Consider the following 41,054-nt stretch of genomic DNA (forward strand, 5'->3'; position numbering starts at 1 on the left):
ACTCGGAGTCAGGCTTTTTCATTTGCTGTCCCAAAACTGTGGGACAGCAGTGGCACAAGGTGCCGGCTTTTCTAATTAAACGTCAGTATTACTGACGCTTACCTTCGACGTGCAGTTCGATTTCAACGTGAGTCGATGCTGGGCCGAGATTGTAATCAATACCATAGTCGCTGAGCTTCAGTTTTGTGGTGCCCATAAAACCAGCGCGGTAGCCGCCCCATGGATCATCACCTTCACCGATGCGCTCTACCGGGAAGGTAATGCTTTTGGTGACACCGTGCAGCGTAAAGTCACCTGTGATTTCGCCAGTGCCTTCGCCAGTGGATTTAAAATCGGTGCTTTTGAACGTCGCGGTTGGGTATTTCTTCACGTCCAGAAAGTCACCACCTTTCAGGTGCTTATCACGCTCAGCATGGTTTGAGTCAATGCTGGTGGTGTCGATAGTCACTTCAATCGATGAATCTTCCGGTGCAGCTTTGTCGTATTCGAATGAACCGTCGAAGTCGTTAAAGCGACCTGTCAGCCAGCTGTAGCCGAGGTGCTGGATTTTGAAGTTGATTGACGCGTGCGCACCTTCGTTATCGATGTCGTAGGTTGCCGCCTGAGCGACAGAGGTCATCAATGCAGCGCCAGAGATTGCAGTCGCGATTAACAGCTTTTTCATAGTTACTCTCCTTTGTGAGTATTTACTTCTGTGGACGGATCATGCGTTTCAGGGTGCCGTCGCGGTTAATAAAGTGGTGTTTGAATGCAGCCAGCGCATGGACAGAGACAAGGCCAATCAGTCCCCATGCCAGCCACTCGTGAATTTCTCCAGCAATGTCCTCCTGATTGTCTGCTGTCAGGCTGGCAGGAACATGAAACAAACCAAAGACATCAATGCTGCGTCCGTCTGCGGTAGAAATAAGATAGCCCGTAATAAACAAAGCGGCGAGGAGCGCGTACAGCCCCAGGTGCGCCAGGTGTCCGGCCAGATTCTCCAGAGGCTTTTCTGACAATCCTTTCGGAGATGGGTTCATCTGGCGCCAGATAAAGCGGGCAGCGACAGCGATGGCCAGCAGAATGCCTGCTCCTTTGTGCAGATCCAGCGAGCCTTTGTACCAGGCGTCGTAATAAGTCAGTTCGACCATGTACAGGCCAAGGCCAAACATGCCGAATACAACAAGCGCAACCAGCCAGTGCAGGGTAATGCTTATCCAGCCGTACGAGTGCTCCGTGTTTTTAAGACTCATATCGTCCTCCATCATCTGCTATCACTCTAGCTGCTGCTGGGTTTGCAAAAAAGGCATAAAAGCGGACAATAGTTGTGCATAAATGCACAGAATTATTTTCTCGGGCCACTTCAGGTTGATGTCATGGACAAAAACATTCGTTGGGACGACCTTCGTATCGTCTATCTGGTGGCTACTTACGGCAGCCTCAGTCGTGCGGGCGAGGTTCTTGGAGTCAATCACAGTACCGCTCAAAGGGCCGTTGGCAGGATTGAAGAGGCTCTCGGTACCCGTCTGTTTATCCGCCACCAGAGAGGCTATCAATTAACGGACGGCGGTCGGCTCTTGGCTGAGCGGATGCGCCCGATCGCGGCTGAAGTGCAGCGACTTTGCAGCACTTTATCCACCGTAGAGAGCGCACCCAGCGGCACCCTGAGAATTTCGACAGTGACCGATTTTTCGCCGTTTTTTGCGCCCTTACTGCACGACTTCCGGCGCGAATATCCACAGATCCGGGTTCAGATCGTTGCAACAGATGACATTCTGTCGCTCGCAGATGGTGAGGTACATGCGTCAGTACGTATCGGTGCTGAACCCTCAGAGCCCGACCTGATCGCAAGAAAGCTGATGCCGGTCGGGCTGTCCTTTTATGCGTCGCAGGATTATCTGGATCAGTTCGGTCGGCCTGCGGACATGACTGAGATCAATGCGCATCAATGGGTGTTACCGACAGGGGATAAAACGCGGATTCCGGCGATACGCCAACTGATCGAGCAGGTTGCTCCGGGTCAGATTGCTTTCCAGAGTAATAGTTTTAATGACATCGAGGCGGCAGTGCGTGCAGGTATGGGGATTGGCCCCATGAGTGTGGTGAATATGAGACACCCGGATGGGCGTGAGCAGCCTCTACAGGAAATTCTGTTACCGCTGGACAGTGAGCCATCTCAAATGTGGTTGGTGTACCACAAAGACATGCGCCAGAGTGCGCGGGTGAGGGCATTGCAGGAGTTTCTGCGTCGTCGGATACAGCCTTGATGTAGGTTCGTGTAGAGCGGACTGGATCAGGCTATTTTTGCGTTGTCTGCACGACTCTGCGTATCGCGGGTATCAGAAAGGCCGCCCGGGCCAGAAGGAACAGATGAAACGCAAGCCATAAAAGGGTGTTAGCGCTTACTTCGCCGTTGACTGCCCAAGCGGCAAGCAGCTCTGGGAGTTGCCCCGCAGGTAGTGCCGGAAGCAGGGCGATAGGAAAGAAAACCAGCGCCGCCGCAGCCAGCATTGAATTTCGCATGGATGCGGTTGCCTGAGCTCCGACCATCACACCATCAAGCCAGTAACTGGCGACGCCCGATAAGGGCAGTAGCCAGAGCCAAAGATGCATTTCCTGCAGGCGGGGGAGCACGTCTTCGTTATCCGTAAGCAAACGGAAGAGGTGGTCGCCTGCGAGTACAAAGAGTCCGACGAGGATGAAGGCTGCAATCAGGCTGTTTATGCCCGTGAGCTGGATTGCTTTGCGCATCTGTTGTGGTTGAGCAGCGCCCAGAAAGCGCCCGACTAGGCTTTCTGCTGCGTGAGCAAAACCGTCAAGGGCATTCGATATCAGAAGAAGCAGGCTGATTAGCACGGCGTTTGCGGCTAATACTTCTGTGCTCTGAGCGGCGCCGAGCGCGGCAAATGATGCGAATACGATCAGCAAAGTCAGGGTGCGGATGAACAGATCCCGGTTGATCACAATCATGCGCTTGAGGATGGCTCTGTCGGGTAGTGGCAGACGCAATGTAAGGCCTCGCTGAACCGCCGCAATCAGTGCGATCATCAGAGCGCCAGCGTCTGCCAGTACAGTACCCAGCGCGACGCCAGTAGCGCCCATATGCAGGTGCCAGACAAAGTAGTAATCCAGACCCGCATTAAGCAGGTTGGCGGAGATGAGCATCAGCATGGGGATACGGGTTTCCCCCCGACCAATAAACCAGCCAATGAGGCAATATTGCAGCAGGGTCACCGGAATCCCCCAGAATCGGGTGCTCAGGTAGTCGGCGGTGAGCGCATGAAGTGTCGGGTCATCTCCGAATAATGGCAGCAGCAAGGGTGTCAGTACCTGTGCAGCAATAATGCAGAAAATACTCACGGGTATCGCCAGCCAGATGGCTTGCTGAAGCAGAGGTAGGGAATTATCTATGCCTTTCTGGCCGACAGCATGCGCCGTGACGGATGTCGTCCCCATCCGCAGAAAACCAAAACTCCAGAGCAGCAGGGTAAATATCTGAGCACCAATGGCCACGGCGGCTAGTGGTTGGACGTCGTCGAGATGGCCAAGAATCGCGGTGTCGACCAGACCCAGCATAGGCACTGTGATGTTACTGAGAATGATGGGCCAGGCGAGGGCCCAGACAGTGCGTTGATTTGCCGCAGGCAGAGAAGTGGTCTGACCTGCTACACTGGCGCCTGAAGTCATTATGGGGAAGCCGTATGCGTGGTGAAAGAAGCGCTATTGTACTGTGTTCAGCACTATTTGCGGTGTTGCTGGCAGCATTTGTCGCAGGATGGCTGAGTGCGCCACCCTCTCCACAGGAGCGTCTTACACGTACGGCGGGTGTTGAGATGTTCGCTGGTGGCCAGGTTGATGAGCTGACGTTTATCAATGAATACGGAGACACCGTATCGCTGGCGGATCTTAAGGGACGCTGGTCACTTCTGTTTTTCGGCTACACCTATTGCCCTGATATTTGTCCAATGACACTGATGCACATGAATCGTCTGATGAAGCGCCTGAGTGAAGACGAGCGTGAGCAGTTGAACGTGGTGCTTGTCAGCGTTGACCCAGAACGTGACAGACCCGAGCAGCTTGGCCAGTACATGGATTACTTCAACCCGGATTTCACCGCACTGACGGGCAACCCTGACAATATGAAAAAACTCGCGGCACAGCTGAATGCATTTTATGCCCATGTCGACCGGGAGGATGGCGGCTACCTGATGGATCACAGCGCCAACATAGTGTTGCTGGATTCTAAGCTGAATTACAGGGGCTATATTGAGCCCCCGCATGATCCGAAGCGGATGTTGCCGGTTATCCGGTCTCTGCTGGCTTTACCCTGAAAGGGGGCTGAGGCGTGTTTCGCTGCTGGCTCAGCGCTTGCGGCGAAACGTCAGACTAACGACAAACAGCAACATGGCGGTGACCACAATACTCGGTCCTGCTGGTGTATCCCAACGGAACGACGCCCACATCCCAAGCAGAACAGACACAATCCCAACGACCGAAGCAATAGCGGCCATCTGACGGGGGCCTTTACTCAGTGCATGGGCGGCCGCTGGAGGCATAATCAGCAGGGCGCTGATCAGCAGAATCCCCACGACTTTCATCGCCAGAGCGACTGTCATGGCAAGCAGTAGGATCAGCATCAGATCAAGTAGCATCACCGGCCGGCCTTCGATTCTGGCCAGTTCCGGACTGACGGTAACCGCCAGCAGAGAATTCCAGAAACAAAGCACTAAGGTCAGCGTGATGGCGGTGCTTCCCAGTAACCAATACACGTGGCCCTCATTAATGGCCAACAGGTCACCAAACAGATAACCCATCAAATCGACCCGGATACCGTCCGCAAGGCTCAAAGCAACCAGGCCGATTGCGAGAGTGCCATGAGATACGATGCCGAGCAGTGTGTCAGCAGACAAACGGCTGGCGAGTTGCAAAGGCAGAAGAATAAGCGCCAGTGACGCCGAACCCACCACCAGGGCCAGCGTTGGGTCGAGGTCGGTCAGAACACCAAAGGTGATACCAAGTAAGGCGCCGTGCGCAAGGGTATCGCCAAAGAACGCCATGCGGCGCCAGACAACGAAGCTACCCAGAGGGCCGGCACTGACCGCAAGAAGCAGTCCGGCAACGAGAGGCATCAGCCACCAGGTCTGCAAACCGTCAATCATGGTGATGTCCTGCATTGGTGTGTGGGCTGCTATGGTCGTGGTCACAGTGTTCATGATCATGATGGTGGGTGTAGTAAGCGATACCATCGTCAAGGCGGCGACCAAAAAGCTCAAGATAGGCAGGGTCGGCAGAGACTGTTTCCGGGTGCCCTGAGCAACAGACGTGGCCGTTCAGGCAGATGACTTCATCGGTGGCTGACATAACGAGATGCAGGTCGTGTGAAATCATTAACACGGCACAGCCCAGTTCGTCGCGCAGTTGCGGAATCAGCTGATACAGCTCCAGTTGCCCCTGCACATCAACGCCTTGCACCGGCTCGTCGAGAACAAGGAGTTCAGGCTCCACTAATAAGGCACGGGCCAACAGTACCCGTTGCCACTCACCACCGGATAAATCATGAACGCTCTGGTCCTTCAGGCTGGTAATGTTCAGTCGCTCAAGCCAGTGGTCAACCGCAGCACGGGTGCTACGTCGCGTGAGTCGCAGAAACTCGTCGACGTTCAACGGCATACGCTGATCCAGAGGCAGGTTTTGCGGCATATAGCCGATACGCAGTTGCCGTGAGCGAATAATTTTACCGGAATCCGGGCGGACGAGGCCGAGCAACACTTTTGTCAGAGTCGACTTACCACAGCCATTGGGGCCGATCAGTGTAATGATCTGGCGTGGCTGAATATCCAGGCTGATCTGATCCAGTACTTTCTTCTGGCCAAAGGTGAGGCTCAGATTGTCGGCCCTCAGAATGGGCTCTTTACTCATGCCGTTGCCTTACAGTTCTGACACAGGCCTGTCAGTTCGTGGTTGCTGGTTTCGATGCTGAAGCTGAATTTCTTCACCAGAGTCTCGTGCAGCTTCTTGATCTCTTTCGCGGGCAGTTCGGTCGCATTACCGCATTCTTTGCAGATAAAGAAGCCGGTGTCGTGTTCATGGCCGGGGTGATCACAGCCGACGAACGCATTAAGGCTGCTGATGCGGTGAACGACGCCCAGCTCGAGCAGGAAATCCAGGGCGCGATAGACGGTCGGAGGCGCTGAGTTAAACCCTTCTTCACTTAACTGCGCCAGAAGATCATAAGCACCCGTAGGCTTATGGTTCTGCCACACCAGCTCAAGCACCCTGCGTCGCACAGGCGTCATGCGTAAGCCACGCTGTTCACACAGAGTTCGCGCGGTGTCCATAGCGGTGGATATGCAGTGATTATGATCGTGCTGTTGTGAAGCGGGCATCAGACCAGTCCTTAGGTTATAATGTTGCAATTTTACGAAAGACGATAAAATTAGCCAGAGTTATGTTCAGACGATTTGCTGTAATGGTGAGTTTCACCATGTTATCACTGTTTGCCCACGCCGATCATTCCCCCAAGGTGCTCGCCAGTATTCATCCTCTGGGGTTGATCGCGTCATCGGTTGTAGACGCGGAGCAGCTCGATGTTCTGCTGCAACCCGGCGTGACCCCGCATGATTTCTCTTTGAAACCTTCGGATATTGATCGCCTGCAGGAGGCTGACGTCATCTTCTGGTCAGGTGCCCGAATAGAACCTTATCTGTCAGGGTTCGCGCGCCGCTGGCCGGACAAACATTGGATCGATATTTCAGCTTTCGCCTCAGAAGCGAGTATCAAAGATCCGCATTATTGGCTTTCGCCACCTGCTGTCGTCGCCGCACAAAAGGCGTTGGCGGAGGTGCTTGGCGCTGATTCAACGGACTTCGCTGATCAGGTCGCGCAGGCGGTGGCGTATAGTGATCGGGTATTGGCCCCACTGAAAGAGCGTGGTTTCTTTGTTTTCCACCGTGCCTACGATCACTGGGTGACCGAGTTTGGTCTAAATCAGGTCGGTGCTTTCACGATTACCCCTGAACAGAAACCTGGCATGCGTACAATACAACTGATGCGTGAGCAGCTCAGAGCAGGTCAGGTAGCGTGCATTTTTCGCGAACCGGAATATTCTCCTGCACTGGTGGTGAAAGTGGTTGGAGATCTCCCTGTAAAACAGGGTGAACTTGATCCTCTGGGTGGAAGTATCTCTCTTTCCCGCGACGGTTATCCCTATTTTCTTCGGGACATGGCCGACCGTGCGGTACACTGCCTCAGTGAATAAATAATCGGGCCTGGTCTTTCGTCATAAGACCAGACCGGTATATTTATCTTTCTAAGTATCAGAATAATAAAATAAATAGGAAGATCGCGTGTCGCAGAGCTATCCCTTTTATGACTTAACCCGTTTTACCTGGCTGACCAATATTGTCTCTGTTTTCCCGGGGGCGCTATGTGTTGCAGGTCTGGTTCATGGTTTCTGGAGCTGGCAGGAGCTGTCAGTATTGCAAGACAGTACAGCACTGACATCGCTCACTGTGGGTATACGTGAGCAGTTGCAGACAGACACCCTGATTCGTGAAGCTCAGGTCATGACGACCCTGGTGCTGGTACTTTTTTACACGTATTGGGTCTATTATTCATCGCGCAATATGATGTCGCTCTTTGAGGAGCATACCCGCAGTACCAAGCAATCTTTTAAACTGTTTCTCAGCCTGTTGAAGCGCCTGCACAAAATTACTCGCTTAATTGATGCGATGCGCTACGACAGCATTCCGCCTGATCATGATCATAAACCGGCTGCCTGGTTGTTACCTGTCTGGTCACTGTCGCTTGTATCAGCCAACGTCTGCAAACTGACCGCTGTGTATATGATGAGCTCAGCAGCTACGATTGCCGATTTTAAAACCGTCATGTTGTGGGCTTTTTCTGCCTACGCGTTTTATCTGGTTTTTTATATTGTGACGGCACGTATTACCTTTGAGGTTGTATGGCTACAGAAGCTCAGCCACGACTATCACTCGATCCGTTTATCAGACGCTGACTGATTTCTTCTTATCCATAAAAATGCCGCGCTGACAGCTCAGAGCGGCACTTTATGGATGACCTTTGCCAGTGCGATCAGCGGGCCTCGGTCCCATCCTGGTACCCTGCATCCCAACTCGCGGCGAGAAGATCTGAGCTATATGGATTTACCTTGCGGGCTTTGGAATTACCTTGTTTGAAGCCTTCATCATAGGCATCCTCAACGGTCACATTCTCTTCGCCACCACTACTGAAGGCGCGGCGGAAGGCGACCTGAATGTCGTCCAGAAACACATAAGTACATGGCACCAACAAGAGGCTGACGAGTGTTGCGAAAAGTACGCCGAACGCCAGTGAAATAGCCATTGGAATCAGGAACTGAGCCTGCAGGCTGGTTTCAGAGATCAAGGGTATCAGGCCCACAAACGTGGTCAGTGAGGTCAGAAGAATCGGCCGGAAACGGGCGATACCGGCTTCAATCACGGCATCGTATGTACTGGCTCCTTTTTCCCTGCGGTTATTGATGTAATCCATCAATACCAGGTTATCGTTCACCACAACGCCACTGACAGCCACCATGCCAATGTATGACCAGGATGTGATGACCATACCGAACAGCTGGTGGCCAATGACTGAGCCCATGATGCCGAAGGGGATGGCATAAATAATAATAAAAGGCTGCATGTACGACTTGAACAGAACCGCCAGCAACAGATACATAGCCAATACAGCGACCATGTAATACTGGAACAGGGTCGTCATAAATTTACTCAGGTCGCGCTGCTGACCGCCTCTCGCCCAATCCATTCCTGGGTACTGACGCACCAGCGATGGCAGTATTTCGTTCTCAACTACACGCTGAACATTCTGTACTGAGTTACGGCCGGTATCGATAAAGGAAGTCACCGTGACCACGCGCTTACGGTTGTTGCGCTTGATGTGTGTCGGTGCGTCCTGATACACGATATCCGCGATCGCAGATAAAGGAACATATTGCCCGGGAGCGTACTTCACGTGCATGTTTTCGAGGTGCCATGAAGAGTCGCGTTCATCGTCCGGAAGGCCCAGCCAAACCTCGATTTCATCGTCGCGGGTCTGTACATTCTGAACAACCTTGCCCTGGAAGGCCTGGTTGATCTGGGCAACAACGGTTTGCTGCGTCAGGCCCAGCGAGCTGGCATTGTCGCGGAGAATAATATCGGCCTGCTGTTTGGTGTTCTCCTGCGTATGACGCACATCGTATGCACCCGCGAACCCTTTCAGATGGACCATTAACTGATCGGCTGCTTCTTTCAGATCTTCCTGGTCGTTGGCTGACAGCTCGATCTGAATATCGGGCCTGGCTGGGTTAAGACTGGCGCTGAAGCTCAGCTGGCTGACGCCGGGGATATCTCCAGCAATATTACGCCAGCTGGAAATAATCTCGCGGCCACTGATGCGGCTGGTTCTGTCAGAAACCAACTCCAGCGTAATATTGGCCAGGTGATCACGGTCCTGGCTGCTCTTCATATTACTCTTGGATTCGTTAGGCCCGATGACCGCATAGATATGGTCAATGGTTGCGACACCTTCCATTTCGTAGCGGTGTTTCAGAAGCTCTGCTGCACTGGTCAGGCGCTCAACAGCCATTTCGGTTTTTTCCCGCGGGGAGCCCTCTGGCAGAACCAGTCGTGCCACGACCGAGTCAGCTTCGACCGGTGTAAACAGAGAGGACTTAATCCACCCGGTAAGCATCATTACCAGCATCAGGGTGAAGGTGATGGAGAATACCAGAATAATGATGCCTTTCGCCTGAAGTGCACCACGCAAGGACGGCAGATAAATCGTGCGCATAAAGCTCTGCAGGGCGCCATCAAACTTTGATTGAATTTTTTCGAGTGTGGAAGGCTCTTTTTTAATATTAACTTTCTGCGCATGAGACAAGTGAGCCGGCAGAATCAGGAAGGACTCAATCACCGAGAAAATAAGCGTGGCGATAACGACGATAGGAATCGCCTGCATCATTTTTCCTTCGGGGCCGGGCAGCCCGATCAAAGGAATAAACGCAATGACCGTAGTAATTACCGCGAACAGAATCGGCTTATAAACCTCGAAAGCCCCTTCAAGTGCTGCCTCGGTACCATAAATGCCTTTTTCATTGCGGTTGTGAATCGCCTCAGCGACCACGACCGCATCATCGACCACGATCCCGAGAACGAGAATAAAACCAAACAATGACACCGCATTGATGGAGACATCGTACATTGGCATCGCAAACAGAGCACCGAAGAAAGATACCGGAATACCCATGCTCACCCAGAATGACAGACGGCCATTCAGGAAGAGAAGCAAGGTAATAAAGAGCAGTACGAGACCCGCAAGTGCGTTCTCCAGCAGCATGCTGATGCGCTCTCGCAGGTGCTTTGATTCGTCCTGCCATACGTGTGTTTTGATGGTCTCGGGTAAGCGCAGGCCATCTACATAGGAGTGCAGGTCATCGGCGATGTCCATAATGCTCTGATCGCCAACCCGATAAATGTCGATCGAGGCGGATGGCGTGCCATCAAAGCTTGCGTTCGTCTCGCTGACATAGCGGGTATCTGTGATGATCGCGAGATCGCGTAGCAGAATCTCTGCACCGGTTGAATCTGAGTAGATAACGATATTGCGATAGGCTTCAGCCGAGTCTTTGTACGCATCACTGGTAATCAGAATGTCGCCGTCCTGAGTTTCCAGTACACCACCGGGCAGGAAGCCCGTCTGCTGACGGATCATTCCAGAAATATCGTCGAACGTCAGATCGTACTTCTCAAGATTATGAGCCGGTACTTCGATACGGATTTCGGACTTCGACATATCCTGCAGTTCAATCACGCTGATGTCTGGCATATCCATCAGGTCATTGCGTATTTCACGCGATGTTTCTGCGAGAGCGGCGTAACTGGTGTTGCCGTAAATAATTAATTTAGCAACGCGGTTTTTAACAGACAGCTCCTGTAACGTCGGTGTTTCGGCGTCGTCAGGGAGCAGGCCCTCTTCATTAATTCGACGGGATATTTCGTCAGAAATTTTATCGGTTTCGTAGCCGTCGGCGATGTCGACCGTCATGCTACATAAGCCATCATAGGCAAAGGAGGTCAGGTTTTGTGTACCCTGAATATCGTAGATGCGATTTTCAATGGCCTTACAGACACTGTTTTCAATGGTTTCAACATTACCACCTGGCAGTTTAGTCTGAATGCTAAGGCGGTCGAGGGTGACATTGGGGATAAGTTCTTTGCGTGTTTCAGGTACGGCCATCAAGCCCAGGGCAATCAGGCAGAACATCAACAGATTGGCAGCAACGGTGTTCTCCGCAAACCAACGGATGATCTGTTTCATAAGTCAGCCTCCGGCAGGTTACTTCTTGCGAATTGGTTCGACGGTCATGCCTTCGACAAGACGGTTAAAGTTGCCAGCGACTACCCGGGTGCCCGGTGGCAGCGCAGTATCAATATAAGCGAATTCCTTGCCGCGATAGCGGATGGTCACAGGCTGGCGCTGAATCGTATTGTCTGCGTTAATCATCCAGATGGCATCACCAGAGAGGATGACCTCTCGCGGCAGGATACGCATATTTTCAATTTCCTGGCCGCGGATTTCAGCTTCAAGGAACGAGCCTGGTACCAGGTAGCGACCGGTATTGCTGTACATTTCATCGCCGTTGACTTGCGCAATGATATAGAGAAGCTGGTTAGCACTGCGCTCACCGTCAGTGCGCACAATGTAGCCGCTCCATTCGTCGCCACTCTCGTAGTCTCGCAACGTCACCTGAGGCATAAAACTTGGTCCGGTCTCAGTGCTGGTATTTTCTTCAACACCGATGATCATAAGCTCAGCGTCGTTCAGCGGTAGACGAACTTCAGCCTGATCCATGCCGTACAGGACCGCAACCGGTGAGCCGGTCTGTACCAGATCACCTTCGTTAATGAACACATCAACGACTTTACCTTCGATTGGCGAGCTGATTTTAGTATTTTCTAATTGGTCATAGGCGTATTGTAGGGCGGCCTCTGCGGCTTCCACCTGTGAGTTTGCGTAGGCAAGCTGAGGTACGAAGCGCGCGTAGTCTGATGCGTTACGTCCTGCCTGACGACGAGCTACGCGTGCATTTGCTTCGGTTTCTTCCAGCCGTAACTTTGTTTGGGTCAGTTGCGCTTTCTTCTGGGCTATATCAAGAATAAGAGGCTGTTCGTCGATCTGAACGAGTAACTGGTCAGCATTCACGATTTCGCCTTTTTTCAGCTCCGGAGCAATATCCGTCACCAGGCCAGATACCTGACTGGCTATCTTATGGACGCGTGAAGCCGAGACCCGTCCGCGGCTGAAAATAGGGATCGACTGCGTGGAGATACGCACCTCTTTGTACGGAACCTGAGGAATTGCGACCTTAACTTCCTGAGTCTGAGGTTTAGGCGCATTGATGTACATGGTGTATCCGGCGTATCCGGCAGCAGCGAGAATAACCAGGCCGATGATAAAAAATTTCAACTGTTTCATATTGCTCTCTGTTGCAAATAGCGAGCGCGCGGGCAGCCGGTGTTACTGAGGCAGATAATATTTTTTGCTACAGGCGCGCAGTTTCGAGATACATCAGCCCTTCAGGGTTCAGGTCGGGCGTTGGGTCGTCACCGTAGCCACATATAAAGTGAAGGCTGAATAATTCTTCTTTTTTGTATTTATCGGTTACCTTTTGCAAAGGGTCTTCCGTATCGAAGCCAACGACTAAGGCATCATACTCACTATCTTTCAGTTCCTTGCGTGCGTATGCGAGAAGATCTGCAAAGATATCACTGCGATTGTCTTTAAATACATTACAGTGCAGATAAATATAGCTGGTCAATGAGCCCGCAGGTGGGAGTGACAACCCTCCCGCGATCTTTGTGTATGCGTTGTAAAACGGACGTGCGTACTGAATCGCCTTAGAATATCCCGCGATTCGCGTCTGTTTAAAGGCCTTCTGATCCCAGAATCCGGTCATTCCCACCAATTCATCGCCTTCAAACGCCAGCAAGAAGTCGTTTAGTTTAATGTCGCGGTAGTAACTGTCTCCGGTTTCTACTCTGGAGAAGTCGTAGCATGGGTAGAACTGTTTTTTCGGGGCATTGGCATCAAAAAATGCCTGCATCGTTGGGATATCAGCGCTCGTTGCACGACGGATATTAAGATTGATGACATGTTTCTCGCGTCGATGCAGTTCGATCATATTGGTGCGATGACGACGAAACGCATTGTATGTTGGCTGTACCTTAATGCGGTTACCGCCAACGGTATCGAGAGATGCTTTGTTCTCTTCGAGAATGACGGTCTGGTAATTATCACTGCCAATAAGGCTTTTGACGGTTTTAAAAAAACGCAGCAGCGTGCGTCCACCCTGATAATCACGGTGGATACGCAGGTCACTGCCGTAGCGCATGGATTTACGCTGGCCATTTTCAAACACATCACGGAAGCCCATGCTGAAGGCTCCGGCAATGCGATGTTGTTCGGTGTCTTCCATGACCCACAGGTCGCGGGTCGTTGTGCCTACGTCAGTCGCATGGAAGTAGTTTGGCTCGCGTTCAAAGTTCAGCTGGATACTGCCTTCCTGTGGCGTATCAGACAGCAATTCACTCAGCCCCGGTGCATCCTCTTCGATGGTAGGGCGAATGATAAAGCGCTGACTCATGCATCGGCCTCCGCCGGTTTTGAGTTTCTCAGTATGTCGCTGACGGCGCCTGGCATCTGATCGTTCTGCCAGAGTGCGAGCGGTTCAATCTTAATGTTGCCTGCGACCATTCCACCGGCAATTTTGTGTTCGGTATACACTTCCATCGCGTCAGGCACGATCAGCATTTCTGCATGGCCCAGCTGCCCCAGCTCACGTGCAAGTTTGTAATGGAAGTGCTGGTTCAGTTGCTCTTCCAGTTGCGCGCCAAGAGGTTCCCTTACAGCGATAGCATCTGCACTGCCCGAACACAGCAGGCCATAGACGGGCTTAGCGCGCAGGTCTGACTGTGGAATAGCGATCAGGGTCACAGGGGACAGCCCCATGTTGCCACTGAAGTGATCGATCAGTTTAACCGCTGCATCTGGCGATAATTTTTCGCCGACCATATCAACACCGTCAATACGGCTGATAAAGCGCAGGCACGGACATTGATTAATAAAGTCAGTGACGAGCAGCATATCTTTGGTCTGATAACGTAGGAGGCCATTACCGGTCGTGATGATTGGCCGCACGCGCATGTCTTTCTTCAGTTCCCAGCTGCAAAGAATCTCATTGGTATCGAGGTCTTCAAACTCATAGAAGTGGCTGGTGAACGCCAGTGGATACTCGTCACCCATTGGGAAGGTCACAACACCTTCGGTTGCGAACAGGCCTTTGCCCTGGAAGCCGCTGTGCGGGAATATCGCCTGCAGTTTCTCTGCCCAGCCTTTCGATGAAGAGGTGTCCCATGAGCTGATCAGTGCCAGGTTTGGCCAGATAGCTTTGGTGAAGGCCGGAGTGATTTCTCCGTCCCACTTTCGCATATAAGCGGCGGCAGCCTCATTCTTCGGAGGTTCGATATTTTTCAGGCTATCGAACGGAGCTACCCATCGGCCAGTTTCGAGCACTTCGGCGATTTTCTCGCGGTGTTCCTGCATAACCTGCAACAGGCTCATGGCGAAGGTTGGGCTCCAGACCGACATAAAGGAAAGATCAGTACAGGCAACCAGATAACAGGACGTCGCGAAGAATGACTCGTCTGAGCTTTCAGCCAGAGATACGCCTTCGGGTACCGCCATGGTGCCGGCCATAAACAGTCGCTTCCACCAAGGCAGCAGTTGCATGTCGTCGTTGATACTTTCACTGACCTGGTCGCGCAGGTCACTTGGCACCCAGGACAGAGACCAGTAGTGACGGCCTTTCTTTATCCCCGGGAAGTTGGCGTACAGGTCAGACATCCATGGGCTGATGGCTTCATCGGCCTGATCCAGAAATGGACGCGTGTATGGAATCCATTTGATTTTCGAGGTGGAGCCTGATGTTGGCTGGTAGCGATCACAGCTTGAGGTCGTCAGCATCGGCTTACCGCTCTTCTGCTGCTCGACAATCATGTCGTGCCAGTAGTTGTAGTCTGTGATGGGCACCTGCTGACGGAACTCCTCGACCGTCATATCCTTACGCAGGCTATGCTTAACGGCGGACTCCGCACCCACAACCATGTTCAGGGTGTCGCTAAGAATTGAACGCTGAACGCTCTCAACGTCATAACTGGCGTCAATGAATTTTCGTGCGCCCTTACGGGTCAGCGTGGATGATGCAAAATGAAGCAGCGACGTGGTCAGGTTCTTCAGAGCAGACATCTGACAGGCTCCTGTATCTTTCTTTGTGTGGTGAAGACTTTCATCGGTGTCAGGCTCTGAGCCCGGCAGCACTGGCCGGTATCAAAAAACCGGAATCTGACAATTAGATGAAAGGCACTATTGTTTATTATTATCCGTGCTTCCTTCGCCAGGTGCGGAGATCAGAACGGGCCTGCGATTTAACCATAAAGTCTTAGGCAACTGAATTGCCCCAGCTGGTCTGAGTGTGTCTTTGGCGCATATTACGTACTATGTCACACTTCAGGCCAGCTGCAGGCGGTGTTATGCCGCCTGACGAAGGTTCTTACGGGCTGGACGACGCCGCCCGAAGGTGCTGCGCATCAGTTTCTTGAAGAAAATCCCGATCGTCGAAAGGCCGATTTCACCAACGCAGGGCAGCTCAGTGCCACGACGCCATTCAGGATTGCGCTCCTCAAAGAAACGGATGGATGAGTTGCTGGCACGCATGCGAGGCGTGATGTCCGCGACATCTTCTTTCAGCGCATGGTAGCCCTCGCCGAAGTCGAGGATCTTCTCTTCTTCTTTATAGTAAGTCGGGTACAGCTTCTGGCAGTATTGCTGCATCAGACCTTCCATCTCATGGTCGTGGTGATCGTGGCGTGGATAGAAGCGTTGAAAGTTATTGGCCATCAGCAGATAGGTTTTGTAACCCTTCGAAATCAGTAACCAGAACATCGGCGTGGTAGGGCGTAACATCTTCGCTTTCAGCATTTTCATTGCGAACGCAGTATGCAATGTTTTGTTGCCCCAGAATTCAGGCTCAACAATAGTATCGCCAGTGAATACGCCAATGGCTTTCTTGCCCTGGTGCATCAATTCGACTTCATTGTAAGTACTGAATCCCACGATTTTCCCGGTGGTCTTGTTCTTCAGGATCATGACGCCTTTCTTTTCACTCATATCCTTAATAAAGGTTGTGAGATCGGCGTTCTCGTAGAAACGGGTGAAAATGCTGTGCATTTCGACAAGCTTAGCGATGTTTATTTCGTTGATAGGAAAGAAACGACAGGTGAGTTTCGCTTTTTTAGTCATTGTAGCCTCGATATTTTTTTATTGTTTTTATAACCGCCTCGCCAAACAGGATGGGCGGAATCTGCAATCCATTGTCAGAACCTGACCAGAACCAGGTGTCCTTCAAGCAGCTGCTCCGGGGCCAGCGGCCGGGAGAAACTGTTCGTATTTGTGATCTGTGAACTTATGTTAATTATATTTTCGGGCCAGTGACCAGCGTTTTGATAAAGGTATCAGAGCGGTATTCCTCCCTAATATGACACTGGTCATAATTGTGACATTGTAGGGTTTGAATAAGCCATACGGGCCCGATATGGCTTTGCATAACCCTTATTCTGCAGGAATTGACCTGTTTAGGGAAGTCTGAAGGGATTTTGATTTTAAGCATTGCCATGACAGAAGTATGTTGCTTTGTTGCAACGCGATGGGGCCTCTCTACAATACGCGGCTGATTCTGAAACATGTGGGCAATCAATATGACATTGGCAGTTGTTACTCTGGCAGCGGGCAAAGGCTCGCGGATGAAGTCTGATCTCCCTAAGGTGCTGCATCGTCTGGCTGGGAAGCCACTGCTGGGTCACGTACTGGATGCTGCTGAGCAGCTCGATGGCGCCACCCAGCATGTTGTCATTGGTCACGGTGCTGAGTTAGTCCGTGAGATGTTCACTGACCGCCCATTGACCTGGGCGGTTCAGATGGAGCAGAAGGGCACAGGGCACGCTGTCGCGCAGGCTTTGCCAGATATTTCTGATGATGCGCTGGTTCTCGTATTGTACGGAGATGTTCCTCTCATCCGCACTGAAACCCTGGCAGGTATGGTTGCCGTTGCTGAGAATGCACTGGCTCTGTTGACCGTAACCCTTGACGACCCGACCGGCTACGGCCGCATCGTTCGCAACGATAAGAATGAAGTGCAGGCTATTGTTGAGCATAAAGATGCCAGCGATGAACAGCGACAGATCTGCGAGGTCAATACCGGCATCATGGCCATGCCTGCGCGTTATCTGAAACGCTGGCTACCAGCGTTGTCGGCGGATAATGCGCAGGGTGAATACTACCTGACGGACGTGATCGCTATGGCTGTTGCTGATGGTGTGGCCGTGAATGCATTACAGCCTTCGTCAGCAACAGAAGTTGAAGGCGTGAACGACCGTCGCCAACTTGCAGCTCTTGAGCGGGAGTTCCAGAGTCAGCAGGCTGACAGCCTGATGGTGCAGGGGGTGGCTCTGGCGGACCCTGCGCGAATCGATGTTCGCGGTACTCTGACGGTGGGGCGTAACGTGAGTATTGACGTTGGTTGCGTATTCGAGGGTGATGTCATCCTTGACGACGATGTTCAGATCGGTGCTTACAACGTGATCCGTAACAGTAAACTAGGCAAAGGTGTTCAGGTTGAAAGTTTTTGCCATATAGAAGAAGCCGTTGTGGCTCAGGCCTGCAATCTTGGCCCTTACGCCCGGCTGCGTCCTGGTGCTGAACTGGCGGACGGTGCTCGTGTGGGCAATTTCTGCGAAGTGAAGAAATCACGGATCGGTAAAGGCTCTAAAGTGAATCATCTTACCTACATAGGTGACGCGGTCATTGGTGAGGGAGCAAACATCGGAGCCGGTACCATCACCTGCAACTATGACGGTGTGAATAAATTCAGGACTGAGATCGGGGATGGTGCTTTTATCGGCTCCAACTCGTCACTGGTTGCGCCAGTGACGGTGGGCGACGGCGCGACAGTAGCGGCAGGCTCGACCATTACTAAGGATGTTGGTGCTGACGAGCTGGCGGTTGCCCGCGGTAAACAGCGCAATATCGCTGGCTGGAAGAAGCCCGGCGATCAGTGATGCTCTTCTGAGCATTTGACTGTGCGTGTGGCTGGGCCTCTGGGCTGATCAGTCCAGCAGATCCAGCGCGAGTCTGACAAAATCCTGCGAGGTGACAATGCCGAGCAGGTTGCCTGCGTCATCGGCGATCAGCAGGCATCCTTCTTTTTCAGCCCTTAATCGTTCACCCGTGGTTTTCAGCGGCGTATCCGCTGGCAGGGTCTCGACTTCTCGGTCGAGACAGTCCAGAACAGGAGTTTTCGCAAGATAGTCCTGCAGATGGTGGGCACCGAACTTATCCGTAATCCGGAACGCTTCCCGCAGGAATTCTTTCTGACTCAGTACGCCCTTTATGGCGCCTGTATCACTGACGACCGGAATATGTCGTACATGGTGTTCACGCATCAACTCTTCGGCATCGCGCAGAGTTGATCCGGTGCCGAGTGTTTTGACGTCGCGGGTCATGATGTCGCTTACGATTCGCATATTTTCAGATCTCATTGATTACCTGACCTAAAGTAAAGCACTTAACCGGGGAGCTGCTATTCTGAAATCAGATAGTCACGCCGGACGGGAGGTTTCATGAGTTTTTCTGACAGTATCCGTAACTACTACGAGCAGATGGTGGCCGAAGAAATCGTCACTCAACTGCATGCCGCGGGGCGTGATGTGTCGACCGGCGTTATGGCTGATATTGCTTGCGTAGCTCTCAACAGGCTCCCACCTAAATACATCCGGTATGAGGTGGATATGGCGTTTTACATGTCTCCGGATGAGCTGATGATGACACGTCAACGGGTGCGGGACGGTGTCGCAGATGCGATACGGTTTGTCGACTCCCACCGGCGGGAAGACGACGCGGGCAATGACATCGGCTGACCAGCGTATTATTGTAACGGCAGGTTTGAATAATAAGACAGGATTGGCATGCCGGGTTCAGTGGCTGCCTGATGGAGTAATTGATGAATATCTTATTGGTGGATGACGATACTGAACTGACGGCACTGCTGACCCGTTACCTTGAGCGTGAACTGTTTAAAGTAACTGCCGTCCATACCGCAGAAGAAGGCCTGGCAGAGGCCCTGAGCGCGCGTTACCAGGCCGTTGTGCTGGACGTGATGCTCCCCGGCGGTAGCGGTATCGACATTCTTGGGCAAATCCGTACCCGCAGTGATGTTCCTGTTCTGATGCTGACTGCGAAAGGCGATGAAATGGATCGCATTCAAGGACTCGAGATAGGCGCAGATGACTATATTCCTAAGCCATGTAATCCGCGGGAGTTATCTGCCCGGCTGCGTTCCATTCTGCGTCGCGGGCGTTCCGCCGATGTGATCTCGGCAACACTCGAAGTGGAAGATCTGGTGATCGACTTCGATAAGCATATCGTGCATCGCAATGGCGAGGAGCTTGATCTCACCGTGACCGAGTTCAACATACTGGGCGTACTGGTGCGTGAAGCCGGGAAAGTTGTCGACAAAAATCGTCTCGCTGAGCAGTCGATGCAACGGTCACTGACCTTGTTTGATCGCAGTCTCGATATGCACCTCAGTAACCTGCGTAAAAAGCTTGGGCCGTCGCCCGGCGGAGAACAGCGTATCAAGACCGTCCGCGGTGTGGGTTACATGTACCAGATGGAGCAGGGATCAGCTGAAGCCTGATGCGCGGCGTATTTCTAAAAATCTACCTCGCCTTTATGGTGACTGCTCTGGTAACGACCGCAGTCACCATTACTCTGGCCGCATACTATCGTCAGTGGTCTAACGACTCAGTGAACCTGATCGCCCCGACCGGGGGTTATATTTCTGCCGCTGAATTGATTCTTCAGCAGGGCGGCGAGCCTTTGCTGCTCGAGTGGCTATTGAGGTTTGAAAGACACCCCAGCGTTAATGCCTATGTATTTGATGATCAGGGACTGAGTCTGCTCCCAGATCCGCCAGCGGCGGTTGTCAGCTATGCATTGTCGGCGGAGAGCTACGAGGCTCAGGTCAGCCCCCTCAGTCGTTCCGAAATATTGGTGAAAGCGCCGATTGAAAGTGTCGAGGGGCGGGTATACCTCCTCGTCGTAGAGTTTATGCATCCGCTGGTGGTGTTTAACCTCCCGGCCTATCTTGGCTGGGGGTTACTCGCATCGTTTCTGATTTTCGCAATCTGGAGTCTGTTACTTTCAGGTTATCTGACGCGCCCCGTGCGTTTTATGCAAAAAACTGTTCAGGCCTTTGCGAGCGGCGACTGGCGCGCCCGGATGGACCCTCGCTCATTAAGGCGACGCGATGAACTTGGTGAGCTGAGCCGCGAATTTAACCACATGGCTGGGTACATCGAACGCCTGATTCATGATCAGAAGCAGCTTGTCAGTGATGTGTCCCACGAGCTGCGTTCACCACTGGCACGCAGTACGGTCGCTCTGGAGCTTGCCCGCCTGGACGCTGTGCCAGATCAGGAAGAGCATCTGGATCGAATAGAACTCGAAACCAAGCGACTCAACGAGATGATCGAAGACCTGCTCAATATGGCAAAGCTGGATGCTCAGCAGGATCACAGTCACTGGTCGGATGTCCATTGTGATAACGTGCTACAACAGGTCGTCGATGATGCCCGGTTTGAACATCCTGACAGTAACGTGAACCTGACTCTCGCAGAAGGGCTACCCGTGATCTTTGGTGATCGAAAATTACTGAAGTCTGCCTTTGAAAATATTACCCGGAACGCCCTGTTGCACACTCAGGAAGGCACGAGTGTTGATCTCTCGGCGCGGATGAAAAACGGCCTGATCCGGGTAGTGATACGTGACCATGGACCGGGGGTACCTGAGGATAAGCTGAACGATCTGCTGCGCCCGTTTGTTCGTGCGGAATCTGCGCGCGAGCGCCTTGGGCAGGGGCATCGGGGTTTTGGTCTGGGCCTGGCGATCGCGCATCGTGTCGTGTCCCATCATAGAGGCCAGATTACGCTGCGTAATCATCGCGATGGTGGCCTGATGGTCACAATTGATCTACCCCCGGCGGGTTGAATTGGCCTCTTTACGTTGGGTTTACTTGTCTCTGCTGTAATAAATTGTTGGGCTGCCGTTACAATACAAGTCTAGAAAAATAAGCAGGTTGTCTTTGTGCGTTTAATTTCCACTCTTGTTTTGATGTGTCTTCCGGCGTTGGCTCTGGCCAATCCGCCGCAGTCAGGCGCGCGCCCGGATATGTCGGTTGAGTGGAGTAACAGCCAACCAGAACAACGTCAGGCACTGGATAACTTCTATCAGGCGCTGCAAGAAATGCCACCAGGTGCTGGTAGCTCTGATATCAATGAACGGCAACGTCACCTTGAGCAGTTGCGTGATATGTCGACGGAGCAGCGTCAGGAGATGTTCCGTAACTTCGTTCAGGACGCTGAGCGTCGCCGCTAAAAATCCCTCCCTTAAGAATTGCGTCATTTCGGCAATGGACAAATGCCATCCAGTCGATACAGTGTTGCCCGTCTAATCTCGGGAAACCAGCATGAAAACACGTATCACTGAACTCTTAGGTATCGAAGCTCCCCTGATCCTTCCGGGTATGAGCTGGATTTCTACCCCTCAGCTTGTCGCCGCAGTCTCGAATGCGGGCGGTTTAGGTATCCTTGCCAGCGGTCCACTGACTCCGGAAGAAACCCGAGCTTCTATTCGAGAGATCCGTGAGCTGACGGACAAGCCTTTCGGCGTGGGTGTTACCCTGCTGATGCCTGGCGCCAAAGAAAACGCCATGATCGCTCTGGAAGAAAAGGTGCCAGTGATTAACTTTTCACTGGGTAAAGGTGACTGGTTGGTGAAAAAAGCCCACGAATACGGCGGCAAAGTCATCGCGACGGTTGTCTCCGAGAAACATGCACTGTCAGCCCAAAGCATCGGTGCGGATGCCTTATTGGTCACTGGCCATGAGGCGGCAGCCCATGGCGGTGATGTGACTTCTCTGGTTCTGGTGCCGTCGATTGCCAGTAAAGTCGATATTCCGGTCATTGCTACCGGGGGCTTTGCTGATGCACGTGGCCTGATGGCTGCGCTGTCTCTGGGGGCAGAGGCTGTGGCGATGGGCTCACGCTTTGCAACCAGCGCTGATAGCCCTCTGCATAATCACGTGAAAGAAACGGTGGTTAAAAAGTCGGAGCAGGAAACTATCTACTCAAAGAACTTTGATGGCCTCTGGGCTCGCGTAATGAAAACGCCACGCTCAATTAAAGAAACCAAACGCCCTATGAATCTCATCATGGCGGGCCTCGAAGCGACGAAAGCGGCAAAGATAGTAAAACAGCCGGTCTGGAAGATCATGCTGGGCATGTTAGTTATGCTAGATAAAATCAAACTGCTGGCGTACTTTGGTGCCAGCGTTCCTCGCTTACAGGCTGCGACCATTGATGGCGACCTTGATAAGGGTGTTCAGTTTATTGGTCAGACCCAGGGGTTGATTGAAGACATCCCAACGGTGCAGGAGCTGGTTGATCGTATCCTGGCGGACGCTAAAGCGATGCATGAAAGCAATAACCGCTTCTTTTCCTGATGACGCCATGCAGGCTATCTTCGGATAGTCTGCCTTTCTTTTTATACTCCTCTTTTCGGTTACACTTTTTTGAGGTGATCTTTCCGGTTTTTTCTGGCCAAATTCATTCTTAGGTATGAGGCTGTCCGGATAATGCACGGATTCCCGTAGTTCTTTTGTAACCCTGTCTTCATAAATCCTTTTATGTCCGAAAAAAGCATTTTTCGATAAAAAAACCGCTCGTATACTCATTCCCGCTCTGGCCAAAGCACCAAAAAAAAATAATAGGGTGAGGAACAGGAAATGAAAAAATATCTGCTTACCGCGGTAGCAGCGGTTACTGTGTCTTCTCAGGCACTGGCGATGTCAGAAACCTTAGATACCGGTTATACCGAAACAAAATATCCTATCGTGCTTGTGCATGGCTTTCTCGGGTTTGAACAGCTGGTGGGAGTTGATTACTGGTACAAAATTCCAGAAACACTGCAGCAGGATGGTGCAGAAGTCTTTGTCGCAACCGTTTCAAATACGAACTACCCGGAAGTTCGTGGAGAGCAGTTAATTGATCAGGTTGAAGATATTCTGGCGATTACGGGCGCAGAAAAAGTAAATCTGATTGGTCATAGTCATGGTGGCCCTACGACGCGTTATGCCGGTTCAGTAAGACCTGACATTATTGCGTCTGTATCCTCTGTTTCTGGCGTTAACAAAGGCACTGTAGTGGCCGATACACTGATTGAATGGTCAGATAATTCTGAAGTGTTCGGTACTGCCTTCGATGTATTTATTTCTGGTATTTCTGAACTTATCTCTTTTGCTTCAGGCAGTGATCTGCCACTAGCGCCGGTGGAGTCTGTCCGCTCTATGACAACGGAGGCATCGGTTATCTTCAACGCGGCGCATCCGGGTGGGATTCCTGACAGCGAGTGCGGTGAAGGCGATTATGAGTATAACGGTGTGCGTTATTACTCCTGGGCAGGGGCGAAACCAGCAACCAACCTTCTGGATCCGCTGGAACCGATCACCATAGCATTTTCTCAGTTCTTCCCGGACGGGGTCGCTAACGATGGTTTCGTGGACCCGTGCACGAGCAACCTGGGTATGGTCATTCGCAATGACTTTGCGATGACTCATCTGGATGAAGTCAATCAGATGCTCGGCATTCATGACCTGAATGAAACTGACCCATTGACGGTATTCCGTACACACGCCAACCGTTTGAAGAACGACGGACTGTAATATGAAAACCAGCATAGTCGTTGTCGTTCTGCTGTTGTCAGCGACCGTCGCTGGATTTTATTGGCTGCCGCAAGGTGATCTTGTGATCAGCCAGTCAGATCCATTGTCCTCGCAGCCAGATGACTATCGGGAGCCCATAGCGGCCACCCCTATGCATGCTCGCATTAATCAATCCGCAACGTTCAGAGGGGCATCACCCGATGGGCGGTTGCAGGTATTGAATGGTGCCCTGATGGTCAATCGCGATCTGAAACGTTGGATGGATTTTTATCTCAGCTCTGTGGGTGAATTCAGTATCGAAGAAATCACTGAATTTATGGAAGCAGAGATGCGCACCTTGCCAGCGCCTGCAGATCAGCAGGCGCTGGATCTTTTGAATAAGTATCTTGCGTATCTCGATGATATTTCCCGGTACGATGAAGTTAGCGGAAGGAAAATAAATGGTGCCGATCTGGCCGGCCTTACAGCGCGTATGGAATGGCTGGAAGATCTGCGGCGGGTGTACTTCGCTGACGCTACTATTGCCGCTTTTTTTGGTGATGATGAGGCTTTGGATCGCTACTCTCTGGAGAGAATGCGCCTTGCACAGAGCGGCGATACAGAAGCTATGCAGCAGCTGGAAAAAGAACTTCCGCTTCACCTTCGTGTTGCACGAGAGAAAGCCCGAGCCATTGAAACGTCTCAGAGCCTGCGGGATTCTATCGATGACCCTGAGGCACTCTGGCAAGCGCGAAAAGAACAGTTTGGCGAGGCAGCCGCCGACCGATTGGCGATTCTGGATGCAGAGCGACAGCAGTGGCAGGCCAGACTTACAGACTACCATGACTTCCTTGAACGCAACTCCGCTAAGCAGAACTTTGATGAGTTGGCTGAAGCCTACCGCGCAGAAAATTTCTCAGTGGTGGAGCAGAAGCGGATCGATGCAGCCTTACAGGCTAGGTCTGCACAAATACCGGAAAGCAGCGCTATTTCTCCTCTGCCTCACGAAGAAGAGCTTGCAGCGGATTGAACAGCGGTGCTGCGGTAATAAGAATATTGTCGCCGCAAAGCTGAGGGTTTACCTCTACAGATAATGGCTGAATATGGCCGAACGAAGCCCCAGCCTCACGGGCAATCAGTTGTGCAGCGGCAAAATCCCAGGGTTTTACTGATTCGTAGTAGCCATCCAGACGTCCGCAGGCTACCCAGCATATATCCAGTGCAGCAGAACCCAGGCGGCGTATATCGGCGCAGTGTGCCAGAACCTGCTCCAGTCGTTTCATCAATAACGGCAAATTGTCGATCTCGTACGGGAAACCGGTCGCTATGATTGACCGTGCCAGGTCGGTTTTCTCTGAGCAGTGAATGGGCAGGTCATTGAGTCTTGCGCCTTTTCCTGCTTGCGCATGAAAGGTTTCATCCATAAAGGGGTTGTGCACGACACCCACCCGCGCCTTGCCTTTGTGATAGTAAGCAATTGAAACAGCGACCTGAGGGTGGCCGTGGGCGAAGTTGACGGTGCCGTCTATCGGGTCGACGATCCAAAGGTGTTCCTGTTGGCCGGCGTTAACCAGCTCATCAGGGTTTAATTCCTCAGACAGTATCTGGTGGTCAGGGTAGTTCCGACGAATGGTCGCTGTAATCAGTTCGTCCGCTGCGACGTCTGCCTGAGTGACAAGTTCACTGCCATTCTTATACGAAAGCGACAATGATTTTCTTTGGCCGGCAATCAGGTCGCCGGCCTCTTTAGCCATACGCAGCGCCAGGGTCAGAATGTTGGTTTCGTGCATAATTCAACAACCGCTGGAATTCAGTCTCTAAGAGTATGCGCTCCCGGAACATTGCTTTCCAGTAGGCTGGCCAGGGCTGTGACAGCGAGACAGTGTTACACTGTATCTTTTTATAGCCAGAGCAAACGGTATGACACGAGTACATCTCATCACTGGGTTTTTGGGCGTAGGTAAAACGACTGCCATTCTGGACCTTTTGCAGCAGTCACCTGAAAACGAGAAGTGGGCGGTGCTGGTTAATGAGTTTGGTGAGGTCGGAGTCGATGGTTCCATTCTCGAAGCCAGCGGCGCTGTGGTGCGTGAAGTCCCGGGCGGCTGCCTCTGCTGTGTTTCGGGGCTACCGTTTCAGATGGGGCTGAATATGTTGCTGGCCAAAGAGAAGCCAGACGTCCTGTTGATTGAACCCACCGGTCTAGGTCATCCCCGTAAAGTGCTGACAACACTGCGCAGCGATGACTACCGCGAGCTACTGACGGCAGGTGCTAATCTTTGCTTAATAGACCCTCGCCACCTTAAAGACCCGCGTTACACCGACAACGATACGTTTAATGATCAGATCACATTGGCTGATGTCCTGGTTGCCAATAAAACCGACCTCTGCTCGCCTGATGATCTTGCCGCATTCGATGCACTGGTGGCGTCGGCTAAGCCTGCCAAAGCAGCGAGTGTGCGTACGGTACAGGGGCAGGTCGATGCGAGCTTACTGGCGTTGCCAACAAACCCTGACCGTCTGCAGCTGAAGGATCGTGGTCACCATCATCACCACAGCAAAGAGGCGAGTGCGCCGGTGGCGTTATCGCCGGGTGAAGAGCTGCGTCGCCTTGAGAGTCACGGTGAAGGGCACTTTTCCTGCGGTTGGTTGATCTCCGGTGAGTGGGTATTTTCTTTGGATGCTCTGCGCCACTGGTTTGATCAGTTGGAGTCGGGTGAGAACAAAGTGGTGCGCGCAAAAGCGTTAATCCGCACAGAGCAGGGGCATTTTGTTCTCAACTGGCGGGATGGGGTACTGTCGGAGATGCCAACCCGGCCGCTGGAAGAAAGTCGTCTCGAATTAATTACCGAAACGGCACCCGTTGCCGATGTGCTGGAATCATCCCTGATGAAGTGCCGGAGTGAAGAATGAAATACTGCCCGCAATGCAAAGCCGATATCAATCTTCAGGTTATTGACGGTGAAGAGCGACGCGCTTGCTCGGTTCAGTGCGGCTTTGTTTTCTGGGATAACCCGACACCCGTGGTGGCGGTGATTGTAGAAACACCGGACGGTGTCGTTCTGGCGCACAACAAACTCTGGCCTGCGGGTAAGTACAGTATTATCACGGGGTTTCTGGAACGTGGCGAGACACCGGAGGTCTGTGCGTTACGGGAAACCGAAGAAGAGTTGGGCCTGCGTGGTGAACGAGCGGAGTTTATTGGTTTCGAATTGTTTGATGGCAAAGGCTTTAATGGCCATGAATACAATCAGATTATCATCGGCTTTTATGTCTATGCCGAAGGGGTCATTACCCTGGATGAAAACGAATTGGATGAATACAAAATTATTCCCGTTGAGAAACTGAAAGGTTGGGGCTCGGCTACGGGTAAAATTGTTCAGCGCTGGCTCGATCGGAAAAATTCCTAAGCTATTACTGATTGCCGGGAAACCTTATAAAAAATACGTTTAATAAACGGTAATAAATACGCCGCAAAACCGTAAAAAAAGTGACCCGGCACTGACATCTGTTTCTGACTGAATACCCGCTGGTTTTTCTACCGGACGGTGATGTAATGAAACACTCTCTTCTCTGGCTGGCGATGTTCTCTGCGAGCGCCGCTCATGCCGATATTCTTATTAATGAAACCGATGCTGATAATCCCAGCACAGATACGGCCGAATTTATCGAGCTGTATGATGGCGGCATTGGTGCTCAGTCACTGAATGGGCTGTCACTGGTTCTGTTTAATGGCAGCGATGATGCCAGCTATGAATCTATTTCGCTGAATGGCTTTCAAACCAATGCAGACGGCTATTTTGTTGTTTGCGGTGACGACACCAACGTCAGTAACTGTGATCTGGATCTGTCACCAGACAGTAACCTGATTCAGAACGGCGCAGATGCGGTTGCGCTGTTTTCCCGCCCGGCTTCAGATTTTCCGAATGATACGCCGATTACGACTGACGGCCTGATCGACGCTGTCGTCTACGACACTAACGACAGTGATGACGACGCTCTGCTGGTATTACTGAATTCTGGTCAGCCTCAATTGAACGAGGCGATGAGCGGCAACAAAGATCAGCATTCATTGCAGCGCTGTTCTGGTGGTGCGCGCGAGACCGAAGGATTTGTCGCCGACCTGCCGACCCCTGGTGAGGCGAACAGCTGTGGCGGCAGTGAGCCTGAGCCAACACTGGGTGCGTGCGGTGACGCCGCGACGCCGATCAGTGCGATACAGGGCCTGATTACAGATATCACCAATGATGCCAGCCCGCTAAATGGCCAGCAGGTGATTGTCGAAGCCATTGTTACAACAGACCTTCAGGGCGGCGCTCTGGCGAACGGCGATTATTCGTATCAGTACAGCGGCTTCTGGTTACAGCAGGCGGATAACGAAGCCGACGCTGATCCGATGACATCCGAAGGTGTGTTCGTATACAACTACAGTGAAAACGTCTCTGTTGGTGATCGTGTACGTCTGCAGGCAACCGTCGGTGAGTACAATAATGTCACTCAGTTGAGCAATATCTCTGACATCGCAGTCTGCTCAAGTGGTAATGCGCTCCCGGCTGCGGTTGAAATGACACTGCCGGTTGCTGATCTGGCAGAATTTGAAGCGGTCGAAGGTATGCTGGTTGAAAGCGACCAGTCGCTGTTGATCAGTGACCTGTTCGGTACCGGTTATGGCTTCGGAAATTACGGACAGTTTGCTGTGTCATCCCGTCTGCATTTTCAGGGCACTGAGATAGCGTTACCCGGCTCGCCAGAAGCGCTTGCCGCAGAGCCCAATCGTGTACTGGATACTCTGCTGGTTGATGACGGTGTGTCGGCGTCGTATCCGGAATATATTCCTTTCCCGGATGCCTCTGGTTTCTCTGCGGATAACCCGGTACGTATCGGTTATTCCGTCCCTGCATTCCAGGGTGTGATGAACGCGTTCCGCGATAATTACACGGTTATTCCTTCGGCCGTCACCATTGATCCGACACACCCACGCACACTGGCGCCGCAGGTGTCTGAGCAGGCGAATCTGGTTGTTGTCGGCATGAATGTGCTCAACTTCTTTAATGGTGATGGCATGGGTGGCGGCTTCCCGACCTCTCGTGGCGCACCGACTCAGGACGCACTCGATATGCAGACGGCAAAAATCGTTGCCGCTCTGGATGCCATGGATGCCGATGTTATTGGTCTGATGGAGCTGGAAAACGACGGCTGGGGTCCTGAAAGCGCCATCGTTGAACTCACAGAAGCATTGAACGCCGTTCAGGCGCCGGGTGATGAGTACTCGGTTATTAATCCGGGTGGCGCGACTTCAGGGTTGGGTACAGATGCTATTGCCGTCGGTCTGATTTATCGCGCTGATCGCGTATCGCCTGCCGGTGCGGCTCGTGTCCTTGATTCCAGTAACTCACCGCTGGATGAAAGTAACACTCCACTGTTTGACGACACCAAAAACCGTCCTGCGCTTATTCAGACCTTTAATGTTGATGGTCAGGAAATTACCTTTGCCGTTAACCACCTGAAGTCCAAGGGCTCAGCATGTAACGAGCCTAACGAAGGTGCCGATGGTCAGGGTAATTGCAACATCAACCGTACTCGTGCAGCTCAGGCGCTGGTCGAGTTTCTTGCTGACGATGAACAGGTCATGATTCTGGGTGATCTGAATGCCTACAGCCAGGAAGACCCGATGCAGGCTTTCTACAGTGCTGGTTTTACCAATCTTAAGTACACGGAAGCAGCCACCGAAGAACAGCCATACAGCTATACCTTTTCGGGCCTGTTAGGTTCTCTGGATCATGCACTGGCGACGAGCGATCTGCTGGCTCAGGTGGTGAGTGTCGATGCCTGGCACATCAACTCGGTGGAAGACTCGCTGGTGGATTATCTGACCGAAGCCAATGGTCAGCCGTATTCATCTGTTGATAACTACGCCGCGCCAGATGCTTACCGTTCATCTGATCATGATCCGATTGTCGTTGGTCTGATGATCGAAGCGCCCAATGTTGCACCAGAACAGATAGCCGATATTCCTGCGATTGAGATTACCCGTCGCAATGAAAACATCGAGTTGGACCTCAGTACTTATGTGAGCGATGCTGACGGTGACCTTCTGTCTTATGAGGCCTTAACGCTTCCAGAAGGCATGACACTGAGTGCGATGGGGGTTCTCTCTGGTGTGGCGGATCGTGATCTGCTGAATCAGCTACCTGTAACTGCAACTATTGAAGTCAGTGATGGGGCAGAGAGTGTTCAGCTGGTGGTCGACATCCGGGATGAGCGCCCGGCGACGAATTTTTTCAGCAGGATAATTGAGTTATTCCGCTCAATTTTTTCCTGGCTGTTTGGACGTTAACTTCTGAGCATGTCATGCGCCAGTCGTAGGCAGATCAGAAATTAACTTGTGCCTGTGCTGAATCCAGCAGGACAGGCACAGCTCCCCGGCTGGCAAAGGTACTCAACAATGCTTCCCAGTCGGGACTTAATAATTCGTTACGATAACCCTGAATAAAGACATTTCGTTCTTTCAGACTGATGCCTTTGAACGCCGTTGTGGTATTCAGCCAGTCTTCCTCAATACCAATAATGTCTTCCGCCGAAATCAGCAGATAAATATCTTTGTATGGGCAGATATTCTGCGCGCTGGTGACTTCTGACGAATAACAGTCAAAGCAGACATCAGGCAGAGACTCTGCGAGTTTTTCGGTAATGTCTGCTGGGCAACCTGCGGTGCATATCAAAGCTGCGCAAGATATCGGAACGCTGGCCGTGGTTGCAGGATTTTCGACGGTCGGACGTAAAGGAATTCGCTTGAGCATAGCAGCTACACCAGGTGGTGGCTGATGAACTGCATCTCGCGGACAAGATTGCGTAAACAGCGCTCACCACCTGGGCGAGCCTTGTACATATGGCGTAGGGCAAAGAACACCTGATACAGAGCATCGAAGCAGAGGGTGCGGGAGGCTTCTTCGCACTCTGGGTCGAGGCTGATTGAACGTAGGGTCGTGTAGATTCTGCGCAGCCAGCTTTCCTGCAGGCGTGTTAAGCCTGAGGTTCCAGCCTTGATGGCAAGGTCGAGACCTGTGTCCAGATAATGATCCAACAATTCACTATTCAGCGAACGGTAATTGGTGATGCTCAGTTCAAGCACTGTAAATTGATCGTGCCGGGACAAACCAGGGGTAGTATCACAGGGCTTTGGGTCGTCTGGGACTGGTTGCATGGATCGCATTAGCTCTTCCTCCATCGGATAAGAATAAGTTAATGCGAATTATTATCAGTTGCAATATTTGGCTTATTGCAAATATCTATCAGAATTGGATTTTAGATAGTGAAAGCTGCTTCGATAAAAAAGCCACATTCGATAGAAAAAGCAAAATTACCAGTTGAAAGGCTTCTCGCCCCGGGCGTTCAGTTTCACCCAGCCTTCTTTTCCGGAGTCGCTTTCTGATTCTTCCCAGCCACTGTCGCTACAGCGGACTTCGGTCTCTAAGGCTTGCCAGGCAGCTCGTGCTGCTTCCAGGTCGGTATTCCACGGCGTATCGTTCTGTTTGAACCAGAGGCTGGAGAAGTTCTTTTCAGCGTTGGCGTTCATATAGATGTCCATACCGCCTGAACGCCAGTGTTGATGAGCGCCGGTGTCCTTTATTGTGTTGATCTCTCCCAGCACGGAACGTAGCCACTCGGTAACTTTGGCTGGGTCGCCTTTCATCAGGTAAATCTCAAGGTCCGGGAAGCGTTCAGTCATTGCGGGTATCCGAAAACAGTCGAAGTAGGGTGAGCATTATATAGGCGCATAGAGAAATAAGGGCACCGCTTGCTGCGGTCGTCAGACCGATCAGCGTCACGACTTCCTGAGCCAGAGACGGCGATATTCGGTTATCGGCGAAAAGCATGGCGCCTGCGCCGGCAAAAAACAGTGTGGCGCCAATTGAGAAACGGGTCAGATATCGCCGCTCTTTACCCTGTTTTGCAATGATCCACTCTTTCAATGCCATGTTTGAGGCTGTCGGGCATGGGCCCGGTTCCGTTAATGATGTCAGGCTATCAGTGTAGGAGGGTTCCGGGGTTGAAGAAAGAGCTGGGGGATGACGTACGCAGCTACCGCCAACGGACAGACAGTTGCCCCAGCAGCTGCGTGGGTCAGGCCACCCTCATAGCCCTTATCTATAGTAGGGCCCGTAGTTAACGCTGGGGATGTGGCAGAGTGTCGCAGTCCGGGATTGAATCCACTGGCCTGATCACATATAATCGCCGCCCTTCGTTTTTCTGTGCCCTGTGATGGCACGGAAATCCGGACTCCTTGCCTTACCGGATGGGCCGGAAGGCTATAAACCCATAAGGAGCTGAAAATGCGTCATTATGAAATCGTTTTCCTGGTTCACCCGGACCAGAGCGAACAAGTACCTGCGATGGTTGAGCGTTACACCAACACCATCGAATCTACTGGCGGTAAGATCGACCGTTACGAAGACTGGGGCCGTCGTCACCTGGCATACCCAATCAACGATGTGCACAAAGCGCACTACATCCTGATGAACGTTGAATGTACTCAGGAAGCGCTGGATGAACTGACTACTAACTTCCGTTACAACGACGCTGTTCTGCGTAACATGGTTATCCGTCGTGACGAAGCTGTGACTGAAATGTCTCCAATCAAAGCGGCAGAAAGCCGTGAAGACCGTCGTCGCGCTGAGCGCAACGAAGCTTCTGAAGCGAAAACCGAACAGTCTGAAGAAAAGGCTGAACAAGAAGAATCTTCAGCTGAAGACAACGCTGAGTAATAGGAGATCAGATCATGGCTCGTTTTTTCCGTCGTCGTAAGTTCTGCCGTTTCACCGCTGAAGGTGTGACCGAGATTGATTACAAAGATCTGGACACTCTGAAAGGCTACGTTACCGAAACTGGCAAAATCGTACCAAGCCGTATCACCGGTACCCGTGCAAAGTATCAGCGTCAGCTTTCTACAGCAATCAAGCGTGCTCGCTACATTGCTCTGCTGCCATACACTGATCAGCACGACAAATAAGAGATACGGTTAACACTGTATCATTACTAATTTTCGTAGCCCGGCATCCGTGAATGAATGTCGGGAGACAAAAAGACACGGTGGCTTATTAATTCATAAGTAAGTCACCCTGTAATGAGGAATCATCATGCAAATCATTCTGCTGGAAAAAATCGCAAACCTGGGTTCACTGGGTGATCAGGTAACTGTTCGTCCGGGTTACGCTCGTAACTTCCTGTTCCCACAGGGCAAAGCGGTTCCTGCGACTAAAGCAAACGTTGAACAGTTCGAAGCACGTCGTGCAGAACTGGAAGCTCAGGCTGCTGATAAGCTGTCTGCCGCTCAGGCCCGCGCTGAGCAGATCAACGAAATTGAACTGTCTGCCGCAGTTAAAGCAGGCGACGAAGGCAAGCTCTTCGGCTCACTGGGTAACCGTGACGTCGCAGACCTGGCTTCTGCCGCTGGTGTTGAGCTGGCTAAATCTGAAGTACTGCTGCCAGAAGGCCCAGTGCGTCAGGTAGGTGAGTACGACATCACCATCCGTCTGCACCCAGAAGTTGAAGCAGTACTGAAACTGCACGTAGTTGCTGAATAAGTAATTACCGCGCGGTGGCCGCAATGATGGCTCATTGCGGTAGATTAAGGCACTATTGGTTCCCACTGATAGTGCCTTTATTTTTTGCATTGAAGATATGAACGAAGAATTCGGACAGGATACAGAAAGCGTCGGCAGTAGCCGTATGCCACCCCATTCAGTTGAAGCAGAGCAATCAGTGCTGGGCTCCCTGATGCTGGATGAGCGCGCCTGGGAGACTGTCTCAGAAACCCTGCTGGATACCGATTACTACCGTCACGATCATCGGATCATCTTCCGGGCTATCCAGCACCTGGTCGCTCAGGAGCAGCCGATTGACGTTGTGACTGTCGCAGAAGAGCTTGAAGAGCGCGGACAGCTTGAGAAAGCAGGCGGGGCCTCTTATTTGAGCCGGCTCGTTGATATGACCCCTTCAATCGACAACTGTGCAGCCTATGCAACCATTGTCGCGGAACGCTCACAGCAGCGTAGCCTGATCGAAGCCGCTAGTGACATCATCGAGAAGGCCTATGAGCCGGGCGGTGCAGACGCTCTCACGCTGGTATCCGATGCAGAAAAATCCATCGCCCAGATTGCCGAAGGCAACCGCAAGGATGGTGGCCCGGAGTTGGTTGCCCCTATCCTCAAAAATACGCTTGAGCAGCTTGATCAGATGTTTAATCAGCCTGAAGGGCTGACGGGTCTGACAACGGGTTTTACTGAGATTGATAACAGGACTTCGGGCTTCCAGAAAGCCGACCTGGTGATTGTGGCGGCACGTCCATCCATGGGTAAAACCACCTACGCCATGAATCTGGTAGAGAATGCGCTTCTGGCGACCAAGCGACCGTGTCTGGTGTTCAGTCTTGAGATGCCGTCAGAATCTATCGTGATGCGTATGTTGTCTTCGATCGGGAAAATCGACCAGACCCGAATCCGTTCGGGTAAGTTAATTGATGAAGATTGGCCGAAGCTGTCAGCTGCGGTCAATATGCTGAAAGACCTGCCGCTGTACATTGATGACACCGCTGCGCTCACACCGCAGGAAATGCGTGCCCGTGCACGTAAAGTGTACCGCGAGAACAATAATGATCTGGCCATGATCATGGTCGACTACCTTCAGTTGATGCGGGTATCAGGCCCTTCTGAGGGGCGGACGCAGGAGATTTCTGAAATCTCGCGAACCCTTAAGATCATCGCCAAAGAATTTAACTGCCCAATGATTGCCCTGTCACAGCTTAACCGGTCACTGGAGCAGCGTCCGAATAAGCGGCCAGTGAACTCTGACTTGCGTGAATCCGGTGCGATCGAGCAGGATGCGGATATTATTCAGTTTATTTATCGTGATGAGGTCTATAACGAAGACTCTCCCGATAAAGGCATTGCCGAAATTATTACCGGTAAACACCGTAATGGTCCGATTGGTATCGACCGTCTGGCATTTATTGGTAAATACACCCGATTCGAAAACCTTGCTCATGGCTATGACGGTGATGACGAATATTGATTCGTCATCAGCCCGATTTTAATCAGTAGGTAGTTCCCATGAAATTTACTCCCGAGCTGGAGATCCCGGGCGGTTGCATCAAACCGCTGCACTACGACGATATCGACGGTTTATTCGAACTGTACAAACATCCTGAAATACCCGGCCAGCGCCCTCTTGAAGACAAAGAGCAGCTGAATCGTATGATTGATTACAGTGTTCAGATGGCTGCCACTCAGCGTGGGATGATGTGGGCTATCGAAACGGACGGGCAGATCAAAGGCATGGTCAGTGGATTTGACTGGCAGCCGTCAAATCTGCGAATTGTGATGCGCGTTGATGGCTTACCCGCTTTAACGGTAGAAGAGCGAGCGGGGGCATTGAAAGCAGCGATCGGATTCCTGAGCAAAAAATACCACGTCCGTAATTTTGCTTATCAGTGGATTGAAGGTCAGTCTGACGATATTAAAGTCGCGCTCTCAGAATGTGGTTTTACTTTGGCTGCGCGCTTGCGCGACGGCTGGCGCACTGGGAATACCGAGTTCTCAGATGTAGAGCAATATCATTGGGTGTCCAGTGACGATAAGCCCGTACCGAGAAAACTGGGTGACGATGACGAACTGGGCCAGAACCTCAATGCAAATAAAAGAGGGGAGTCCTGATGAGTTGGAACTTCGAAACAGAACACTTTTTTATTCGCCTGCCGGTTTCTGATGAGGACGGAGCAGCACTGTTTAAGCTGCTGAGTAAAAACTCGACAGTAGCTCATATTCCGCGTTTGCCTATGACTGTTGAAGCTCAGGCGCTGGATGAATTACGTAGAATCGCAATGCGATTCGAGACGCGTGAAGCGGCCTTCTGGTTGATCGAACGTAAGTCAGACGGAGACGTTATTGCACGTATCGGCATTCAGTACATCAACTGGATGATGCTGAACGCTCAGATGCAATGGGAGCTGTCGGACCGGTGTGGTCTTGAAGAATTGCAGGAAGTGCTTCCTGTTATTGTAAATTACCTATCACAGGACCTGCATTTACATCGCCTGGAAATGCGTTTGAGAGCGGGTAGTGACGGTCAGAGCAAGCTACTGACTGCGTTGGGCTTTTCATGCGAAGGCACGCTGCCTTCTCAGCAGGAGTTTGAAGGCGAAGATATTGATCTGGATGTTTACTCCTTACTTACAGGAGAGCTGAAGGCGTAATTTCACGCTCGCTGACAGAATAAAAAAGGCCGCAGATGCGGCCTTTTTTATGATGCAAGAGTAAAGCTCGGTCTTCAGGAGTCGTTCTCGTGAGAGATACTCAACGACACGCTGCCATCGAATTCCTCGGACAAGTGAAAATGGATAGGCCGGCAGCAGACCTGGCAATCCTGAATATAGTTTTCTTCTTCCACATCGCTCGGATCAATAAAGACGGTTTGATATTCGCCACAATACGGACAGTGAATACCTTGCTCTTCAAGAAACATGTCAGAGGTCTGCCATAAGGTTTTTCAAGCGGTCTTTTTGCTCATCACGGGAAAGCGGCGTTGTGGTTTCTTGTGGGAGAGCACGAGGAAGATCAATTTCCAGATCTTCGCCATTTTGTATGCGGTTTAATAAGAGGTCGTAATTTCTTTTAAAAACCGGGAAGACTTTTTCTTCGGGTTCGTTGGCAATAAAAAACCAGTCAGTTGCGCGCCCGGCGAAATAGACCGCGGGGTGGCTCCAGTTAAACTCTTTCTTCGGCGATGGTGCCCGGCAGGCTTCGACGTAAGCTGCGTGAGCGGCGGGAAGGCCCAGTACTTCAGCAACGTCACAGCGTGCCAGTACTTCGTGAACGTTAGGTAGCCAGCCATTTTCTTTTACCGCTTTTTCAGCGGCACGCATGATGACTTCACCACTGTAGTCCCCGAGCAGGCGCAACCACAGTCGTTTCGCCATATTCATGGTGTCGAGGTCGGGAAACGCCTTCAGAAACTGGTTGTGATAGTTAAATCTGAAGAGCTCAAAAATCTGGTTAATGGCAGACAGCTGGTCGTCGCTTGGCGCGCTATTTTGCCCAGCTGGTGTCACTGAGTCGGCTGACGCTTGCTTCAGCTGTTGAGTAACCCGGTTGAGTACCTGCTTGCTGTCCATTGTTGGCTCCTGTTGGATTGCCAGAGGATTGAGCGTGTCGTTTCGCCCATTGCTGCTTCACGTATTGTAAGAAGCGGCTATTCCAACTGTTGTGTACCTGATTCGAATCCCGCCAGTATAAAACAAACTCGGCGACCAGTGCGCTGGCGAATTCGCGTGGAATATGGCCCATGCCCAGAATGTCGTAACAGTCTTCGGCGGGCTGCCAGTTGCTCTCGATGCGGGTAGGCATAGGTGAGTGTTCAACGGCGGCGGTGTAACGCGCCCACTGTTGGCGGACATGCTGAATAAATTTGCTGTTCCAGGTTTTGAATACGTCGCCGCGCTCCTGCCAATAGAGAACAAATTCGGGCACTGCATCTTCAATAAACTGCGGATCGATACCCGCGCGCTGCAGGATCTGCAATGCATCGCTGCTGGGTTGCCAGTCTCCGGTAATGGGCTGGGCTTCTTCCTGAGTTGGCTGAAAGCCTGTCCGTTCCTGCTGTCGCCGGAAACGGCCAGCGTCGTTCTGCGCATAGACCCACTGATTTTTTATAAAACGGAAGAAGCGTGTGTTCCAGTCATTACGGTTTGAGCCCTGTTCCTGCCCCTGCAGTATGAAGGCATCAAGCTGTGAAAACGAAAACGCGCGAGGAATGCCATGTTGCTCAAGTCGCTGAACGGCTTCCTCAGAGGGTTGCCATTGCTCAGGCATAGGCGCAGGACGGGTCGGTTGTGGCTTACTCTGCGGCTGCGCAGCTACTCGTTGAACCGTCACTGACTGAGCAGGGGATGTATTGCGCTCGGGTGCGATCTGAGGCGTAGGGGCATTACCAAAGCTGAATACGATGCCCGCAGCCTGAGTAAAAGCCGGGCCGTGCAACTGCAACAATCCTTTGGCTGTCAGGGAATCCAGTACCCGCACTATGGTGCTGTCGTCCCAGAACGGCACCTGGCGCCGGAGAGTATCGCTGTTCAGACGTGCCTGAGGCTGGGTTTGCAGGCGTGCGGCGTCATTAAGAACCGACAGCAGTATTGCTTCTTCGAGCCCGATCGTTGCCGCGAGTGTCGCAGAGAGACTGATGGCATGATCGCTGATTAGCGGATGAACGGGCATGAACGACTTCCGGGGTGTAAGTAAGGCTGACATAATGACATAAGCGCTCCGGTGTTCGCACCGGCGCGAACCCAACATTGTACTGATTTTCAGGAATCTTCATACGCCTATGACCCGTCCGACACGTGCCCTGCTGAAATGGTCGAATCTGCGTCACAATTATCGAAAAGCACGCGAAGCTACCTCTCATGAGGCGTACGCCGTGATCAAGTCCGACGGCTATGGCCATGGCATGGTGGCCTGTGCCAATGCACTCAGTGGTGAAGCCGATGGGTTTGCCGTTGCCTGTGTTGATGAAGCGGTAAAACTGCGCAATGCAGGTATCCGTCAGCCTATTCTTGTCTTAGAAGGCGCCTACGATGCTGAGGAATGGGAGCAGGCATCAGAGCACCATATTCAGCTTGCGGTTCATCACCCTCAACAACTGAAAGATCGTGCAGAAGCTCAACTTTCTGATGATGTGGCGGTCTGGCTCAAGGTCAGTAGTGGGATGAACCGACTCGGCGTAAAGCTGGAAGATGCCCCTGAAATGATTGCTCGCATCCGCAATGATCGCGGTCTGATCCTCCGGCATGTCATGAGCCACTTTGCTACCTCGGATGAGGCGGATACCTCTTTCTACGAAGAGCAGAAGCAGCGGATGATCAGTCATGCCTGGCCGGTTCCTCTCAGTCTAAGTAACAGTGCCTCTGTCATCCGTGGTGGCGTTGCGGAAGAAAAGGTTATGCGTCCCGGTATCATGCTGTACGGAAGCTCCCCTTGCGAAGACATCAGTGCAGGCGAGGCAGGTCTGAAACCTGTAATGACGCTGCAGTCGGCTTTGATCAGTGTGCACACCGTAAAGGCGGGAGACACTGTTGGCTATGGCTGCACGTGGACGGCGCCTCGTGACAGCCGTATTGGTGTGGTCGCCATCGGCTACGGTGATGGCTACCCGCGTCATGCCCCCAGCGGAACGCCCGTTAATGTCGCTGGCCAGCGTTGCGAATTGGTTGGGCGAGTATCCATGGATATGCTGACCGTCGATATTACGGATGTTCCAGAAGCGACCATCGGTTCTCCAGTTGAGCTCTGGGGGGAGCTGGTGGATGTGGATGAGGTAGCGCGATTGGCGGGGACGATCAGCTACGAGTTGTACTGCCGACTGACGCAAAGAGTGCCTCGCATTAATTTGCAGTAACCATCTGGCAAAAGCCATCTTGCAGTAGCCATCCGGGATTCGTTTCTGCCGGCAATCAGATCTTTGGAACAGACTGGTGCACGTCACGGGCTGGCCAATTGCGGCCAGACGGGGACAAATCCCGCCCGACTTTGCATAATGCTGTCCTGATTATTTTTCCCGGTAAGAGAGCACATCATGCCATGGCAACCCATCAGCAAAGCTGATCACCGCTGTTTTGGCTGCGGTACAGAAAATCCTCACGGCCTGAATATGAATTTCGAAACCGATGGCGAGAAGGTCAGAACGGTTGTGACGATTCCGGAGCACCTTCGTGGCTGGGCGAAGCTTGCCCATGGTGGAGTTACCTCAACCATTCTGGATGAGGTGATGGGTTGGGCCAGTATGTATTTCACTAATAAGTACCCACTGACCAGAGACCTGAACGTCACGTTCCAGAAGCCTGTTTACGTCGACCAGACGGTAACGGCAACGGGCTGGATCAAGGAGCAGAAAAATCGTCGGAAGTTTCTCCTCGTCGGCGAGCTGCATGACGAAAGCGGAGAGCTACTGGCTTCTTCATCGTCCGAATTCGCTATGTTCGATAAAGATCAGTTCCTTAAGTTAGGGCTGGTCGGCGAAGAGGATCTGGACGCAATGACCTGTACATTCTCCTCATCACACGATTACGGACACAGTTATTCAAATGACTGAGGCGGCGCAGATACCAGAGGTAAGCAAGGTGGAATCGGCCCTTATCGTGGAAGGGGGAGCCATGCGCGGGATATACAGTGCAGGCGTCCTGGATGAGTTTATCCGTGCAGATTATTATCCCTTTGATTGGTATTTCGGTGTCTCGGCGGGCGCGTCGAATACAGCGGCCTATATCGGAAAAAAATATGGGCGCAACTATAAAGTCATCACCGACTACTGCCGTCGGCCCGAGTTTAAAAGTCTTCGGCGCTTTCTACGTGGCGGCCACCTGATCGATATTGAATGGTTGTGGGATATTACCGAGCGCGAGCTTGATATTGGCCTCGACGAAATCGATAAGCACAAAGGCCGCTTTCTTGCCGTTGTTACTGATGCCGAAACAGGAGAGGCTGACTACATTGCTCCTGAGCGTCATGAACTGTTTCAGGCAATTAAGTGCTCTGCCGCTATGCCTCTGGCATTCAGAGACTCAATCAGGTTTCGTGGACGTACCTGGTTGGATGGCGGTGTCGCCGACTCCCTCCCCGTAAAAGAAGCGTATCGTCGTGGTGCTCGTAAAATTATGGTGATACGTTCTAATCCGGCTTCTTACCGTAAGCAGGCTTACCGTTTCCGGCATCTGTTCCCGTATATCCTGCGGCAGTACCCGGCGGTAGCGCGTCGATTGCAGCGCCGTCATATTGAATACAACGAAGCGCTCGATTTTATTCGTAACCCACCTGACGACTGCCAGGTGATCGAGTTGTGTCCTCCTGAAGCGTTCTCTGCCGGACAATTTACTACAGATATGCAGATTCTGGACGAAGCCTATGCCATGGGCAAAGCCGACGGAGTTAACATTCTGAGTCAGAATCTGATCTGACTCAGGATAAAAGCGACTCTCTACTGACGCCCGAATTGTTCAACGGTATAGTCACTCTGAACACATCCAGGATGATTTTCCTCTTTTAAAAACAGGCTTAGAAATATGGGGTATACGGATTTAATGGTTGATGGGGCACCTTCACCCCATCAATCTGATACC

44 protein-coding genes are annotated in these 41,054 nt (G+C 52.0%); 24 read left to right on the forward strand and 20 right to left on the reverse strand.

The annotated features are described in order from the left end of the window. Positions 1–88 precede the first annotated feature (88 nt). Both AC5E51_RS14575 and AC5E51_RS14580 read right to left on the reverse strand, forming a co-directional pair. Entirely contained in the window at positions 89–664 is a 576-nt protein-coding gene (locus tag AC5E51_RS14575; RefSeq protein ID WP_068436828.1) for a YceI family protein, read from the reverse strand. A gap of 22 nt (positions 665–686) precedes the next feature. Beyond that, positions 687–1,232, reverse strand: coding sequence for a cytochrome b (locus AC5E51_RS14580; RefSeq protein ID WP_068436841.1), 546 nt, complete (start codon positions 1,230–1,232; stop codon positions 687–689). Positions 1,233–1,355: 123 nt separating this feature from the next. Between AC5E51_RS14580 and AC5E51_RS14585 the strand changes: the two genes are divergently transcribed. After that, positions 1,356–2,246, forward strand: coding sequence for a LysR family transcriptional regulator (locus tag AC5E51_RS14585; protein ID WP_068436827.1), 891 nt, complete (start codon positions 1,356–1,358; stop codon positions 2,244–2,246). 31 nt (positions 2,247–2,277) lie between these two features. On the opposite strand, the gene AC5E51_RS14590 is transcribed toward AC5E51_RS14585, so the two are convergent. After that, on the reverse strand, positions 2,278–3,666 hold the full coding sequence (locus AC5E51_RS14590) for an MATE family efflux transporter (RefSeq protein ID WP_301377966.1): 1,389 nt from the start codon (positions 3,664–3,666) through the stop codon (positions 2,278–2,280). 14 nt (positions 3,667–3,680) lie between these two features. Between AC5E51_RS14590 and AC5E51_RS14595 the strand changes: the two genes are divergently transcribed. Continuing rightward, the gene (locus AC5E51_RS14595) at positions 3,681–4,310 is read left to right on the forward strand and encodes an SCO family protein (RefSeq protein WP_301377965.1); all 630 of its coding nucleotides are present in this window, start codon (positions 3,681–3,683) and stop codon (positions 4,308–4,310) included. 30 nt (positions 4,311–4,340) lie between these two features. Here AC5E51_RS14595 and AC5E51_RS14600 read toward each other — a convergent pair whose 3' ends face one another. Genes AC5E51_RS14600 through AC5E51_RS14610 form a run of 3 tightly spaced genes read right to left on the reverse strand, consistent with a single transcriptional unit; the run spans position 4,341 to position 6,365 of the window. Next, positions 4,341–5,138 (reverse strand): metal ABC transporter permease, encoded by a 798-nt coding sequence (locus AC5E51_RS14600; RefSeq protein WP_301377964.1) that lies wholly within the window; start codon positions 5,136–5,138, stop codon positions 4,341–4,343. Further along, on the reverse strand, positions 5,131–5,898 hold the full coding sequence (gene znuC, locus AC5E51_RS14605) for a zinc ABC transporter ATP-binding protein ZnuC (protein ID WP_491222648.1): 768 nt from the start codon (positions 5,896–5,898) through the stop codon (positions 5,131–5,133). The genes AC5E51_RS14600 and znuC overlap by 8 nt, the downstream gene beginning before the upstream one ends. Further along, on the reverse strand, positions 5,895–6,365 hold the full coding sequence (locus tag AC5E51_RS14610; RefSeq protein WP_068436814.1) for a Fur family transcriptional regulator: 471 nt from the start codon (positions 6,363–6,365) through the stop codon (positions 5,895–5,897). The genes znuC and AC5E51_RS14610 overlap by 4 nt, the downstream gene beginning before the upstream one ends. 98 nt (positions 6,366–6,463) lie before the next feature. On the opposite strand from AC5E51_RS14610, the gene AC5E51_RS14615 reads away from it, so the two are divergent. Both AC5E51_RS14615 and AC5E51_RS14620 read left to right on the forward strand, forming a co-directional pair. Next, the gene (locus AC5E51_RS14615; protein ID WP_301377962.1) at positions 6,464–7,237 is read left to right on the forward strand and encodes a metal ABC transporter solute-binding protein, Zn/Mn family; all 774 of its coding nucleotides are present in this window, start codon (positions 6,464–6,466) and stop codon (positions 7,235–7,237) included. A gap of 88 nt (positions 7,238–7,325) precedes the next feature. After that, positions 7,326–8,000 (forward strand): hypothetical protein, encoded by a 675-nt coding sequence (locus tag AC5E51_RS14620; protein WP_301377961.1) that lies wholly within the window; start codon positions 7,326–7,328, stop codon positions 7,998–8,000. A gap of 73 nt (positions 8,001–8,073) precedes the next feature. On the opposite strand, the gene AC5E51_RS14625 is transcribed toward AC5E51_RS14620, so the two are convergent. The 5 genes from AC5E51_RS14625 to AC5E51_RS14645 form a co-directional block, all read right to left on the reverse strand. Next, positions 8,074–11,337 (reverse strand): efflux RND transporter permease subunit, encoded by a 3,264-nt coding sequence (locus AC5E51_RS14625; RefSeq protein ID WP_491778760.1) that lies wholly within the window; start codon positions 11,335–11,337, stop codon positions 8,074–8,076. Positions 11,338–11,355: 18 nt separating this feature from the next. After that, positions 11,356–12,495, reverse strand: coding sequence for an efflux RND transporter periplasmic adaptor subunit (locus AC5E51_RS14630; protein WP_068436809.1), 1,140 nt, complete (start codon positions 12,493–12,495; stop codon positions 11,356–11,358). 67 nt (positions 12,496–12,562) lie between these two features. Beyond that, on the reverse strand, positions 12,563–13,663 hold the full coding sequence (locus tag AC5E51_RS14635; protein WP_301377958.1) for a GNAT family N-acetyltransferase: 1,101 nt from the start codon (positions 13,661–13,663) through the stop codon (positions 12,563–12,565). Next, entirely contained in the window at positions 13,660–15,324 is a 1,665-nt protein-coding gene (locus AC5E51_RS14640; protein ID WP_301377957.1) for a GH3 family acyl-acid amido synthetase, read from the reverse strand. The genes AC5E51_RS14635 and AC5E51_RS14640 overlap by 4 nt, the downstream gene beginning before the upstream one ends. Positions 15,325–15,606: 282 nt before the next feature. Further along, complete coding sequence (locus AC5E51_RS14645; RefSeq protein WP_068436804.1) at positions 15,607–16,377, reverse strand: hypothetical protein; 771 nt, start codon at positions 16,375–16,377, stop codon at positions 15,607–15,609. A 455-nt stretch (positions 16,378–16,832) separates the two neighbouring features. Here AC5E51_RS14645 and glmU point away from each other — a divergent pair, with 455 nt between their 5' ends. Further along, a complete protein-coding gene (gene glmU / locus AC5E51_RS14650; RefSeq protein WP_068436639.1) occupies positions 16,833–18,191 on the forward strand; it encodes a bifunctional UDP-N-acetylglucosamine diphosphorylase/glucosamine-1-phosphate N-acetyltransferase GlmU in 1,359 nt (452 codons plus the stop codon). Between the two features lie 48 nt (positions 18,192–18,239). Here glmU and AC5E51_RS14655 read toward each other — a convergent pair whose 3' ends face one another. Continuing rightward, a complete protein-coding gene (locus tag AC5E51_RS14655) occupies positions 18,240–18,656 on the reverse strand; it encodes a CBS domain-containing protein (RefSeq protein WP_301377955.1) in 417 nt (138 codons plus the stop codon). A gap of 96 nt (positions 18,657–18,752) precedes the next feature. Here AC5E51_RS14655 and AC5E51_RS14660 point away from each other — a divergent pair, with 96 nt between their 5' ends. The 7 genes from AC5E51_RS14660 to AC5E51_RS14690 all read left to right on the forward strand — a co-directional run bounded on the left by AC5E51_RS14660 (position 18,753) and on the right by AC5E51_RS14690 (position 24,920). Further along, the gene (locus tag AC5E51_RS14660) at positions 18,753–19,049 is read left to right on the forward strand and encodes a late competence development ComFB family protein (protein WP_273091740.1); all 297 of its coding nucleotides are present in this window, start codon (positions 18,753–18,755) and stop codon (positions 19,047–19,049) included. 83 nt (positions 19,050–19,132) lie between these two features. Beyond that, on the forward strand, positions 19,133–19,828 hold the full coding sequence (locus AC5E51_RS14665) for a response regulator transcription factor (protein ID WP_068436631.1): 696 nt from the start codon (positions 19,133–19,135) through the stop codon (positions 19,826–19,828). After that, on the forward strand, positions 19,828–21,180 hold the full coding sequence (locus AC5E51_RS14670; RefSeq protein ID WP_068436633.1) for a sensor histidine kinase: 1,353 nt from the start codon (positions 19,828–19,830) through the stop codon (positions 21,178–21,180). The genes AC5E51_RS14665 and AC5E51_RS14670 overlap by 1 nt, the downstream gene beginning before the upstream one ends. A gap of 96 nt (positions 21,181–21,276) precedes the next feature. Beyond that, the gene (locus AC5E51_RS14675) at positions 21,277–21,567 is read left to right on the forward strand and encodes a hypothetical protein (protein WP_301377954.1); all 291 of its coding nucleotides are present in this window, start codon (positions 21,277–21,279) and stop codon (positions 21,565–21,567) included. Between the two features lie 91 nt (positions 21,568–21,658). Then, positions 21,659–22,693, forward strand: a complete 1,035-nt coding sequence (locus AC5E51_RS14680; protein WP_491778761.1) for an NAD(P)H-dependent flavin oxidoreductase — start codon at positions 21,659–21,661, stop codon at positions 22,691–22,693. Positions 22,694–22,975: 282 nt separating this feature from the next. Beyond that, a complete protein-coding gene (locus tag AC5E51_RS14685; RefSeq protein ID WP_301377952.1) occupies positions 22,976–23,911 on the forward strand; it encodes an esterase/lipase family protein in 936 nt (311 codons plus the stop codon). Position 23,912: 1 nt separating this feature from the next. Further along, entirely contained in the window at positions 23,913–24,920 is a 1,008-nt protein-coding gene (locus tag AC5E51_RS14690; protein WP_068443742.1) for a lipase secretion chaperone, read from the forward strand. Here the strand turns inward: AC5E51_RS14690 and AC5E51_RS14695 are convergent. Next, positions 24,877–25,680, reverse strand: a complete 804-nt coding sequence (locus AC5E51_RS14695) for an inositol monophosphatase family protein (RefSeq protein ID WP_068443740.1) — start codon at positions 25,678–25,680, stop codon at positions 24,877–24,879. The two genes, AC5E51_RS14690 and AC5E51_RS14695, sit on opposite strands and share 44 nt — an antisense overlap. 130 nt (positions 25,681–25,810) lie before the next feature. Between AC5E51_RS14695 and AC5E51_RS14700 the strand changes: the two genes are divergently transcribed. The 3 genes from AC5E51_RS14700 to AC5E51_RS14710 all read left to right on the forward strand — a co-directional run bounded on the left by AC5E51_RS14700 (position 25,811) and on the right by AC5E51_RS14710 (position 30,227). Beyond that, a complete protein-coding gene (locus AC5E51_RS14700) occupies positions 25,811–26,803 on the forward strand; it encodes a CobW family GTP-binding protein (RefSeq protein WP_491778762.1) in 993 nt (330 codons plus the stop codon). Continuing rightward, positions 26,800–27,300: an NUDIX domain-containing protein gene (locus tag AC5E51_RS14705; protein ID WP_488073240.1), complete on the forward strand. Its 501-nt coding sequence runs from the start codon at positions 26,800–26,802 to the stop codon at positions 27,298–27,300. Before AC5E51_RS14700 ends, AC5E51_RS14705 begins: the two co-directional genes overlap by 4 nt. 146 nt (positions 27,301–27,446) lie before the next feature. After that, positions 27,447–30,227, forward strand: coding sequence for an ExeM/NucH family extracellular endonuclease (locus AC5E51_RS14710; RefSeq protein WP_491778763.1), 2,781 nt, complete (start codon positions 27,447–27,449; stop codon positions 30,225–30,227). 34 nt (positions 30,228–30,261) lie between these two features. Here the strand turns inward: AC5E51_RS14710 and AC5E51_RS14715 are convergent, their stop codons facing one another. From AC5E51_RS14715 to AC5E51_RS14730, 4 genes are all read right to left on the reverse strand, one after another. Beyond that, complete coding sequence (locus tag AC5E51_RS14715) at positions 30,262–30,690, reverse strand: hypothetical protein (RefSeq protein ID WP_491778764.1); 429 nt, start codon at positions 30,688–30,690, stop codon at positions 30,262–30,264. Positions 30,691–30,695: 5 nt separating this feature from the next. Next, complete coding sequence (locus AC5E51_RS14720) at positions 30,696–31,094, reverse strand: hypothetical protein (RefSeq protein WP_301377946.1); 399 nt, start codon at positions 31,092–31,094, stop codon at positions 30,696–30,698. A gap of 156 nt (positions 31,095–31,250) precedes the next feature. Further along, positions 31,251–31,619: a hypothetical protein gene (locus AC5E51_RS14725; RefSeq protein ID WP_068438196.1), complete on the reverse strand. Its 369-nt coding sequence runs from the start codon at positions 31,617–31,619 to the stop codon at positions 31,251–31,253. Beyond that, complete coding sequence (locus AC5E51_RS14730; RefSeq protein WP_068435652.1) at positions 31,612–31,869, reverse strand: hypothetical protein; 258 nt, start codon at positions 31,867–31,869, stop codon at positions 31,612–31,614. The genes AC5E51_RS14725 and AC5E51_RS14730 overlap by 8 nt, the downstream gene beginning before the upstream one ends. A 354-nt stretch (positions 31,870–32,223) precedes the next feature. On the opposite strand from AC5E51_RS14730, the gene rpsF reads away from it, so the two are divergent. The 6 genes from rpsF to AC5E51_RS14760 all read left to right on the forward strand — a co-directional run bounded on the left by rpsF (position 32,224) and on the right by AC5E51_RS14760 (position 36,140). Then, positions 32,224–32,655, forward strand: coding sequence for a 30S ribosomal protein S6 (rpsF, locus tag AC5E51_RS14735; protein WP_068435653.1), 432 nt, complete (start codon positions 32,224–32,226; stop codon positions 32,653–32,655). A 14-nt stretch (positions 32,656–32,669) separates the two neighbouring features. Beyond that, positions 32,670–32,900: a 30S ribosomal protein S18 gene (gene rpsR, locus AC5E51_RS14740; RefSeq protein ID WP_068438192.1), complete on the forward strand. Its 231-nt coding sequence runs from the start codon at positions 32,670–32,672 to the stop codon at positions 32,898–32,900. A gap of 127 nt (positions 32,901–33,027) precedes the next feature. Continuing rightward, entirely contained in the window at positions 33,028–33,474 is a 447-nt protein-coding gene (gene rplI / locus AC5E51_RS14745) for a 50S ribosomal protein L9 (protein ID WP_068436695.1), read from the forward strand. 97 nt (positions 33,475–33,571) lie between these two features. Beyond that, positions 33,572–34,960 (forward strand): replicative DNA helicase, encoded by a 1,389-nt coding sequence (dnaB, locus tag AC5E51_RS14750; protein WP_068438189.1) that lies wholly within the window; start codon positions 33,572–33,574, stop codon positions 34,958–34,960. Between the two features lie 38 nt (positions 34,961–34,998). Further along, the gene (locus AC5E51_RS14755; protein WP_301388582.1) at positions 34,999–35,601 is read left to right on the forward strand and encodes a hypothetical protein; all 603 of its coding nucleotides are present in this window, start codon (positions 34,999–35,001) and stop codon (positions 35,599–35,601) included. Continuing rightward, positions 35,601–36,140, forward strand: a complete 540-nt coding sequence (locus tag AC5E51_RS14760; RefSeq protein WP_068434933.1) for a GNAT family N-acetyltransferase — start codon at positions 35,601–35,603, stop codon at positions 36,138–36,140. Before AC5E51_RS14755 ends, AC5E51_RS14760 begins: the two co-directional genes overlap by 1 nt. A 74-nt stretch (positions 36,141–36,214) precedes the next feature. On the opposite strand, the gene AC5E51_RS14765 is transcribed toward AC5E51_RS14760, so the two are convergent. The 3 genes from AC5E51_RS14765 to AC5E51_RS14775 are packed head-to-tail and all read right to left on the reverse strand — an operon-like array spanning position 36,215 to position 38,157. Next, positions 36,215–36,409, reverse strand: a complete 195-nt coding sequence (locus AC5E51_RS14765) for a CPXCG motif-containing cysteine-rich protein (RefSeq protein ID WP_301377945.1) — start codon at positions 36,407–36,409, stop codon at positions 36,215–36,217. Between the two features lies 1 nt (position 36,410). Further along, positions 36,411–37,058, reverse strand: a complete 648-nt coding sequence (locus AC5E51_RS14770) for a replication protein P (RefSeq protein ID WP_301377944.1) — start codon at positions 37,056–37,058, stop codon at positions 36,411–36,413. Further along, the gene (locus tag AC5E51_RS14775) at positions 36,973–38,157 is read right to left on the reverse strand and encodes a DnaT-like ssDNA-binding domain-containing protein (RefSeq protein WP_068438181.1); all 1,185 of its coding nucleotides are present in this window, start codon (positions 38,155–38,157) and stop codon (positions 36,973–36,975) included. Before AC5E51_RS14775 ends, AC5E51_RS14770 begins: the two co-directional genes overlap by 86 nt. Positions 38,158–38,266: 109 nt before the next feature. On the opposite strand from AC5E51_RS14775, the gene alr reads away from it, so the two are divergent. The 3 genes from alr to AC5E51_RS14790 all read left to right on the forward strand — a co-directional run bounded on the left by alr (position 38,267) and on the right by AC5E51_RS14790 (position 40,892). Continuing rightward, positions 38,267–39,337 carry an alanine racemase gene (alr, locus tag AC5E51_RS14780; protein ID WP_068438179.1) on the forward strand — a complete coding sequence of 357 codons (1,071 nt, stop codon included), beginning with the start codon at positions 38,267–38,269 and terminating at the stop codon, positions 39,335–39,337. Positions 39,338–39,514: 177 nt separating this feature from the next. Next, positions 39,515–40,030, forward strand: a complete 516-nt coding sequence (locus AC5E51_RS14785; protein WP_068438176.1) for a PaaI family thioesterase — start codon at positions 39,515–39,517, stop codon at positions 40,028–40,030. Then, positions 40,023–40,892, forward strand: a complete 870-nt coding sequence (locus AC5E51_RS14790; RefSeq protein ID WP_488073244.1) for a patatin-like phospholipase family protein — start codon at positions 40,023–40,025, stop codon at positions 40,890–40,892. The genes AC5E51_RS14785 and AC5E51_RS14790 overlap by 8 nt, the downstream gene beginning before the upstream one ends. The last annotated feature ends 162 nt before the right edge of the window (positions 40,893–41,054 follow it).

It is taken from the genome of Thalassolituus sp., assembly GCF_984348125.1.

Bases quoted from the DNA above. Each gene is read 5' to 3' on its own strand.
- AC5E51_RS14575 (WP_068436828.1), bottom strand. From the start codon at position 664: ATGAAAAAGCTGTTAATCGCGACTGCAATCTCTGGCGCTGCATTGATG.
- AC5E51_RS14580 (WP_068436841.1), bottom strand. From the start codon at position 1,232: ATGAGTCTTAAAAACACGGAGCACTCGTACGGCTGGATAAGCATTACC.
- AC5E51_RS14585 (WP_068436827.1), top strand. From the start codon at position 1,356: ATGGACAAAAACATTCGTTGGGACGACCTTCGTATCGTCTATCTGGTG.
- AC5E51_RS14590 (WP_301377966.1), bottom strand. From the start codon at position 3,666: ATGACTTCAGGCGCCAGTGTAGCAGGTCAGACCACTTCTCTGCCTGCG.
- AC5E51_RS14595 (WP_301377965.1), top strand. From the start codon at position 3,681: ATGCGTGGTGAAAGAAGCGCTATTGTACTGTGTTCAGCACTATTTGCG.
- AC5E51_RS14600 (WP_301377964.1), bottom strand. From the start codon at position 5,138: ATGATTGACGGTTTGCAGACCTGGTGGCTGATGCCTCTCGTTGCCGGA.
- znuC (WP_491222648.1), bottom strand. From the start codon at position 5,898: ATGAGTAAAGAGCCCATTCTGAGGGCCGACAATCTGAGCCTCACCTTT.
- AC5E51_RS14610 (WP_068436814.1), bottom strand. From the start codon at position 6,365: ATGCCCGCTTCACAACAGCACGATCATAATCACTGCATATCCACCGCT.
- AC5E51_RS14615 (WP_301377962.1), top strand. From the start codon at position 6,464: ATGTTATCACTGTTTGCCCACGCCGATCATTCCCCCAAGGTGCTCGCC.
- AC5E51_RS14625 (WP_491778760.1), bottom strand. From the start codon at position 11,337: ATGAAACAGATCATCCGTTGGTTTGCGGAGAACACCGTTGCTGCCAAT.
- AC5E51_RS14630 (WP_068436809.1), bottom strand. From the start codon at position 12,495: ATGAAACAGTTGAAATTTTTTATCATCGGCCTGGTTATTCTCGCTGCT.
- AC5E51_RS14635 (WP_301377958.1), bottom strand. From the start codon at position 13,663: ATGAGTCAGCGCTTTATCATTCGCCCTACCATCGAAGAGGATGCACCG.
- AC5E51_RS14640 (WP_301377957.1), bottom strand. From the start codon at position 15,324: ATGTCTGCTCTGAAGAACCTGACCACGTCGCTGCTTCATTTTGCATCA.
- AC5E51_RS14645 (WP_068436804.1), bottom strand. From the start codon at position 16,377: ATGACTAAAAAAGCGAAACTCACCTGTCGTTTCTTTCCTATCAACGAA.
- glmU (WP_068436639.1), top strand. From the start codon at position 16,833: ATGACATTGGCAGTTGTTACTCTGGCAGCGGGCAAAGGCTCGCGGATG.
- AC5E51_RS14655 (WP_301377955.1), bottom strand. From the start codon at position 18,656: ATGCGAATCGTAAGCGACATCATGACCCGCGACGTCAAAACACTCGGC.
- AC5E51_RS14660 (WP_273091740.1), top strand. From the start codon at position 18,753: ATGAGTTTTTCTGACAGTATCCGTAACTACTACGAGCAGATGGTGGCC.
- AC5E51_RS14665 (WP_068436631.1), top strand. From the start codon at position 19,133: ATGAATATCTTATTGGTGGATGACGATACTGAACTGACGGCACTGCTG.
- AC5E51_RS14670 (WP_068436633.1), top strand. From the start codon at position 19,828: ATGCGCGGCGTATTTCTAAAAATCTACCTCGCCTTTATGGTGACTGCT.
- AC5E51_RS14680 (WP_491778761.1), top strand. From the start codon at position 21,659: ATGAAAACACGTATCACTGAACTCTTAGGTATCGAAGCTCCCCTGATC.
- AC5E51_RS14685 (WP_301377952.1), top strand. From the start codon at position 22,976: ATGAAAAAATATCTGCTTACCGCGGTAGCAGCGGTTACTGTGTCTTCT.
- AC5E51_RS14690 (WP_068443742.1), top strand. From the start codon at position 23,913: ATGAAAACCAGCATAGTCGTTGTCGTTCTGCTGTTGTCAGCGACCGTC.
- AC5E51_RS14695 (WP_068443740.1), bottom strand. From the start codon at position 25,680: ATGCACGAAACCAACATTCTGACCCTGGCGCTGCGTATGGCTAAAGAG.
- AC5E51_RS14700 (WP_491778762.1), top strand. From the start codon at position 25,811: ATGACACGAGTACATCTCATCACTGGGTTTTTGGGCGTAGGTAAAACG.
- AC5E51_RS14705 (WP_488073240.1), top strand. From the start codon at position 26,800: ATGAAATACTGCCCGCAATGCAAAGCCGATATCAATCTTCAGGTTATT.
- AC5E51_RS14710 (WP_491778763.1), top strand. From the start codon at position 27,447: ATGAAACACTCTCTTCTCTGGCTGGCGATGTTCTCTGCGAGCGCCGCT.
- AC5E51_RS14715 (WP_491778764.1), bottom strand. From the start codon at position 30,690: ATGCTCAAGCGAATTCCTTTACGTCCGACCGTCGAAAATCCTGCAACC.
- AC5E51_RS14720 (WP_301377946.1), bottom strand. From the start codon at position 31,094: ATGCAACCAGTCCCAGACGACCCAAAGCCCTGTGATACTACCCCTGGT.
- AC5E51_RS14725 (WP_068438196.1), bottom strand. From the start codon at position 31,619: ATGACTGAACGCTTCCCGGACCTTGAGATTTACCTGATGAAAGGCGAC.
- AC5E51_RS14730 (WP_068435652.1), bottom strand. From the start codon at position 31,869: ATGGCATTGAAAGAGTGGATCATTGCAAAACAGGGTAAAGAGCGGCGA.
- rpsF (WP_068435653.1), top strand. From the start codon at position 32,224: ATGCGTCATTATGAAATCGTTTTCCTGGTTCACCCGGACCAGAGCGAA.
- rpsR (WP_068438192.1), top strand. From the start codon at position 32,670: ATGGCTCGTTTTTTCCGTCGTCGTAAGTTCTGCCGTTTCACCGCTGAA.
- rplI (WP_068436695.1), top strand. From the start codon at position 33,028: ATGCAAATCATTCTGCTGGAAAAAATCGCAAACCTGGGTTCACTGGGT.
- dnaB (WP_068438189.1), top strand. From the start codon at position 33,572: ATGAACGAAGAATTCGGACAGGATACAGAAAGCGTCGGCAGTAGCCGT.
- AC5E51_RS14755 (WP_301388582.1), top strand. From the start codon at position 34,999: ATGAAATTTACTCCCGAGCTGGAGATCCCGGGCGGTTGCATCAAACCG.
- AC5E51_RS14760 (WP_068434933.1), top strand. From the start codon at position 35,601: ATGAGTTGGAACTTCGAAACAGAACACTTTTTTATTCGCCTGCCGGTT.
- AC5E51_RS14765 (WP_301377945.1), bottom strand. From the start codon at position 36,409: ATGTTTCTTGAAGAGCAAGGTATTCACTGTCCGTATTGTGGCGAATAT.
- AC5E51_RS14770 (WP_301377944.1), bottom strand. From the start codon at position 37,058: ATGGACAGCAAGCAGGTACTCAACCGGGTTACTCAACAGCTGAAGCAA.
- AC5E51_RS14775 (WP_068438181.1), bottom strand. From the start codon at position 38,157: ATGCCCGTTCATCCGCTAATCAGCGATCATGCCATCAGTCTCTCTGCG.
- alr (WP_068438179.1), top strand. From the start codon at position 38,267: ATGACCCGTCCGACACGTGCCCTGCTGAAATGGTCGAATCTGCGTCAC.
- AC5E51_RS14785 (WP_068438176.1), top strand. From the start codon at position 39,515: ATGCCATGGCAACCCATCAGCAAAGCTGATCACCGCTGTTTTGGCTGC.
- AC5E51_RS14790 (WP_488073244.1), top strand. From the start codon at position 40,023: ATGACTGAGGCGGCGCAGATACCAGAGGTAAGCAAGGTGGAATCGGCC.